Source organism: Amycolatopsis bullii (assembly GCF_014654205.1).
Lineage (GTDB): Bacteria > Actinomycetota > Actinomycetes > Mycobacteriales > Pseudonocardiaceae > Amycolatopsis > Amycolatopsis plumensis.
In genome coordinates, this window is record NZ_BNAW01000004.1 from 55,948 (window position 1) to 110,689 (window position 54,742).

At 71.1% G+C, this 54,742-nt stretch carries 60 protein-coding genes (2 of these 60 running past the window's edge); 34 read left to right on the forward strand and 26 right to left on the reverse strand.

Translation table 11 applies throughout. The annotated features are described in order from the left end of the window. The 7 genes from IE317_RS06970 to hrcA form a co-directional block, all read right to left on the reverse strand. Positions 1–615, reverse strand: partial view of a hemolysin family protein gene (locus IE317_RS06970; RefSeq protein ID WP_191307438.1) — the start only. 729 nt of this gene lie to the left of the window's left edge; the window shows 615 of its 1,344 coding nt (coding positions 1–615); the start codon lies at positions 613–615; its stop codon lies off the left edge, out of view. 9 nt (positions 616–624) lie between these two features. Beyond that, the gene (gene ybeY / locus IE317_RS06975) at positions 625–1,188 is read right to left on the reverse strand and encodes an rRNA maturation RNase YbeY (protein ID WP_191307440.1); all 564 of its coding nucleotides are present in this window, start codon (positions 1,186–1,188) and stop codon (positions 625–627) included. Then, positions 1,185–2,252, reverse strand: coding sequence for a PhoH family protein (locus tag IE317_RS06980; protein WP_191307442.1), 1,068 nt, complete (start codon positions 2,250–2,252; stop codon positions 1,185–1,187). Before IE317_RS06980 ends, ybeY begins: the two co-directional genes overlap by 4 nt. Positions 2,253–2,338: 86 nt before the next feature. After that, positions 2,339–2,707 (reverse strand): histidine triad nucleotide-binding protein, encoded by a 369-nt coding sequence (locus IE317_RS06985; protein ID WP_191307444.1) that lies wholly within the window; start codon positions 2,705–2,707, stop codon positions 2,339–2,341. Between the two features lie 403 nt (positions 2,708–3,110). Further along, positions 3,111–3,863 (reverse strand): 16S rRNA (uracil(1498)-N(3))-methyltransferase, encoded by a 753-nt coding sequence (locus IE317_RS06990; protein ID WP_191307446.1) that lies wholly within the window; start codon positions 3,861–3,863, stop codon positions 3,111–3,113. 2 nt (positions 3,864–3,865) lie between these two features. Further along, on the reverse strand, positions 3,866–5,032 hold the full coding sequence (dnaJ, locus tag IE317_RS06995; RefSeq protein WP_191307448.1) for a molecular chaperone DnaJ: 1,167 nt from the start codon (positions 5,030–5,032) through the stop codon (positions 3,866–3,868). 31 nt (positions 5,033–5,063) lie between these two features. Beyond that, a complete protein-coding gene (gene hrcA / locus IE317_RS07000; RefSeq protein WP_191307451.1) occupies positions 5,064–6,089 on the reverse strand; it encodes a heat-inducible transcriptional repressor HrcA in 1,026 nt (341 codons plus the stop codon). A gap of 209 nt (positions 6,090–6,298) precedes the next feature. Here hrcA and IE317_RS07005 point away from each other — a divergent pair, with 209 nt between their 5' ends. From IE317_RS07005 to IE317_RS07020, 4 genes are read left to right on the forward strand one after another with little or no spacing between them, the layout of a single operon-like run. After that, positions 6,299–6,709: a YbaB/EbfC family nucleoid-associated protein gene (locus IE317_RS07005; protein ID WP_229902521.1), complete on the forward strand. Its 411-nt coding sequence runs from the start codon at positions 6,299–6,301 to the stop codon at positions 6,707–6,709. Then, positions 6,709–7,026 carry a type VII secretion target gene (locus IE317_RS07010; protein WP_191307453.1) on the forward strand — a complete coding sequence of 106 codons (318 nt, stop codon included), beginning with the start codon at positions 6,709–6,711 and terminating at the stop codon, positions 7,024–7,026. The genes IE317_RS07005 and IE317_RS07010 overlap by 1 nt, the downstream gene beginning before the upstream one ends. Next, positions 7,023–8,204: a PPE domain-containing protein gene (locus IE317_RS07015; RefSeq protein WP_191307455.1), complete on the forward strand. Its 1,182-nt coding sequence runs from the start codon at positions 7,023–7,025 to the stop codon at positions 8,202–8,204. The genes IE317_RS07010 and IE317_RS07015 overlap by 4 nt, the downstream gene beginning before the upstream one ends. After that, positions 8,201–8,695, forward strand: a complete 495-nt coding sequence (locus IE317_RS07020) for a hypothetical protein (protein WP_191307457.1) — start codon at positions 8,201–8,203, stop codon at positions 8,693–8,695. The genes IE317_RS07015 and IE317_RS07020 overlap by 4 nt, the downstream gene beginning before the upstream one ends. Positions 8,696–8,725: 30 nt before the next feature. Here IE317_RS07020 and IE317_RS07025 read toward each other — a convergent pair whose 3' ends face one another. Further along, the gene (locus IE317_RS07025; RefSeq protein ID WP_191307459.1) at positions 8,726–9,778 is read right to left on the reverse strand and encodes an aldo/keto reductase; all 1,053 of its coding nucleotides are present in this window, start codon (positions 9,776–9,778) and stop codon (positions 8,726–8,728) included. A gap of 114 nt (positions 9,779–9,892) precedes the next feature. Here IE317_RS07025 and IE317_RS07030 point away from each other — a divergent pair, with 114 nt between their 5' ends. Beyond that, positions 9,893–10,717: a helix-turn-helix domain-containing protein gene (locus IE317_RS07030; protein WP_191307461.1), complete on the forward strand. Its 825-nt coding sequence runs from the start codon at positions 9,893–9,895 to the stop codon at positions 10,715–10,717. Here the strand turns inward: IE317_RS07030 and IE317_RS07035 are convergent. Further along, on the reverse strand, positions 10,689–12,179 hold the full coding sequence (locus IE317_RS07035) for a CoA-acylating methylmalonate-semialdehyde dehydrogenase (protein WP_191307464.1): 1,491 nt from the start codon (positions 12,177–12,179) through the stop codon (positions 10,689–10,691). The two genes, IE317_RS07030 and IE317_RS07035, sit on opposite strands and share 29 nt — an antisense overlap. 132 nt (positions 12,180–12,311) lie before the next feature. On the opposite strand from IE317_RS07035, the gene IE317_RS07040 reads away from it, so the two are divergent. From IE317_RS07040 to IE317_RS07055, 4 genes are all read left to right on the forward strand, one after another. Beyond that, positions 12,312–13,949: a PucR family transcriptional regulator gene (locus IE317_RS07040; protein WP_191307466.1), complete on the forward strand. Its 1,638-nt coding sequence runs from the start codon at positions 12,312–12,314 to the stop codon at positions 13,947–13,949. 55 nt (positions 13,950–14,004) lie between these two features. Beyond that, on the forward strand, positions 14,005–14,340 hold the full coding sequence (locus IE317_RS07045) for an SSI family serine proteinase inhibitor (RefSeq protein WP_373308981.1): 336 nt from the start codon (positions 14,005–14,007) through the stop codon (positions 14,338–14,340). Positions 14,341–14,409: 69 nt separating this feature from the next. Continuing rightward, positions 14,410–15,246, forward strand: coding sequence for a helix-turn-helix domain-containing protein (locus IE317_RS07050; RefSeq protein ID WP_229902522.1), 837 nt, complete (start codon positions 14,410–14,412; stop codon positions 15,244–15,246). A 1-nt stretch (position 15,247) separates the two neighbouring features. Then, complete coding sequence (locus IE317_RS07055) at positions 15,248–15,463, forward strand: DUF397 domain-containing protein (protein ID WP_191307471.1); 216 nt, start codon at positions 15,248–15,250, stop codon at positions 15,461–15,463. 31 nt (positions 15,464–15,494) lie between these two features. Here the strand turns inward: IE317_RS07055 and IE317_RS07060 are convergent, their stop codons facing one another. The 3 genes from IE317_RS07060 to IE317_RS07070 form a co-directional block, all read right to left on the reverse strand. Beyond that, positions 15,495–16,964 carry a DUF4153 domain-containing protein gene (locus tag IE317_RS07060; protein WP_229902523.1) on the reverse strand — a complete coding sequence of 490 codons (1,470 nt, stop codon included), beginning with the start codon at positions 16,962–16,964 and terminating at the stop codon, positions 15,495–15,497. Positions 16,965–17,175: 211 nt separating this feature from the next. After that, positions 17,176–18,168 (reverse strand): HAMP domain-containing sensor histidine kinase, encoded by a 993-nt coding sequence (locus IE317_RS07065; RefSeq protein WP_191307475.1) that lies wholly within the window; start codon positions 18,166–18,168, stop codon positions 17,176–17,178. After that, positions 18,165–18,836, reverse strand: a complete 672-nt coding sequence (locus tag IE317_RS07070; RefSeq protein WP_191307878.1) for a response regulator transcription factor — start codon at positions 18,834–18,836, stop codon at positions 18,165–18,167. Before IE317_RS07070 ends, IE317_RS07065 begins: the two co-directional genes overlap by 4 nt. A 241-nt stretch (positions 18,837–19,077) precedes the next feature. On the opposite strand from IE317_RS07070, the gene IE317_RS07075 reads away from it, so the two are divergent. The 6 genes from IE317_RS07075 (at position 19,078) to IE317_RS07100 (ending at position 26,711) form a co-directional block, all read left to right on the forward strand. Further along, on the forward strand, positions 19,078–20,637 hold the full coding sequence (locus IE317_RS07075) for an NCS1 family nucleobase:cation symporter-1 (protein ID WP_191307477.1): 1,560 nt from the start codon (positions 19,078–19,080) through the stop codon (positions 20,635–20,637). A 10-nt stretch (positions 20,638–20,647) separates the two neighbouring features. Next, a complete protein-coding gene (locus IE317_RS07080; protein ID WP_229902547.1) occupies positions 20,648–21,430 on the forward strand; it encodes a nitrilase-related carbon-nitrogen hydrolase in 783 nt (260 codons plus the stop codon). Continuing rightward, complete coding sequence (hydA, locus tag IE317_RS07085) at positions 21,430–22,812, forward strand: dihydropyrimidinase (protein ID WP_191307482.1); 1,383 nt, start codon at positions 21,430–21,432, stop codon at positions 22,810–22,812. The genes IE317_RS07080 and hydA overlap by 1 nt, the downstream gene beginning before the upstream one ends. Positions 22,813–22,821: 9 nt before the next feature. Next, on the forward strand, positions 22,822–23,820 hold the full coding sequence (locus tag IE317_RS07090; protein ID WP_191307483.1) for a TIGR03842 family LLM class F420-dependent oxidoreductase: 999 nt from the start codon (positions 22,822–22,824) through the stop codon (positions 23,818–23,820). A 70-nt stretch (positions 23,821–23,890) separates the two neighbouring features. After that, entirely contained in the window at positions 23,891–25,336 is a 1,446-nt protein-coding gene (locus IE317_RS07095) for an alpha/beta hydrolase (protein WP_191307485.1), read from the forward strand. 235 nt (positions 25,337–25,571) lie between these two features. Continuing rightward, positions 25,572–26,711 (forward strand): hypothetical protein, encoded by a 1,140-nt coding sequence (locus IE317_RS07100; RefSeq protein ID WP_191307487.1) that lies wholly within the window; start codon positions 25,572–25,574, stop codon positions 26,709–26,711. A gap of 3 nt (positions 26,712–26,714) precedes the next feature. Here IE317_RS07100 and IE317_RS07105 read toward each other — a convergent pair whose 3' ends face one another. The 4 genes from IE317_RS07105 to IE317_RS07120 form a co-directional block, all read right to left on the reverse strand. Further along, a complete protein-coding gene (locus IE317_RS07105; protein WP_191307489.1) occupies positions 26,715–27,938 on the reverse strand; it encodes a serine hydrolase domain-containing protein in 1,224 nt (407 codons plus the stop codon). Between the two features lie 41 nt (positions 27,939–27,979). Beyond that, entirely contained in the window at positions 27,980–28,792 is an 813-nt protein-coding gene (locus IE317_RS07110; protein ID WP_191307493.1) for a siderophore-interacting protein, read from the reverse strand. 63 nt (positions 28,793–28,855) lie between these two features. Beyond that, positions 28,856–29,119, reverse strand: a complete 264-nt coding sequence (locus IE317_RS07115; RefSeq protein ID WP_229902548.1) for a hypothetical protein — start codon at positions 29,117–29,119, stop codon at positions 28,856–28,858. Continuing rightward, positions 29,116–29,598 (reverse strand): SgcJ/EcaC family oxidoreductase, encoded by a 483-nt coding sequence (locus tag IE317_RS07120; RefSeq protein WP_229902525.1) that lies wholly within the window; start codon positions 29,596–29,598, stop codon positions 29,116–29,118. The genes IE317_RS07115 and IE317_RS07120 overlap by 4 nt, the downstream gene beginning before the upstream one ends. 80 nt (positions 29,599–29,678) lie before the next feature. On the opposite strand from IE317_RS07120, the gene IE317_RS07125 reads away from it, so the two are divergent. After that, a complete protein-coding gene (locus IE317_RS07125; protein WP_229902526.1) occupies positions 29,679–30,380 on the forward strand; it encodes a TetR/AcrR family transcriptional regulator in 702 nt (233 codons plus the stop codon). Here IE317_RS07125 and IE317_RS07130 read toward each other — a convergent pair. The 3 genes from IE317_RS07130 to IE317_RS07140 form a co-directional block, all read right to left on the reverse strand. Continuing rightward, complete coding sequence (locus IE317_RS07130) at positions 30,377–31,297, reverse strand: NADP-dependent oxidoreductase (protein ID WP_191307497.1); 921 nt, start codon at positions 31,295–31,297, stop codon at positions 30,377–30,379. The genes IE317_RS07125 and IE317_RS07130 overlap by 4 nt on opposite strands. Positions 31,298–31,358: 61 nt before the next feature. After that, a complete protein-coding gene (gene hemW, locus IE317_RS07135; RefSeq protein ID WP_373308983.1) occupies positions 31,359–32,591 on the reverse strand; it encodes a radical SAM family heme chaperone HemW in 1,233 nt (410 codons plus the stop codon). Positions 32,592–32,637: 46 nt separating this feature from the next. Next, positions 32,638–33,054 carry a VOC family protein gene (locus tag IE317_RS07140; RefSeq protein WP_191307502.1) on the reverse strand — a complete coding sequence of 139 codons (417 nt, stop codon included), beginning with the start codon at positions 33,052–33,054 and terminating at the stop codon, positions 32,638–32,640. Positions 33,055–33,171: 117 nt separating this feature from the next. On the opposite strand from IE317_RS07140, the gene IE317_RS07145 reads away from it, so the two are divergent. The 11 genes from IE317_RS07145 (at position 33,172) to IE317_RS07185 (ending at position 42,813) form a co-directional block, all read left to right on the forward strand. Continuing rightward, complete coding sequence (locus IE317_RS07145) at positions 33,172–33,612, forward strand: chromosome partitioning protein (RefSeq protein ID WP_191307504.1); 441 nt, start codon at positions 33,172–33,174, stop codon at positions 33,610–33,612. A 134-nt stretch (positions 33,613–33,746) separates the two neighbouring features. After that, positions 33,747–35,726: a tetratricopeptide repeat protein gene (locus tag IE317_RS07150; RefSeq protein WP_191307506.1), complete on the forward strand. Its 1,980-nt coding sequence runs from the start codon at positions 33,747–33,749 to the stop codon at positions 35,724–35,726. Positions 35,727–35,800: 74 nt separating this feature from the next. Further along, a complete protein-coding gene (locus IE317_RS45405) occupies positions 35,801–35,887 on the forward strand; it encodes a putative leader peptide (protein WP_373308993.1) in 87 nt (28 codons plus the stop codon). 93 nt (positions 35,888–35,980) lie between these two features. Further along, positions 35,981–37,669 carry a nitrite/sulfite reductase gene (locus tag IE317_RS07155; RefSeq protein ID WP_191307508.1) on the forward strand — a complete coding sequence of 563 codons (1,689 nt, stop codon included), beginning with the start codon at positions 35,981–35,983 and terminating at the stop codon, positions 37,667–37,669. After that, positions 37,666–37,815, forward strand: coding sequence for an Insertion element protein (locus IE317_RS44380; protein WP_229902527.1), 150 nt, complete (start codon positions 37,666–37,668; stop codon positions 37,813–37,815). The genes IE317_RS07155 and IE317_RS44380 overlap by 4 nt, the downstream gene beginning before the upstream one ends. Beyond that, entirely contained in the window at positions 37,812–38,507 is a 696-nt protein-coding gene (locus tag IE317_RS07160; protein WP_191307510.1) for a phosphoadenylyl-sulfate reductase, read from the forward strand. Before IE317_RS44380 ends, IE317_RS07160 begins: the two co-directional genes overlap by 4 nt. Positions 38,508–38,519: 12 nt before the next feature. After that, the gene (gene cysD, locus IE317_RS07165; RefSeq protein WP_191307513.1) at positions 38,520–39,470 is read left to right on the forward strand and encodes a sulfate adenylyltransferase subunit CysD; all 951 of its coding nucleotides are present in this window, start codon (positions 38,520–38,522) and stop codon (positions 39,468–39,470) included. Then, positions 39,470–40,732, forward strand: a complete 1,263-nt coding sequence (locus tag IE317_RS07170; RefSeq protein WP_191307517.1) for a sulfate adenylyltransferase subunit 1 — start codon at positions 39,470–39,472, stop codon at positions 40,730–40,732. Before cysD ends, IE317_RS07170 begins: the two co-directional genes overlap by 1 nt. Next, a complete protein-coding gene (locus IE317_RS07175) occupies positions 40,729–41,466 on the forward strand; it encodes a sirohydrochlorin chelatase (protein ID WP_191307519.1) in 738 nt (245 codons plus the stop codon). The genes IE317_RS07170 and IE317_RS07175 overlap by 4 nt, the downstream gene beginning before the upstream one ends. 38 nt (positions 41,467–41,504) lie before the next feature. Continuing rightward, positions 41,505–42,008, forward strand: a complete 504-nt coding sequence (locus IE317_RS07180) for a DUF3291 domain-containing protein (RefSeq protein WP_191307521.1) — start codon at positions 41,505–41,507, stop codon at positions 42,006–42,008. Positions 42,009–42,045: 37 nt separating this feature from the next. Further along, the gene (locus IE317_RS07185) at positions 42,046–42,813 is read left to right on the forward strand and encodes an enoyl-CoA hydratase family protein (protein ID WP_191307523.1); all 768 of its coding nucleotides are present in this window, start codon (positions 42,046–42,048) and stop codon (positions 42,811–42,813) included. On the opposite strand, the gene IE317_RS07190 is transcribed toward IE317_RS07185, so the two are convergent. Continuing rightward, the gene (locus IE317_RS07190; RefSeq protein WP_191307525.1) at positions 42,810–44,081 is read right to left on the reverse strand and encodes an MFS transporter; all 1,272 of its coding nucleotides are present in this window, start codon (positions 44,079–44,081) and stop codon (positions 42,810–42,812) included. The genes IE317_RS07185 and IE317_RS07190 overlap by 4 nt on opposite strands. 102 nt (positions 44,082–44,183) lie before the next feature. On the opposite strand from IE317_RS07190, the gene IE317_RS07195 reads away from it, so the two are divergent. Then, positions 44,184–45,161 carry an Lrp/AsnC family transcriptional regulator gene (locus IE317_RS07195; RefSeq protein WP_191307528.1) on the forward strand — a complete coding sequence of 326 codons (978 nt, stop codon included), beginning with the start codon at positions 44,184–44,186 and terminating at the stop codon, positions 45,159–45,161. On the opposite strand, the gene IE317_RS07200 is transcribed toward IE317_RS07195, so the two are convergent. From IE317_RS07200 to IE317_RS07210, 3 genes are read right to left on the reverse strand one after another with little or no spacing between them, the layout of a single operon-like run. Continuing rightward, a complete protein-coding gene (locus tag IE317_RS07200) occupies positions 45,136–45,504 on the reverse strand; it encodes a barstar family protein (RefSeq protein WP_191307530.1) in 369 nt (122 codons plus the stop codon). The genes IE317_RS07195 and IE317_RS07200 overlap by 26 nt on opposite strands. Continuing rightward, positions 45,501–45,974, reverse strand: coding sequence for a ribonuclease domain-containing protein (locus IE317_RS07205; RefSeq protein WP_191307532.1), 474 nt, complete (start codon positions 45,972–45,974; stop codon positions 45,501–45,503). The genes IE317_RS07200 and IE317_RS07205 overlap by 4 nt, the downstream gene beginning before the upstream one ends. A gap of 11 nt (positions 45,975–45,985) precedes the next feature. Then, positions 45,986–46,186 carry a hypothetical protein gene (locus IE317_RS07210; RefSeq protein WP_191307534.1) on the reverse strand — a complete coding sequence of 67 codons (201 nt, stop codon included), beginning with the start codon at positions 46,184–46,186 and terminating at the stop codon, positions 45,986–45,988. 59 nt (positions 46,187–46,245) lie between these two features. Between IE317_RS07210 and IE317_RS07215 the strand changes: the two genes are divergently transcribed. The 3 genes from IE317_RS07215 to IE317_RS07225 all read left to right on the forward strand — a co-directional run bounded on the left by IE317_RS07215 (position 46,246) and on the right by IE317_RS07225 (position 49,919). Beyond that, positions 46,246–47,211, forward strand: a complete 966-nt coding sequence (locus IE317_RS07215; protein WP_191307536.1) for a quinone oxidoreductase family protein — start codon at positions 46,246–46,248, stop codon at positions 47,209–47,211. 137 nt (positions 47,212–47,348) lie between these two features. After that, the gene (locus IE317_RS07220) at positions 47,349–48,392 is read left to right on the forward strand and encodes an alpha/beta fold hydrolase (RefSeq protein WP_191307538.1); all 1,044 of its coding nucleotides are present in this window, start codon (positions 47,349–47,351) and stop codon (positions 48,390–48,392) included. Positions 48,393–48,482: 90 nt separating this feature from the next. After that, a complete protein-coding gene (locus IE317_RS07225) occupies positions 48,483–49,919 on the forward strand; it encodes an amino acid permease (protein ID WP_191307540.1) in 1,437 nt (478 codons plus the stop codon). Here IE317_RS07225 and IE317_RS07230 read toward each other — a convergent pair. Genes IE317_RS07230 through IE317_RS07240 form a run of 3 tightly spaced genes read right to left on the reverse strand, consistent with a single transcriptional unit; the run spans position 49,916 to position 51,900 of the window. Then, on the reverse strand, positions 49,916–50,965 hold the full coding sequence (locus tag IE317_RS07230; protein ID WP_191307542.1) for an NAD(P)H-dependent flavin oxidoreductase: 1,050 nt from the start codon (positions 50,963–50,965) through the stop codon (positions 49,916–49,918). The genes IE317_RS07225 and IE317_RS07230 overlap by 4 nt on opposite strands. Positions 50,966–50,982: 17 nt before the next feature. Then, a complete protein-coding gene (locus IE317_RS07235; RefSeq protein WP_191307544.1) occupies positions 50,983–51,339 on the reverse strand; it encodes a nuclear transport factor 2 family protein in 357 nt (118 codons plus the stop codon). A gap of 51 nt (positions 51,340–51,390) precedes the next feature. Further along, entirely contained in the window at positions 51,391–51,900 is a 510-nt protein-coding gene (locus tag IE317_RS07240; protein ID WP_191307546.1) for a MarR family winged helix-turn-helix transcriptional regulator, read from the reverse strand. A gap of 108 nt (positions 51,901–52,008) precedes the next feature. Between IE317_RS07240 and IE317_RS07245 the strand changes: the two genes are divergently transcribed. The 3 genes in view from IE317_RS07245 to IE317_RS07255 are tightly spaced (at most 52 nt apart) and all read left to right on the forward strand, a layout consistent with a single transcriptional unit that may run on beyond the window. Next, a complete protein-coding gene (locus IE317_RS07245; RefSeq protein ID WP_191307548.1) occupies positions 52,009–53,781 on the forward strand; it encodes a family 20 glycosylhydrolase in 1,773 nt (590 codons plus the stop codon). Between the two features lie 52 nt (positions 53,782–53,833). Next, the gene (locus IE317_RS07250; protein WP_229902528.1) at positions 53,834–54,256 is read left to right on the forward strand and encodes a histidine triad (HIT) protein; all 423 of its coding nucleotides are present in this window, start codon (positions 53,834–53,836) and stop codon (positions 54,254–54,256) included. A 41-nt stretch (positions 54,257–54,297) separates the two neighbouring features. Continuing rightward, on the forward strand, positions 54,298–54,742 hold the 5' portion of the coding sequence (locus IE317_RS07255) for a pyridoxamine 5'-phosphate oxidase family protein (RefSeq protein ID WP_191307550.1). Its footprint extends 2 nt past the window's final position; the window shows 445 of its 447 coding nt (coding positions 1–445); it begins with the start codon at positions 54,298–54,300; only part of the stop codon is in view: it crosses the right edge, with 1 base visible at position 54,742.

Consider the following 54,742-nt stretch of genomic DNA (forward strand, 5'->3'; position numbering starts at 1 on the left):
GCGCGGCACCATGACCTCGCGGGCGACGGTGTCGCCGAGCTCGAACACCGAGTGGATCATCTCGCGCTCGGAGTCTTCGACGACGCCGCGTTCCTGGGCCATGTCGACGAGCTCGCGCAGCTCGACCTCGGAGGTGAACGGGCCTTCGCGGAAGCCCTGGCCGGGGGTGATCGCGTTACCGATGAGGATGAGCAGCCGGGACAGCGGGCCGAGCACGGAGCCGAGGACGCGGACGGGCCCGGCGACGTAGCGGCCGATGCGGTAGGGGTGCTGGCGGCCGAGGGTGCGCGGGCCGACGCCGATCAGGACGTAGCTGACCACGACCATGACCACGGCGGCGACCAGCACGGCGACGCCGAGCGGCGCGAGCCGGGTGCCCACGAACACCGTGACCAGCACGGTGGCGGTGAGCTCGCAGCCGAGCCGGAGCAGGAGCAGCAGGTTGATGTGCCGTCGCCGTTCGGCGACGATCGCGGCGAGGTGCCGGGCGCCGGGCAGCCCGAGCCGGGCGAGGCCGTCGGCCCGGGCTTGCGACACGGTGCTGATCGCGGCGTCCGCCGCCGCGAACACGCCCGCCAGCAGGACGAGCGCGATCGCGAAGAAGAGCTGTTCCATGGCTGGCGCCTAGGGCGTTTCCCCGGCGGGTGGTTCGGCGGCCGGGGCGTCGAGCCCGGCGATGCCGAGGACGCGGTCGTCGGTGCTGCGCTGGGCGTCCCGCTTGTCGAGGGCGGCGACGGCGTCCTGGTACTCGCCGAGGATGCGCTTCTGGAGGGCGAACATCTCGCGCTCCTCGGCGGGTTCGGCGTGGTCGTAACCCAGGAGGTGGAGCACGCCGTGCACGGTGAGCAGGTGCAGCTCGTCGATCAGGGCGTGGCCCGCGGTCTTGGCCTGGTCCTTGGCGAACGCCGGGCAGAGCACGATGTCCCCGAGCAGCGCCGGTGACGCGTCGGGCGCGTCGGGGCGGCGGGAGGAGTCGAGCTCGTCCATCGGGAAGGCCATCACGTCGGTGGGGCCCGGGAGGTCCATCCAGCGTTCGTGCAGGTCTTCCATGACGTCGAGGGTGACGAGGAGGATGGACAGCTCGGCGAGCGGGCTGACCTCCATCTTGTCGAGGGCGTAGCGGGCGGCGGAGACGATGGACGTCTCGTCGACGTTGACGCCGGACTCGTTGGCGATCTCGATGCTCAACGCCGGTTGCCCTTCCAGCCGTCGTTCTGCTGGGCGTCCTGCACGGCCTGCCACTTCTCGTAGGCGTCGACGATGTCGCCGACGAGCTTGTGCCGGACGACGTCCTGGCTGGTGAGCTCGGCGAAGTGGAGGTCCTCGACGCCGGTGAGGATGTCGCGCACGACGCGCAGGCCGCTGCGCTGCCCGCTGGGCAGGTCGACCTGGGTGATGTCGCCGGTGACGACGATCTTGGACCCGAAGCCGAGCCGGGTGAGGAACATCTTCATCTGCTCGGGCGTGGTGTTCTGGGCCTCGTCGAGGATGATGAAGGCGTCGTTCAGCGTGCGGCCGCGCATGTACGCCAGCGGTGCGATTTCGATCGTGCCGGCCTGCATCAGCCGCGGGATCGACTCCGGCTCGACCATGTCGTGCAGCGCGTCGTAGAGGGGCCGCAGGTACGGGTCGATCTTCTCGTTCAGGGTGCCGGGCAGGTAGCCGAGGCGCTCGCCGGCCTCGACGGCCGGGCGGGTCAGCACGATCCGGGTGACCTGCTTGGCCTGCAGCGCCTGGACGGCTTTCGCCATGGCGAGGTAGGTCTTGCCGGTGCCGGCCGGGCCGATGCCGAAGACGACGGTGTGCTTGTCGATGGCGTCGACGTACCGCTTCTGGTTCAGCGTCTTGGGCCGGATGGTCTTGCCGCGGCGGGAGACGATGTTGAGGCTGAGCACCTCGGCCGGCGAGGCGTCGCCGGTGGAGAGCATGCCGACGGTGCGCCGGACGGTGTCGGGCCCGACCTGCTGGCCGCCGGTGGCGAGCTGCACGAGCTCGGCGAAGACGCGTTCGGCGAACGCGACGTCGGCGGGTGCGCCGGTCAGGGTGACTTCGTTGCCGCGGACGTGCACGTCGGCGGCGAGGAGTTCCTCGGCGACGCGCAGGTTCTCGTCGCGGGAGCCGAGCAGGCTGAGAGCGGCAGTGTCGGGAATGGGGAACCGGGACTGCGCAGCCTGGGCGGAGGCATCCTCGGTCTTGGCGACGTCCCCGGGGACGTCGGGTCGGGCGGCACCACCCGGTACGGTTCCGGCCACGTGGCCTCAGGCCTGCTTTCTCGGTGAGGGACTACGGACCCCACCGATGCTACTGGCACCCACCGACAAGACGCAGGCCGGTTTCCCTAGTCCTGCTCCGGAGCCCCGAACAGCCCGAGCGGCTCCCCGCCGAGAACGTGGGCGTGCACGTGGAAGACGGTCTGCCCGGCATCCTCATCGGTGTTGAAGACGACGCGGTACCCGCTCTCCAGGATGCCCTCGAGCTCGGCAACCTTACGGGCGGTGGCAATGACATCACTCAGCAGCTGCGGATCCCCGGCAGCCAGCTCCGCAACGTTCCGGTACCGCTTCCGAGGCACAACAAGCACATGAACCCGAGCCTGCGCCCGAATATCCCGGAACGCAAAGGTGGTCTCATCCTGGTACACAACGTCAGCAGGGATCTCCCCACCAATGATCCGTTCGAAGAGAGTCTCAGCCTCACTACCGCTCATGCGAGCACCCTATCCACCCCACCCAACACGAGCGAGAAGGCCGAAGGCCGCCGAGCCCGCAAGACGCCCTCACCAACCGGACAACAGCGCAACTCGCGGGGGGTCCGGGGGCGTGCCCCCGGCTGGGGGTCTGGGGGTTTGACCCCCAGAAGAGACAACGAAACCAAACCGCGGCTCGACCCGCGAGCGAAGCGAGCGAGGGAGATGCCGCGGTGGCGGTGAAGCCTGGGGGTCGCCTCACCGCGACCGCGGCGGCCGCCGGACCGAGGGGGGAGGTGCCCGGCGGAGTCTTCTTCCCAGTGGCGCATCCGGATGTTGCACGGTGCGTTAGTAAATGAGAGTAACCGGTCGGAGCGTGATCGCGCCATAACTGGGCGCAAAATTCGCCCGGTTTTTTGGTGATCTACTGCCAACGGGTGGTGAGTGCGCCGAGCGCTCCCAAGGCCACTGCGGCGGCGGTGGAGGTGCGCAGGACCGTCGTCCCGAGCCGGACGGCTCGTGCGCCGGCTTCCTTCAAGACGGCGAGCTCCTCGTCGGTGACCCCGCCCTCGGGTCCCACGACCAGCAGCACGTCTCCGGCGTCGGGCAGCACCAGGTCGGTCAGCCGCTCGGGGACGTCCGACTCCAGCACGATGGCCAGCGACATCGTCGCCACGAGCCCGGCCAGCTCGCCCGTGGTCACCGGCTCGGTGACGTCGGGCACGTGCGCTCGCCGGGCCTGCTTGGCGGCCGCCCGGGCGGTGGAACGCCACCGGGCGAGGGCCTTGTCGCCGCGTCCGCCGTCTTCCCACTTGGCGACGCTGCGGGCCGCCCGCCAGGGGACGATCGCGTCGACCCCGGCCTCGGTGGCGAGTTCGACGGCGAGTTCGCCGCGGTCCCCCTTCGCCAGCGCCTGCGCGACGAGGACCCGCAGCGCCGGTGGCTCTTCGGTCCACGACGACTCGACGGTCAGCGTCACCGAAGCGTCCCGCCCGGCCTGGACGCCCTCGACGACGCACCGGGCCATCGCGCCGGCGCCGTCGGACAGGACCAGCCGCTCGCCGACGCGCAGGCGGCGGACGGTGGCCGCGTGGCGGGCTTCCTCGCCGTCGAGGACGGCACGGCCCGAGGACGGCACCGACGCGGCGAGGAAGACCGGCAGGGTGGTGTCGGGCACGGTCAGCGGTGGTTCTTGGCGCGGAGCTTGGAGAACAGCCCGCCGTGCTTGGTGCCGTTGGACGCCAGCGTCGGGACCTCTTCGCCGCGCTGCTGGGCCAGCTCCACGAGCAGCTCGCGCTGGGCTTCGTCGAGCTTGGTCGGGACCACGACGTCGATGTGGACGTGCAGGTCGCCGCGGCCGTCGACGCGGCCGGAGGACCGCAGCCGCGGCATGCCCTTGCCGGTGAGGACGAGCTCGGCGTTGGGCTGGGTGCCCGGTTCGATGTCGAGGTCGTAGTCGCCGTCGACCAGGGTCGAGATCGGGACCGTGGCACCGAGGGCGGCCGTGGTCATCGGGATGCGGAAGTTGCAGTGCAGGTCGTGGCCCTGCCGGACGAAGACCTCGTGCGGGGTCTCGTCGATCTCGACGTACAGGTCGCCGGCCGGGCCGCCGCCGGGGCCGACCTCGCCCTGGCCGGACAGCCGGATGCGCATACCGTCGCCGACGCCCGGTGGGATCTTCGCGGTGACGTTGCGGCGGGCGCGGATGCGGCCGTCGCCGCCGCACTGGCGGCAGGGGTCGGGGATGACCTCGCCGAAGCCGCGGCAGACCGGGCACGGGCGGGCGGTGACGACCTGGCCGAGGAACGACCGCTGGACGGACTGGACCTCGCCGGCGCCGCCGCAGGTGTCGCAGGTCTTGACCGAGGTGCCCTCGCTGGTGCCCGCGCCGCGGCAGAGGTCGCAGACGATGGCCGTGTCGACGGCGATTTCCTTGTCGACGCCGGTCGCGCACTCCTCGAGGGTGAGGCCGAGCCGGATCAGCGCGTCGGAGCCGGGCTGGACGCGGCTGCGCGGGCCGCGCCCGCGCCCGCCGCCCCCGCCGGCCGCGCCGAAGAAGGCGTCCATGATGTCGCCGAGGCCGCCGAACCCGGCGAACGGGTCGCCGCCACCGCCGCCGCGGGCGCCGCCGTCCATCGGGTCGCCGCCGAGGTCGACGATCTTGCGCTTCTGCGGGTCCGACAGCACTTCGTAGGCCGTCGTGACCTCGGCGAACTTGTGCTGGGCGTCGTCCGACGGGTTGACGTCGGGGTGCAGCTCCCGGGCCAGCTTCCGGTACGCGCGCTTGATCTCCTGATCGCTCGCGTTCTTGGCCACCCCGAGGATGCCGTAGTAGTCCCTCGCCACCGTCTCTGCTTCTCCTTCTGCTCTGCCCGGCTCAGCGGCCGGCCAGGATCTGCCCCACGTAGTTGGCGACCGCCCGCACCGCGGCGATCGTGCCGGGGTAGTCCATCCGGGTCGGGCCGACCACCCCCATGCCGCCGAGCACCACGTCGTCGCGGCCGTAGCCGATCGAGACGACCGAGGTGCTGCGCATCTGCTCGTCCTCATTTTCCTCACCGATGCGCACGGTGATCGCACCGGGGTTGCGCGCCGCGGCCAGCAGCTTGAGCACGACGACCTGTTCCTCGAGCGCCTCGAGGACCTGGCGCAGCGAACCCGGGAAGTCGGCGACGTTCCGCGTGAGGTTCGCGGTGCCGCCGAGCACCAGGCGTTCTTCGGGGTGCTCGGCCAGCGACTCGACCAGCACGGTGGTGATCCGGATCAGCGCGTCCCGCAGCTCGCCGGGCGACTTGTCCGGCAGCTCGGCGACGCGCGCGGCGGCGTCGTTGAGCCGCCGCCCGGACATGGCCGTGTTGAGCACGGTGCGGAGCCGGGCGACGTCTTCTTCGGTGACGACGTCGCCGAGGTCGACCGTGCGCTGGTCGACGCGCCCGTTGTCGGTGATCAGCACCAGCATCAGCCGCGCCGGGGTGAGCGGCACCACTTCGAGGTGCCGCACCTTGGCGTTGGTCAGCATCGGGTACTGGACGACGGCGACCTGCCGGGTCAGCTGCGCGAGCAGCCGGACTGAGCGCTTGAGGACGTCGTCGAGGTCGGTGCCGCTGTCGAGGAAGGTAGTGATGGCGCGGCGCTCGGCCGCGCTCAGCGGCTTGATCTCCGAGAGCCGGTCGACGAAGAGGCGGTAGCCCTTGTCGGTCGGGACGCGGCCGGCACTGGTGTGCGGCTGGGTGATGTAGCCCTCTTCTTCGAGCGTCGCCATGTCGTTGCGCACCGTGGCGCTCGACACACCCAGGTTGTGCCGCTCGACGATCGCCTTGGACCCGACGGGTTCCTGGTTGGACACGTAGTCGGCCACGATCGCGCGCAGCACGTCGAAGCGGCGTTCCTCCGCGTTGGCCACCGGTTCCTCACCTACCTCGCTCGCTGCTCGATCCGAGTTTACGGAAGCCTGAGCCGGTCGCGCTCAACGCGGGCCGCCCGCGCCGGGTAAAGAGCACGCAAACCGGCGCCCATGCATTGTTCTGGAATCAAATTCCCGCTTGAACGGGGAACCGAAAACCGGTTTGCTCCCTCTGATCCCCGTATCATTCCCCGACTGACGAGGTCGCCGTGAACAATTTTGTCCCGGCTTCGGCCGGAATGCCCGAAATCGCCCGCCGCGCGGCCGAGGCGAAGGAGCGGCTGGCCCGGGTCTCGGCGACCGCCACGAGCTCCGACGGGGCCGTCACGGTCACCGTCAACACCGCCGGTGCGCTGCAGGAACTCAGCTTCGGACCGCGTGCGGACGAGCTGCCGCGGACCCGGCTGGCCCAGGCGGTCCTGGCCGCGGCGCGCCGGGCCCAGCTCGACGCGGCCCAGCAGCTGACCGGCATCATGGCGCCGGTGATCGGCGAGCGCAGCGCGGCGATGGAATTCCTCAAGGAACAGATTCCGGCGCCCGAAGTCCCCGCCGAAGAAGTGCGCCGGAAACCGCCGTCCGACGACGACTTCGGCGGCCCGATCCTGCGCCGGGGGCTCTGATGGCGATGAAGGTCGACTTCGACGTCCTCGGCGGCCACGAGGACGAGATCCGCGAGATCGCCGCCCAGGTCCAGCAGGCGCTCGACGCCGCGGGCACCGCGCAGGCCCTCGACTTCGACGCGTTCGGTCTGGTCGGGCAGGTCTTCGCACTCCCCATCCAGGCGTGGATCGACACGGCCGACAGCTTCCTCGCCGCGGCCGTCGAAGCCGGCCACGAAGTCGCGGACCGGGTGAAGACCGCGCACACGGCGTTCCGCGAGCACGAGGACAGGACAAAGTGCCTGATCGAAGGCATCGGCAAGGAGCTGCCCGCATGACGGAGAATGCGCTGGTCGCCACGGCGGAGTCGCCGGGCGGCTTCTGGAGCGGCATGGGCGACGGTTCGAAGGGCGAGCTGGACAACCTCAATGCGCAGACGGGCGGCGCGGGCATCTTCAGCGACGCCGCGTCGACGCTCACCGATGCTCGCAACGGCGACTGGGGCAACCTCGCCATGGACGTCGGCACCGACGCCCTCGACCTGCTCGGCGCGGCGATGGACCCGCTCGGGACCCTGGCGAGCGCGGGTGTCGGCTGGCTGATCGAGCACATCAGCTTCCTCAAGGACGGCCTCGACAAGCTCGCCGGCAAGCCCGAAGCCATCACCGCCAAGGCCGTGACCTGGACGAACATCGCGAAGCAGCTCACCGAGACGGCCGAGAGCTACGAGCAGACGGCGAAGAAGGTCGGGCAGTCGTTCAGCGACTGCGGCTCCGCGGAGGCCTACCAGCGGACGGCCGAGAGCTACGTCGGCGTCCTGCGCGGCGCGGCTTCGCACGCCCAAGGCGCGTCGACGGCGATGAACGTCGGCGCGGCACTGGTCGGCACCGAGCGCGGGCTGATCAGGGACATGATCTCGTCGTTCGTGGGCGAGCTGATCGTCAAGGCGCTGGCCGCGCTGGCGGCGTCGTGGTGCACCTTCGGCGGGACGATCGCGGCGTTCATCGCGGACACGGTCATCGAGGGCGGCGTGCTGGCGGAGAAGATCAGCACGCGCATCGCGAAGATCGTCGAGAAGCTGGAGGGCCTGGCCAAGGGCGCGGGCAAGTCCAAGGCGGCCCTCGAAGGGGCGGCGAACGCGCTGAAGAAGGCCGGGAAGGCGGCCGACCGGATCGTGGACAAGAGCGTCGAGACGGCGGCGGGCATCGAGCGCCGGGCGAACGAGCTGAAGCAGGCGGGCCGCGAGGCGAAGTCCGCCGAGGAGACGGCGAAGGGCTGGAGCGACGCCGCCAAGGAGCACGTTCCCGGCCGGGAGAAACTCGAAGGACCGGGCAAGTACTCCGAGGAGGGCCGCAGCGTCCTGAACCAGCACAAGGTCCTCGACCCGAACGAGAAGGTGCACTGGAACACCGCCGACACCATCGGCGTGGCGACCGAGGGCCGCCGCCAAGAGAACGAGCAGTACGACCGCTACCACGAGGCCGAGGAGGCCTACGAGAAGGAGCACCCCGAGTGAACGACCGGCCCGAGGTGGAACTGGCCAACCGCAACGGCCGCCTCCACCCCGCGCAGCGCGGCGCGCTGCTCGACCTGACCTTCTGGCTGACGGCGGCGGTCGTCATCGCCGGTCTCGTGGTGACGGTGAGCCTCGCCCTCGTGGCCACGACCGCGGGCGAGGTGCTGGGCACCGTTGTCCCGCTCCTGGCGATCACCGGCTGGTTCGCGTTCGTCTGCTGGCGCCGCCTGGCCGACGCCTTCGGTGGACGGCTGGCCGTGGTCACGGGCTGGACGCACGACTTCGGCACCGCGCGTCTCACCGACGAGTACCCGATCGGCCTGCACCGCAGCCCGGAGGGGTTCAAGAGCCTCGAGTCGTTCAGCCTCCGCGCCGGCGGCCGGACCTACCCGCTGGAGCGCAAGCTCCGCGAGCGGATCCGGCCCGACCGGGTCAACACCGTCCTGATCGCCCCGCGGTCGAAGGTCCTGATCAACGTCCTCCCGGCTTAGGACGGGCACTTTCACGGGAAAGTGCCCCCGTCAGCGGCGCGCTTCGATCACCAGGTCCCCGCGGGTCACCTTGCGGAGGTGGTCGCCGGCGAGCACGTCGTGCGGGTAGCCCAGCTCGATCGCGGAGACCTCCTCCAGGCGAGCCAGGTGCGCGGCGGTGAAGGCGACCTCCAGCGCGCCCAGGTTGTCCTCCAGCTGCGCGGGGGTGCGAGCACCGACGATCGGGGCCGTCACCGCCGGGTTCCGCAGCGTCCAGGCCAGCCCGGCCTGGGCCGGCGTGCAGTCGAGCTCGGCGGCCACCTCCGTCACCACCTCGGCTATCGCGAGGTTCCGCTCGGTCACCATGCCCAGCCCGGCGTTGAAGCCCGCGCGGGTCCCGGGTTCCGGCGCGGCCGGGTCGGCGCGGCGGTACTTGCCGGTGAGCAGGCCGCCGGCCAGCGGCGAGTACGGGATCACGCCCAAGCCGAGCGCCCGGGCCATCGGGATCAGGTCCCGCTCGCCGGCCCGGTTGACGAGGTTGTATTCGATCTGCAGCGCGACCAGCGGCGCCCAGCCGCGCAGGTCGGCGATCGCCTGCATGCGGGAGACCTCCCACGCCGGGGCGTTGGACATCGCCACGTACAGGACCTTGCCCTGGCGCACCAGATCGTCCAGCCCGCGCAGGATCTCCTCGACCGGCGTCGTGAAGTCCCAGACGTGCAGGTAGAGCAGGTCGACGTAGTCCGTGCCCAGCTGCCGCAGGCTGGCCTCCACCGACGCGAACAGGCTCTTGCGGTGCGGGCCCCCGGAATTCGGGTCGCCGGGCCTGCGCAACGTCGAGTACTTCGTCGCCAGCACCAGGCGCTCGCGGCGCCCGCGCGCGAACTCGCCGAGCAGGCGCTCCGAGCTGCCGTCGGTGTAGGTGTTCGCGGTGTCGACGAAGTTGCCGCCGCGCTCGACGTAGGTGTCGAACAGCTTGCGCGCCTCGTCCTTCTCCGCGCCCCAGCCCCACTCGGTGCCGAAGGTCGCCGTGCCCAGGGCCAGCGGGGACACCCGCAGCCCGGACCGGCCCAGCAGCCGGTAGGTGTCGAGGGTGAGGGACATCGGTCCTCCTGTGCTCGTGATCCGTCGGGCACCAGCCTGTGCGCACCGCGGACCGGGGGTAAGGGAGCGGGCTTCCTGGGAACACGAGTCCCACCCGCGGCGGTTGGACCGGACATGATCACCCCGACCGGCGAGCTGGCCGCGTTCCTGCGGACCCGGCGCGAGCGCCTGGACCCGCGCGACCTCGGCCTGCCCGCGCGCCGGCAGGCCCGGCGGACTCCGGGGCTGCGCCGCGAAGAGGTGGCCGAACTGGCCGGCGTCAGCACCGACTACGTCGTGCGGCTGGAGCAGGGGCGCGGCCTGCGGCCCTCGGCGGACGTGGTGGCGGCGCTGTCCCGGGCGCTGCGCCTGAGCCCCGCCGAACGCGCCTACCTCTTCAATCTGACCGGGCAGCGCCCGCGTGCCGCCACCGAGCCCGCCACCGCCGCGGTGCCGTCACTGGCCCGGCTGGTCGCCGACCTGTCGCCGCTGCCGGCCATGCTGATGAACCACCGCTACGACGTCCTGTCCTGGAACGGCGAGATGGCGGCACTGCTGCTGGACTTCGGCACCCTGCCACCGTCGCGGCGCAACGCGATGTGGGTGTGCCTGCGGCACCCGGAGATCCGCGAGTCCTACGTCGACCGCGAGCGCGTGGTGCGCGAGGGCATCGCCCACCTGCGCACCGCGTGGGCCGCCCACCCGGAAGATCCGGCGTTGCTCGGCCTCATCGCCGAATGCCTCCGGGACGAGGACTTCGCGCGGCTGTGGGCCGAGCGGGACGTCGAGGCCACCGGCCGCGGGAGCAAGGTGCTGCGCCATCCCGCGGCCGGCGTCCTCGCGGTGGACTTCGAAGTGCTCCTGCCCATCCAGGACACCGATCAGCGGGTGCTGATCGGCCGTCCCGCGGACGAGGCGAGCCGGGCCGCGCTCAGGAGTTGCGTGGGAAGCCCAGGTTGACCCCGGCGTGCGAGCGGTCCGGCCAGCGCGAGGTGACCACCTTCGTCCGGGTGAAGAAGTGGAACCCCTCCGGCCCGTACGCGTGGCTGTCGCCGAACAGCGAGTCCTTCCAGCCGCCGAAGGAGTAGTACCCGACCGGGACCGGGATCGGGACGTTGACCCCGACCATGCCCACCTCGACCTCGTTCTGGAACCGCCGCGCGGCCGCGCCGTCGCCGGTGAAGATCGCCACTCCGTTGCCGTACGGGTTGGCGTTGACCAGCTCCAAAGCCTCGTCGTACGAAGCCGTCCGCGCGACCGACAGCACCGGGCCGAAGATCTCGTCCGTGTAGATCGACATGTCGGTGCGGACGTGGTCGAACAGCGTCGGGCCGAGCCAGAAGCCGTCGCCGGGCACCTCGATCCCCCGGCCGTCCACCACCAGCGAAGCACCGGCCGTCACCCCGGCGTCCACATAGGACGAAACCCGGCTGTGGTGCGCCGCCGTCACCAGCGGGCCCATCTCCGACTCCGGGTCGCGGCCGTCGCCGACGCGCAGCCGGGACATCCGCTCGGTGATCTTCGCGACGAGAGCGTCGCCGACCGGGTCGACGGCCACCACCACCGACACCGCCATGCACCGCTCCCCCGCCGAGCCGAACCCGGCCGACACCGCGGCGTCGGCAGCGAGGTCGAGGTCGGCGTCCGGCAGCACCACCATGTGGTTCTTCGCCCCGCCGAGGGCCTGGACGCGCTTGCCGTGCCGGGTGCCGGTTTCGTAGACGTACCGCGCGATCGGCGTCGACCCGACGAACGAGATCGCCTTGACGTCCGAGTGGGTCAGCAGCCCGTCGACGGCCACCTTGTCGCCGTGCAGCACGTTGAGCGCGCCCGCGGGCAGCCCGGCCTCGGCGAACAGCTCCGCGATGAACACCGCCGCCGACGGGTCCTTCTCGCTCGGCTTGAGCACGACGGTGTTCCCGCAGGCCAGCGCGTTGGGAACGAACCACAGCGGCACCATGGCCGGGAAGTTGAACGGCGAGATCACGCCGACCACGCCCAGCGGCTGGGCGATCGAATAGACGTCGACGCCGGTGGAGGCGTTCTCGCTGAACCCGCCCTTGAGCAGCTGGGCGGCGCCGCAGGCGAACTCGACGTTCTCGATCGCGCGGGCGATCTCGCCGGCCGCGTCGGACTCGACCTTGCCGTGCTCGCTGGTGATGATCTTCGCCAGCTCGTGCTTGCGGGCGGACAACAGCTCGCGGAAGGCGAACAGCACCCGCGTCCGGCCGGCCAGTGACGTCCCGCGCCAGCCCGGCAGCGCCGCCTTGGCCGCGGCGACGGCCGCTTCGACCTCGGCGTCACCGGCGAAGTCGACGTGCGCCCGGACTTCCCCGGTGGCCGGGTCGAAGACCTCGCCGGACCGCGCGGCGGTCCCGGTGAACGACTTGCCGTCGATCCAGTGGCTGATGCGGTCGGTCACGGCGGGCACTCCTCGCGTTCGGCAACATCCCGACACGAGTCTCCGTGCGAGCGCCACGCCAGGCCATCGGCAACGTGTACGGACTCGCCGTCGCGGCCGTACAGTCTGTCCCTGCCGATCACTCGAGGAGCCATGTACCCGACCGTCGCCGAGGTCCTCGCGCTGCCGGTGCTGCGCCAGGGCCGCCCGCACGTCGTCGCCGGCGCCGCCGGGCTCGACGCGCCGGTGCGCTGGGCGCACGTCGCCGAGGTCGCCGACATCGCGCACCTGCTGCGCGGCGGCGAGCTGGTGCTGACCACCGGCGTCGCGCTGCCCGACGACGGCCGGGCGCTCGCCCGGTACGTCGCCGACCTGGCCGGGGTGGGTGCCGCCGGTGTCGTGGTCGAGCTGGTCCGGCACTGGAGCGACAAGCTGCCCGCCGCGCTGGTCGGCGCGGCCGAGGAGCACAACCTCCCCTTGGTGACGCTCTCGCGCGAGACGCGGTTCGTGAGCGTCACCGAGGCGGTGAACGGCCAGATCGTCGACGCCCAGGTCGCCGAGCTGCGCGCCGCCGAGCGCGTGCACGAGACGTTCACCGCGCTGACGGTCGCGGGCGCCGAACCCGGCGTCGTCCTGGGCGAGGTCGCCCGGCTCACCGAGCAGCCGGTGGTGCTGGAGACGCTGTCGCACGAGGTCCTCGCCTACGACGCGGCCGGCACCGACCCGGCCGAGCTGCTCACCGGCTGGCCGTCCCGCTCACGGGTGGTCCAGGTCGGCGAGCGCACCGGCTACCACCCGGGTTCGGGCTGGCTGGTGACCGTGGTCGGCGCGCGCGGGCACGACTGGGGACGGCTGATCCTGGTCTGCGCCGACCAGCCGCCGCACCGCCACCGGGTGGTCGCCGAGCGCGCCGCGTCCGCGCTGGCCGTGCACCGGCTGGTCGCGAAGGATTCCGACGGTCTCGAGCGCCAGGCCCACCGCGCGGTGCTCGCCGAGCTGCTGGCGTCCCCGGCGCCGACGGCCGAGCTGCTGGCCAGGGCCTCGGCGCTGGCCGTGCCGCTGCCCGGACGGCAGCTGGTCGGGCTGGCGGTCCGGCCGCGGCTGACCGGGACCGCGCGACCGGCGCTGTCGACGCCGCCGGTGCTGCGCGAGCTGGCCGAGGCGACGGTGCTCGCGGCCCGCCGCGCGAAGGTGTCGGCGCTGGTGGCGACGGACGACCTCGGCGTGCGAGCCCTGCTCGCGCTGTCCCCGGAGGCGAACGCCGACGCCGTCCTGCACCGGCTCGCCACCGACGTCCACGAGGCCCGCGCCAGCGCGCCGGGCGTGCTCGCGGTCGGCACGACGGTGACGTCCCCCGCCGACGCCCGCCGGACGTTGCTGGAAGCGGGCCAGGTCGCGGCGGCGGCCCTCGGCACGGGGGCCGAACGGGTGCTGCACCGCCTGTCGGACGTCCGCCTGCGCGGCCTCCTGCACCTGCTGTCCGGCGACGAGCGCGTGACGGCGTTCGCCTTCCGCGAGCTGGGCCCGCTGCTGCAGCGCGACGCCGCGACGGGCAGCCGTCTGCTGCAGGCGTTGCGCCATTACTGCGAGCAGGGCGGCAACAAGTCGGCGGCGGCCGCGGCGGCCCACACCTCCCGGACGGCGTACTACCAGCAGCTCGCCCGGATCGAGCAGGTCCTCGGGGTGCGGCTGGAGGAGCCGGAGTCGATGTTGTCGCTGTACGTCGCCCTGCTGGCGTGGGACCTCACCCGGCCGAGCGAAGAAGACTCACCCGGACGTGCAGCACAGTGATCGGCGCCGGACGGCCGATGACACCGATATGGCCCTGATCCCCTTCGCAGCATGCTTGCTGAGCATCGGCTGTCTGGCGCCGGCGCAACCCCCGGCCTCGACGCTGCAGCTGACCACCCACGACACCGCCGGCCGGATCGGCTCGGTGGTCCTGACGTGCGACCCGGCGGGCGGCACGCACCCCAAGCGCGACAAGGCGTGCGCGGTGCTGTCGGCAGCCGACGGCGACTTTTCGCGGATCACCGCGCGGCACCAGGCGTGCACGCTGATCTACGCCCCGGTGGAGGCGACGGCGATCGGGACGTGGCGCGGGAAACCGGTGTCGTTCAGCACGACGTACGCGAACCGCTGCGAGGCCGATCGCGACTCGGACGAGGTCTTCGCTTTCTGACGCAGCTCTGCGACAGCGGAACGGCATCACCCGATGGGGCACGGCCTGCCGCGGGGCAGGCTGTGCCCCATGTCACCACCGATTGCGACGCCCCGGGCCCGCGCGCTGGGGTTCGGGATGAAGAGAGCCAGGCAGGCGCGGAACCTGAAAGTTCGGGAACTGGGCCGGTTGATCGACGTGCTGCCGCAGAACATCTCGAACTGGGAGAGCGGCAAACGCATCCCGAAGATCGAAGAGGTCGCCACGATCCTCACCGCGCTGCGGGTCGACGCGGGCGAACGCACCCGGCTCCTGGAGCTGGCCCGCAACGCCAACGAGCCCAACTGGCTCGAGCAGCACGCCCCGCCCAAGCTGGCGACCTTCGTCGAGTACGAGCAGACCGCCGCAGCGATGTCGGAATGGGCGACCGGGCTGATGCCGGGACTGCTGCAGACTCCCGCCTACATCAAGGCCCTCTTCACTTCCACGGCGCTGCCCCCGCGGGAGATCGAGACCCGCGTGATGATCAGGATCACTCGCCGCGAAGTGCTGACCGGCTACCCGCCTCTGGAGTACCGCGCCCTGCTCAGCGAATCCGTGCTGCGCCAGAACATCGGCGGGCCGCAGGTGATGGCTGAGCAGCTTCGCCACCTGCTCAGCATCGCCCGCGCCCGCAACGTTTCGGTGCGCATCGTCCCCGGTGGCATCGGCTACCACCCCGGCCTCTACGGGCCTTTCGTCATCTTCGACTTCCACGACCTGCCGCCGATCGTGCATCTCGAGCACTATCGCGGCAGCGGCTATGTCTACGATCAGAACCACCTGGCCGACTACCGCGCGGCCATGCAGGACTTGTCCGCCCTGGCGCTCGGCGAACCCGAATCGCTCCAGCTCGTCCAGGGGGTGATCTCGGAACTGGAGGCCTGAAATGCCGGATGCCACCTGGCGGAAGTCATCTCACAGCGGCGAAGAGACCAACTGCGTCGAGGTGCGGCTCGCGGGGCTGTCGCAGATCCGCGACACGAAAGACCGCGCGGGCGGCACACTCTCCGTTACCACCCGATCGTGGGAAGCGCTGGTCGCCTCGTTGAGCGCGCGGAAGCCGCCGGGCCGCCCCCACGACGGTCCGGTGGCTTCCGCGTAACTCTTAACCACGCGCCCTCGGCCGGTGCGGTTCAGCGGCAGCCGGCCGGTGAGCCGAGTGTCACGTCGCGCGCCGCCGAACGGCTGAGGTTCCACGCCGGCCAGCCGTCCGGGGTGTCGCCGTGCAGCACCTGGCTCAGCACGCACGTGCGCAGCGGTTCCGGCAGGCGGGCCGACACCACCGGGACCACGTCGGCCGAAAACCGGGCCAGGTAGCGGTCGTCGAGGGGCTTGCCGGCGGCCGCGCGGTCGAGGTTGGCGTCGGCGATGAGGCGTTCCGGGTCGAGGACGGCCAGCACCAGCAGCGCCGCCGCGGCCGTGCCGATCGCCGCGCGCGGCAGCCACGCCGGGCGCAGCCGGACCAGGGCCAGCAGGACCAGCACGAACACCGCGCCGAACCACAGTTCGCAGACCTCGACCAGCAGCCGCAGCACGGTGAAGCCGTACGCCTCCTGATACGTCCACATGCGACTCAACGCCGAACCGACGAGCACCAGGGTCAGCGCGCTGAGCGTCCCGAGCAGGACACGCTGGCGGAGCCGGTCGGCCTTCGTCGCGTTCGGCGCCCACCGCAGCGCCGCGGCGACGATCACCAGCGTCAGGACGGTGACGGCGCACAGCTGCCAGAAGCCGCCGCGGGCGTACTCCGCGGAAGTCAGGTTGCCGGTGCGCAGGACGTATTCGGTGCCACCGAACAGCACGACCAGGCGCACCGCGACGAAAACCCCGAAAATTCCCACGAGAACGCCGAGCGGAATCGTCCACTCCAGACCGTATTTAGTCCGATGTGGACGTTCGGCCGACGCGCGGGGCGCCGGTGCCGCGAGGAAGTAGCAGGCCCCGGCCGCGACCGAGGTGACGACGGCGAAGACCGAGCACCACCGCACGAGCGTCGCCACGCTGAGCTCCGGGAGCACGGCGTTGACCACGGCCGCGAAGGCCGCGTCGGCACTGGCGAGCAGCGGCACGAAGACCCCGACGAGCCCGGCGGCGGCGAGCACGGCGAGCGCGATCCGCCGGGCCACCCCGTCCCGGCGGGCGGCGAAGCGCCCGGCCCCGCGCCCGACCCACGGAACGGCCCGGACGGCCTCGATCGGGACGGCCAGCATGTCGTAGAGAACGGAGTGCACGGTCCGCTCCCCGACGACGGCCAGCGACCCGGCCACGACGGCGGCGATGACGCAGAGGACGAACAGCCACTCCGACGCCCGCAGGGCCCCCATGGCGAGCAGCGCGAGGGCGAGCCCCGCCCACCCGGCATTGCGCCAGGTCAACGCCCCCGGCTTCCCGTCCCGAGACCGCCGATCGGCCACCACGACGGCGGCGGCCACGGCCAGCCCGGAGAGAAGCCACCCGATCCCGGGCCGGTCGACGGGCAGCAGGAGAGCGCCCGCCACCCCGGCAAGCCCGGCGGCGGGCAGAACCGCGGACGGCAGCGGAACAACCGCGGACTTGGGCGGCGGCAGCGGCTGAAGGAGAACGGGGGGAGCGGCCACGGCCACCCCACCACCGGCAGCCGAAGCACCGGGCGCGGCTGCCGCACCGGAGCTTTCCCGAAACCTCACCGACGGCCCACCCGCGGCCGCCCGCTTCCCCCGCGGCGTCCGCCCCGGCTCCCCAGTCCGACCCACACTGCTCTTCGGCATCTCCACCACATTCCCGTTCGCAAATCCCATACCCCGCCCAGCACCCGCAGACCCGCCGACACACGCTCTAAGCCGGCAGCGTCACCCGGATCCGGCTCCCCGTCCCCGGCGACGGGTCCACCACCCCGATCGTCCCGCCGTGCAGCTCCACGGCCCACCGGGCGATCGCCAGCCCCAGCCCGGTCCCCCCGCCGGACGGCCGCTCCCCCCGGGTGAACCGCTCGAACACCCGCTCCCGGTCCGCCGGCGCGATCCCCGGCCCCTCGTCGCACACGTCGATGCGCACCTCTCCCGGCCGCACCTGCGCCACGACCCGCACCTGCCCGCCCGCCGGGCCGTGCCGGGCCGCGTTCTCCAGCAGGTTCGCCACCACCTGGAACAGCCGCCCGCGGTCCGCCGTCACCACCGCCCCCTCCGGGGCCACCGACACCTCGAACGTCACCCCGCGGCCCGCGAACGCCGCCTCCCCGACCACCTCGGACAACAGCGACCACAGGGAGAACGACGTCAGGTGGAGCGAAGTGGCCCCCGCGTCCAGCCGGGACAGGTCCAGCAGCTCGTCCACCAGCGTCGCCAGCCGCTCGGTCTGCTGCAGGGCCGTCTTCAGCGTCCCCGGATCGGGTTCCTCGACACCGTCGACGAGGTTCTCCAGCACCCCGCTCAACGCCGTGATCGGCGTCCGCAGCTCGTGGGACACGTTCGCGATCAGCTCGCGGCGCTGCCGGTCCGCGTCCCCGAGGTCGCCCGCCATCTGGTTGAACGCCTGCGCCAGCTCGCCCACCTCATCGCGGGTGGTCGCGCGGATCCGGCGCGTGTAGTCGCCCTTCGCCATCGCCCGCGCCGCCGCCGTCATCTCGCGCAGCGGCCGGGTCATCCCGTGCGCCAGCACCTGCGACAACACCAGCGCGAGCACCATCGCCGTGATCGTCGTCTTCGGCGGCAGCCAGCCGATCTGCCAGTTGAAGAACGCGAACGCGATCCCGCCGGAGGCGACCATCAGGATCGCCAGCTTCAGCTTGATCGACCGGATGCGGTCCAGCGGCCGCGGGATGAAGTTCACGAGCCCGCCTCCAGCGCGTAGCCGACGCCGTGCACGGTCCGGATCAGGTCCGCGCCGAGCTTCCGGCGCAGCGCCTTGATGTGGCTGTCCACCGCCCGGGTGCCCGCGGACGTGCCGTGGACGTCCCAGTCCCACACCTCCGACAGCAGCCGTTCCCGCGGCTGCACCACCCGCGGCCGCCGGGCGAAGTGCACCAGCAGGTCGAACTCGATCGGCGTCAGCTGCGCCGCCACCCCCGCCCGGGCGACGCGCCGCTGGTCGACGTCGATCTCGAGGTCGCCGAGCACGATCCGGGTGCCCGCGACCGACGACGACCGCTCGACCCGCCGCAGCAGCGCGTGCACCCGCGCGGTCAGCACCCGCATCGAAAACGGTTTCGTGAGGTAGTCGTCGGCGCCGACCCCCAGCCCGACCAGCATGTCCGTCTCGTCGGCGCGCGCGGTCAGCATCAGCACCGGCACCGGACGGCGGCCCTGGATCCGGCGGCAGACCTCCAGGCCGTCGAACCCCGGCAGCATCACGTCGAGCACCACCAGATCCGGCTCCCCGGACGCCTCGGCCGAGACGGCGGCCGGTCCGTCGTGCACGACGTCCACCCCGAACCCCTCGGCCCGCAGCCGGGCCGCGATCGACGCGGCGATCGTGACGTCGTCCTCGACGACGAGCACGCGCCGCCCACCCAGTTCCATGACCACGACCCTAAGCACCCCCGGTGGAGACGGTTCGCGTGAAGTGTGAAGATCCTGTGGAGACGTTTCACCCGCTTTGCCGGTTCGTAACGGCCGCAGGTGTGACGCAGGTCATGCACTCCGGGACCAGTTCGCGCAATCGACAGACTGCACTCCTGATCTGCGAAGAGTGAACAGACTGCCGTTGCCCCGGCCCTGACCTGGCGCGCAGGATTCCGCAATGGCGCCGACACCCGCAGACCAGCGCGTGCACGACGACGGCCGGGTCGAGCTCGACCCCGCCGACGTCCGGTCTCTCGAAGGCAGCCGGTTCCTCAACGAGGAGCTGGCCCCCGTCGCGATAGAAAAACGGACCTGGACCACTTACAACTACTTCGCGCTCTGGATGGGGATGGCCCACAACATCCCCAGTTACGCCCTGGCCGCGTCGCTCATCACGCTCGGCATGAACTGGGTGCAGGCGCTGATCACCATCACGATCGGCAACCTGATCGTGCTGGTCCCGATGCTGCTCAACAGCCACGCCGGCACCAAGTACGGCATCCCCTTCCCGGTGTTCGCCCGCGCGTTCTACGGCCTGCGCGGCGCCAACCTCGCCGCGCTGCTGCGCGCGTTCATCGCGTGCGGCTGGTTCGGCATCCAGACGTGGGTCGGCGGCGAGGCCATCTACGTCATCCTCGGCCGGCTGCTCGGCTCGTGGTGGCGCGACTCCGCCGTGGTCGCCGGGCAGCACTGGACGCTCTGGCTGTCGTTCGTGGTCTTCTGGATCGGCCAGATGCTGATCATCTGGCGCGGCATGGAAGCGGTCCGCCGGTTCGAGAACTGGACGGCGCCGCTGGTGTCCGTCGGCTTCCTGATCATGCTCGGGTACGTGCTGGTCAAGGCGGGCGGGCTCGGCCCGATCCTGTCCGACGGCGGCAGGCTCGGCTGGGGCCCGGACTTCTGGAAGGTGTTCGCGCCGGCCCTGATGGCGATGATCGCGTTCTGGTCGACGCTGTCGCTCAACATGCCGGACTTCACCCGCTTCGGCGGCAGCCAGCGCAAGCAGGTCCGCGGCCAGATCCTCGGCCTGCCGACGACGATGACGTTCATCGCGATCGTGGCCATCCTGACCACGTCGGGCGGGCACGTGCTCTACGGCAAGGACATCTGGGACCCGGCGCAGCTGGCCGACAAGTTCGCCAGCCCGGTCGTGGTGGTCGTCGCCCTGGTCGCGCTGGTGCTGGCGACGATCTCGGCGAACCTGGCGGCCAACGTCGTCAGCCCGTCCTACGACTTCTCGAACGCGTTCCCGAAGCGGATCACGTTCGCGGTCGGCGGCGGGATCACCGGCGTCATCGGCATCCTCATCCAGCCGTGGCGGCTGTACTCCGACCCGAACATCTACATCTTCGCGTGGCTCGGCTTCTACGGCGGCCTGCTCGGCGCGGTCGCCGGGGTGCTCGTCGCCGGCTATTGGGTCATCAACCGCACGAAGCTGCGGCTGAAGGACCTCTACACACCCGATGGGGTGTATTGGTTCAGCGGCGGCTGGAACTGGCGGGCGCTGGTCGCCACGCTGGTGGGAGCGCTGCTGGCGGTCGGCGGCGCGTACGGCGGGCCATTCCCCGACGCCGGTCTCATCCCGTTCCTCAAGCCGCTTTACGACTACAACTGGGTGGTCGGCCTGGTCGGCGCGTTCGTCGTCTTCGCCGCCCTCTCCATGCCCCTGTCCACAACGAAGGAGGAAATCAGTGAGCGTGGTTCGAGCCGGCCTGATCCAGCAGCGGTGGACGGGTGACAAGGAGTCCATGATCAAGGCGGCGGTCGACCACATCGGCACCGCCGCATCGCAGGGCGCCCAGGTCGTCTGCCTGCAGGAGCTGTTCTACGGGCCGTACTTCTGCCAGGTGCAGGACGCCGACTACTACTCCTACACCGAGGCCATCCCGGACGGGCCCACCACGAAGCTCATGCAGGAGGTGGCCGAGCGCCACGGCGTCGTGCTGATCGTGCCGATGTACGAGGTCGAGCAGCCCGGCGTCTACTACAACACGGCCGCGGTGATCGACGCCGACGGCACCTACCTCGGCAAGTACCGCAAGAACCACATCCCGCAGGTCAAGGGATTCTGGGAGAAGTTCTACTTCCGCCCCGGCAACCTCGGCTACCCGGTGTTCGACACGGCGGTGGGCCGCATCGGCGTCTACATCTGCTACGAGCGGCACTTCCCGGAGGGCTGGCGCGCGCTCGGCCTGGCCGGGGCGAAGATCGTGTTCAACCCGTCGGCGACCAGCCGCAGCCTGTCGCAGTACCTGTGGCGGCTGGAGCAGCCGGCGGCCGCGGTGGCGAACGAGTACTTCGTCGGCGCGATCAACCGGGTGGGCGTGGAACCGCTGGGCGACAACGACTTCTACGGCCAGACCTACTTCGTCGACCCGCGCGGCCAGCTCGTCGGGGACGCGGCGTCCGACACCGACGATGAGGTGGTGGTGCGCGACCTCGACCTGTCGCTGCTGGAGGAGGTCCGGAACACCTGGGCGTTCTACCGCGACCGCCGTCCGGACACCTACGGCCCGCTCGCGGAGGCCTGATGACCACGCTCATCAGCGGTGGACAGGTCGTCTCGCCGTCGGGCGCCTTTCCTGCGGATGTCCTCGTCGACGGCGAAACCATCGCCGCCGTCGGGGCGCCCGGGACGCTTTCCGGCGACGAGACGATCGACGCCACCGGGAAGTACGTGCTGCCCGGCGGGATCGACGCCCACACCCACATGGAGATGCCGTTCGGCGGCACACATTCGGTCGACACGTTCTCGACCGGGACGACCGCGGCGGCGTGGGGCGGCACGACCACGATCATCGACTTCGCCGTGCAGGCCAAGGGCACGTCGCTGCTGTCCACTTTGGACAAGTGGCACGCCAAGGCCGACGGCAACTGCGCGATCGACTACGGCTTCCACATGATCGTCTCCGACGTCAACGACCAGTCGCTGAAGGAGATGGAAGCCTGCATCGACGGCGGGGTCGGCAGCTTCAAGATGTTCATGGCCTATCCGGGGGTGTTCTACTCCACGGACGGGGAAATCCTGCTGGCCATGCAGAAAGCGCGGGAAATCGGCGCTACGATCATGATGCACGCGGAGAACGGCATCGCGATCGACCAGCTGGCGGCGCAGGCCTTCGCCGCGGGCAACGTGGACCCCGTGCAACACGGCCTGACGCGGCCACCGGAGCTGGAAGGAGAGGCGACATCGCGGGCGATCCAGCTCGCGAAGGTGACGGGCTCGCCGCTGTACATCGTGCACCTGTCGGCGTCGCAAGCGCTGGCGGCGGTCGCGGAGGCGCGCAACGAGGGGCAGAACGTCTTCGCGGAGACGTGCCCGCAGTACCTGTACCTGTCCATTGAGGACTTGGCCAAGCCGGACTTCGAGGGCGCCAAGTACGTCGCTTCGCCGCCGCTGCGGGAGAAGTCGCACCAGGCCGACCTGTGGCGCGGGCTGCGGACGAACGACCTGTCCGTCGTGTCCACCGACCACTGCCCGTTCTGCTTCAAGGACCAGAAGGAAATGGGCCGCGGCGACTTCCGGGCCATCCCCAACGGCATGCCGGGCGTCGAGCACCGGATGGACCTGCTGCACCAGGGCGTCGTCGCCGGTCAGCTGACGCTGGGCCGATGGGTCGAGACGTGCTCGGCGACACCGGCGCGGATGTTCGGGCTGTACCCGAAGAAGGGAGTCATCGCGGCGGGTTCGGACGCGGACATCGTCATCTACGACCCTTCCGCTCGGCAGACCTTGTCGGCTGAGACGCACCACATGAACGTCGACTACTCGGCGTACGAAGGGTTCGAGATCACCGGGCGCGTGCACACGGTGTTGTCGCGTGGACGTGTCGTGGTGTCGCCTTCCGGTTTCTCAGGATCGACGTCACACGGCAAGTTCCTGTCCCGCTCGCTGAACCAGTACCTGAACTAGGAGCGGGCGATGGACTTCGGGATCGTGCTGCAGAGCGACCCGCCCGCGCGGGACGTCGTGCGGCTCATGAAGGACGCCGAGGACTGCGGATTCCGCTACGGCTGGACGTTCGACTCCTGCGTGCTGTGGCAGGAACCGTTCGTCATCTACTCGACGGTGTTGGCCGCGACCTCGTCGCTCGTCGTGGGACCGATGGTGACCAGTCCCGGCACGCGCGACTGGTCGGTCATGGCGTCGACGTTCGCCACGCTCAACGACATGTACGGCAACCGGACCGTGTGCGGCATCGGCCGCGGCGACTCGGCACACCGGGTGGTCGGCAAACCGCCGTCCACGCTGGCCACCGTCCGCGACTGCATGCGCGTGGTCAAGGACCTGGCCGAGGGCCGCGCGGTGACCATGAACGAGAAGACCGTGCAGATCCCGTGGATCTCGAACGGCCGGCTCGAGATGTGGATGGCGGGGTATGGGCCGAAGGCGCTGCAGACGGTCGGTGAGCACGCCGACGGCTTCATCCTGCAGTGCGCGGATCCGGCGATCGCCCGCTGGACGATCGGCGCGGTCCGCGACGCCGCCCGGGCGGCCGGGCGCGACCCCGGCGGCATCACGATCTGCGTGGCGGCCCCGGCGTACGTCGGCGACGACCTGCCCCACCAGCGCGAACAGCTGCGCTGGTTCGGCGGGATGGTCGGCAACCACGTCGCGGACCTGGTGGCGCGGTACGGCTCGTCGGGGGCCGTACCGCGGGAGCTGACGGACTACATCCGCGGGCGGGAAGGGTACGACTACAGCCACCACGGCAAGGCGGGCAACCCGTCGACGGAGTTCGTCCCGGACGAGATCGTCGACCGGTTCTGCCTGCTGGGGCCGGCTTCGGCGCACGTCTCGCGGTTGCAAGAGCTGGCCGAGCTGGGTGTGGACCAGTTCTCGCTGTACCTGATGCACGACGACCGCGAGGCCACGCTGGCGGCGTACGGGTCGGAGGTCATCCCGAAGCTCACCGCGTAGGGCGCGCCCCACCCCGGATCCGGTGGTCCACCCCCCTGTGCCGCCGGGTCCGGGGCGGGACCATCGGCGGATGAATCCTCGGAAACTCCGTGTTGCGCTGGCGCTGGGGGCCACCGCGGGCGCGGTCGCCTTGAGTGCGCCTGTGGCCGCGGCGAGCCCCGCCCGGATCGTCTGGGAAGCCTCCTGCCCGGCCGGCTACGAATGCGGCCACCTCGACGTCCCGCTGTCCTATCAGGACCCATCCGCGGGCGCGGTCCGCATTGCGGTGAGCCGGCTGCCCGCCACGGACCAGGCCAACAAGCTGGGCACGATCTTCTTCAACCCCGGCGGGCCGGGCTCCTCCGGCCGGTTCGCCCCGGCGTTGACACCGGCGTTGCACGCCCGCTTCGACATCGTCGGCTTCGACCCGCGCGGCGTCGGGGCGAGCTCGAAGATCCACTGCTTCACCGATCCGTCGCAACTCGAGGTGCTGCAACGGGCTCTCGGCACGTTCCCGCTGACCCGCGAGGCCGAGCAGCAGCAGATCGCCGACACCCGAACGGTGACGGACCTCTGCGAGCAGAACGCCGGTCCGTTGGCCAACCACCTGTCGACCGCGACGATCGCCCGCGACCTGGACAGGCTACGGGCGGCGTTCGGCGAGCCGAAGCTGCGCTACTACGGAAAGTCGTACGGCACCTACCTCGGCGAGACGTACGCAAACCTCTTCCCGGCCCGCGTCGGCTCACTGGCACTCGACGCGGTCGACGACCCGATCCGGTGGTCCACCGGCGCCGCACCGATGAGCTACCGCCTGCAAGGTTTCTCGGACGCCCCCCGAGCACTCGAATCCTTCTTGGCGGCGTGCGCTTCGCGTTGCACGTTCGCCTACAACGCCATCCTCGACCGGCTCCAAGCCGCCCCGATCACGGTGACCGACACGGCCGGGCGGCAGATCGTCGTGACATACCAGAGCGCAATCGCCCAGATCCACAACTACCTGACCGACGCCCAGTCGGCGCCCGAGCTGGCGGCGTTCCTCCAGGCCCTGGCCAACCCCGCGTCTCCAGCACCGGCCGCACCGGGCGGCGCCCCGGACATCGACTCCTTGCTGGCCGGCGGCGCAACCCTGTGCTCGGACGCGGCCAACCCGCGTGATCCGGCGGTCTGGTGGGACTACGCCGCGCGGGCGGACAGCGTGGCCCTCGGGTTCGGTCGGTACGACGTCTACAAGACGCTGCCGTGCGCGACGTGGAAGGTCACGGACACGGGCCGCTACGCGGGACCATGGAACCGCCCGACGGCACCGATCCTCTTGCTGGCCAACAGTGAGGGCGATTTGGAGACCCCGTACGCCGGAGCGCAACGAACGGAGCACCTGCTCGGCAACGCGCGCCTGCTGACCTTGGACACCTACGGCCACGGCGCCCGGGGCAAGAGCGCGTGCATCGACGGCTGGCTGGATCGGTACTTCGGCGCGGGAGCGGTGCCCGCTCCGGGGACGGTCTGCGCACCGGACCGAGGCCCGTTCGACTGAGGCTGGGCTTCCGGCCACAGCGGGACTCTCTGCCTTGCCGTTATCACTGGCTTCTGCGTGGGCGCTGCGCCGGGCCTGGTTCCTCGTTAGGTATCCCCGAATTCGCCAACTTGACCCACGCGAAATCATTCAGATCCAAACCTTCCGATAGAGTGAAATCCCCACAGAGATCGTCCTTTCTCCTGCGCGGAGTGTTAGAAACGCACCAAGGGTGCTCTGCAAAGGGGAAGGTTTCATGGTCTCATTCGAGGCACTGCGGGGGTACCTGCTCGAAGAAGTGCTCGCCCGGTTGCTGCAAGACAGCGGCTACCGGCTTCTCGTTTCCGTGGAACAAGATCCGGACGCACTGAAGCGGGGAAGGCACGGTCTGCTCGTACGCGGCCGCGGCTCAGACCATCAAGCCGACGTCCTCGGAGAACTGACCCTTCCGACCCCCTTCTCCCTTCCTTTGCGCCTGTTCGTGGAGGCCAAGTACCGCGGCGCCAAGACCGGTCTGCGGGATGCGCGGAACGCACACGGAATCGTCCACGATGTCAACGAACAGTACGCGACTGCGCACGCCGGCTCTCGGAGAGTGCCGGTGCGACGACACTTGTACCGCTACGCTCTTTTCTCCACAAGCGGTTTCAGCCTTCCCGCGCAGCAGTATGCATTGGCACAGCAGATCTTCCTCGTCGACCTGTCCGGCCCCGCATTCCACCACCTGACCGAAGCCACGGACCGGGCGGCGAGGCAGCTGAACCAGATCTTGGCCGAGACCGAAGCACCCTTTCCCCGAGGTCAGATCAGGACAGCGTTGCGGCTTTCCCTGGGCACCTGGACCGACGACGGTTCATCGGACGACGCGCGGAGGCCGGCCGAACCAAGTTCGTCAGCACTCCACACCTTGCCCGGAGGGCGTTTCGACGCAAGCGAATCGATCCGCCGCAACCCGGCTCGCGCCGAGACGCGTGTCTTGCCTCCGGATCGCCTCATGTCCGTAGCGGAAGCACTGGCCGACGAGGTCGCCGACTCACTGCTGCTCGGTTTTCCCGCCAGCCCCTTCATCCTCGTGCTCCGGCCTGACGATCTATCCGCGTTCACCGCGTACATTCGCGACCATCCGAGCGAGGTGCAAGTCGACTTCCGCTTCGCGACGGCACGGGACGCCAGCGGCGACTGGGTCATCGTGCCGGCGGACGGCTCGGACGGCTTCGCGCTGCGGTTCTCCCTTCCCACTCTGCTGGCAGACTGGCTTCTGGCGGAAGAATCAGCTGTGGCCATGTGCGCCCGAGACGTCAAGGCCGGACTGTTGTCTTCGATCTTCGTCTTCCACGACGCTCGCCTCGTACGGCTGACCTTCCGACCGCGTCAGCGCAGTCGGACACGGGGATGATGCTCAGTCCACCAGTGCCTGGTAGACCAGCTGTCGCAGCTGGGGGCGCAGGCGGTAGGTGCTCGAGGGCAACAGTTGCGTGTAGAAGCCCACCGTCAGGTCTTCGTCCGGGTCCACCCAGAATGCCGTTGATGCTGCGCCTCCCCAGGCGAACTCGCCCGCCGAGGACAGGGTTCGGGCCTTGACCGGGTCCTCCAGTACCGAAAAGCCCAAGCCGAAGCCGTGGCCGTCGAACGGCATCTCGGCGAACAGGGGGCGGCCGAAGGCCTCCAGGTCCACGTGGCCCGGGAGGTGGTTGCTGGCCATCAAGGCCACCGTTCGCGGGGACAGCAACCGGACGTTGTCCAGGGTTCCGCCGCGCACGAGCATCTCGGTGAAACGCCAGTAGTCCGGGGCCGAGGACACCAGGCCGCCGCCGCCGGAGAGGCAGTCCGGGCGGGTTGTCCCCAGGCGGCCGAATGCGTCGTTGCGGACCGCTCGGCCTGCTGCCGGTACGTACATCGCCGCCAGGCGGTCCGGCGACGCTGCCACGAAACCCGTGTCCGTCATGCCCAGCGGGGCGAAGATGCGCGTCGCGAAGAACTCGTCCAACGGCAGGCCCGACACCACCTCGACGAGACGGCCGAGGACGTCCGTGGCCACCGAGTAGTTCCACTCCGCGCCCGGCTGGAACAGCAGCGGCAGGGACGCCCACTTCTCCGTGCACGCCGCCAGGTCGAAGCCCGGCGGGGTGCCCCACTCGAACCCCGCCGCGCGGTAGATCGCGTCGACCGGGTGGCCGTGGTGGAAGCCGTACGTCAGGCCCGCCGTGTGCGTCAGCAGGTGCCAGACGCGGATCGGCGAGGTGGCCGGCTGCGTCGACGGCGCCAACGCCGATCCCTTGACGTACACCCGCGGTGAGGCGAACTCCGGCAACCAGCGCGAAATCGGGTCGTCCAGCTCCAGCAAACCTTCTTCGGCGAGCATCATCGCCGCCACCGAGGTGATCGGCTTGGTCATCGAGAAGATCCGCCACAGCGTGTCCGTCTCGACCGGCAGCGACGCTTCGGCGTCGCGGTGGCCGCCGCGGCCGACGTGGACGATCCGGCCGTGCCTGCTCACCACCGCGAGCCAGCCCGGCAACCGTCCGTCCGCGACATACCGGTCGAAATGCGCGTCGATCCGGGAAAGCCGCGCCGCGTCGAAGCCGGCCTCGGCCGGGTCGATGTTCACCTCGAAGTCCGCCATGCGGCGAGGTTACTGTGCGATGAGTTGCTTTGGCCGGCTTGCTACTTCTCCCGCGCCCGCTCTGCCGCCTTCTCCTCGCGCCACGCTTCGTCGTTCTTCCCGTAGCGCCAGTAGCCGGAAATGGACAGCAGCTCACGCCGCACGCCGCGCTCGTCGAGCAGGTACCGCCGCAGCTCGCGCACGAACCCCGCCTCGCCGTGGACGAACGCCTGGACGACGCCCTCGCGCCACGGCAGCTCGCGCACCGCGGCCGCGACGTCGCCCCCGGAGGCCCGGTGCAGCCAGGTGATCTGCGCGTCCGCCTTCGTGACCAGCGGCTGCTCCTCGTCCGCGTTGTCGACCAGGATCACCGCGTGCGCCGGCACGCCGGCAGGCAGCGCTTCGAGCGACGACGCGATGGCTGGCAACGCGCTTTCGTCCCCGGCCAGCAGGTGCCAGTCCGCCTCGGCGCCCGGCGCGTACGCGCCACCCGGCCCCAAGATCAGCAGCTCGTCGCCCGGCTGCGCCGAAGCCGCCCACGGGCCGGCGATGCCTTCGTCGCCGTGGTGGACGAAGTCGAGGACCAGCTCACCGGCCTCCGCGTCGAACGCCCGCACGGTGTAGGACCGCTGCCGCGGCCAGTGCTCGCGCGGCATCGACGCGCGGCACTCCTGGACGTCGAACGGCTCCGGGTACTCGACGCCGGGCACCTTGAACAGCACCTTCACGTAGGCGTCGGTGAACTCGTTCGGGGTGAACTGCGCGATCCCCTCGCCGCCCGCGACGATCCGGATCATGTGCGGGGTCAGCCGCTCGGTCCGGAGCACCCGCAACCGCGTCGCGGGACGCCCGGACCGCCGGGGTGCTTCAGCCATCGACCACTCCAACCGTCACTAAGGCTTACCTAAGTCAGCCTACGCGCCGAAATCGGCACGCGGCTACTCAGGTGTGCCCAGTTCCGCGAGCAACCTCACGAACCCGGCCGTCACCTCCTTCCGGAACCCGATGAAGAACCGGTTCGCCAACGGCACGCCCCACCGGCCCCGTGAAGCCGCGTTGACCACCCGGTGCTCGACCCGCGCCCCGGCCGGATCCGCCGTGACCCGGTACTCGCCGCGGTACCACCAGCCACCCTGCACCGCGACGAACCCCCGCTCCCGCTCCACCTCCATCCGCATCGGGTGGCCGCCACCCAGCTTCACCCGCAACCGTTCGAACACCTCCGCCGGCGGCCGCGCGACCACCCCCGACGCTTCCGCAAGCGTTTTCGCCCGCGCGGATCCGAAACCCGCGTGTTCTGGAACGCCGTGATCAGCCATTCGCCTCCCTCCTGGACGAGCACGAAGGACACGGTCGACTCGCGCCCTTCGTCGGCGACCTCCGCTCCGGTCAGCGACGAGCCACCGCCGACGACGGCCACGGCGACGTCCGGCCGGACGAACCGCACCTTCGCCGCGCCGCCCAGCGAACCGGTGAGCTTCGACCCCCGCAACGGCCCTTCGAACAGCGCCCGGTGCGAGCTCTCGATCGCTTCCCGCCCGGGGAAGTTCATCCCGAAGAACGTCACGTAATCCGCATCTTCGGCGAAGAGCCGCCCGTACGCGGCGGCATCACCCGAGTTCCAGGCATCGGCGAGCCGGCCCAGCACCTCACGCACATCGGCCTCAGCAGTCGCAGTCATCGCATCCCCCTTCGAACGCTGTTCGTCTCACGAACACCGTTCTACTCTCGAACGTCGTTCGCGTCAAGTACAGTGTTCGGGTGACCGTTCCCCCGCCGCCGTGGCGCAGCGCTCCCCGCCGCCGTGCCGCGAAACCCGCCCTCTCCCAGGCCTCGATCGTGCGGGCGGCCTTGATCGTCCTGGACGACGAGGGGTTCGACGCGGTGACCATGCGGCGGGTCGCCCAGGAGCTGGAGACCGGGCCCGCGTCGCTCTACGCGCACGTCTCGAACAAGGACGAACTGGCGGAGCTGATGCTCGACGCCGTGCTCGCCGACATCGAGGTCCCCGAGCCGGACCCGGCGCGCTGGGACGAGCAGGTCAAGGAGCTCGTCCGCGACCAGATCCGGGTGATGGCCGCCCACCGCGGCATCGCGCGCATCGCGTGGGACATCCCCGTGCCGGTCACGCCCCACTCACTGAGGCTGGGCGAGGCGACGCTCGCCCTGCTCCGCGCGGGCGGGCTGACGCTCAAGCAAGCCACCTTCGCGGGCGACGCCCTTGCGCTCTACGCCAAGGCGTACGCGTACGAAGCGAGCGGCTGGACCTGGGGCGATTTCGATCAGGCCGAAGCCGGAGAACGCGGCAAGCAGATGGTGGCGTACATGCGGTCACTGCCGCCCGAGTCGTTCCCCAACATGCTGCAGGTCGGCGAGTTCTTCTCCGCGGAAACGGCGGAGGAACGCCTCGAGTTCGCACTCGAGGCGTTCCTCGCCGGGCTGAAGGCGATGGCGAAGAACTAGGGCCGCAGCACGATCTTGCCGCGGGTGTGCCGCTGCTCCAGCTCCCGATAGGCGTTCCGGACCTCGTCCAGCGGGTAGACACGGGCGACCGGCAGCTCCAGCAACCCCTTGTCCAGCAGCAGGCCCAGCTCACGCAGCACATCGGCCGACGCCGCCGCCGCGTTCCCGTCGGTCTTCACGTTGTACTTCTCCGCCGCCGCGAAGTCGATGATCGTGTTGATCCGTCCGGGGTGGATTCCCAGGTGGAGAGCCAGTTCCACGTACCCGGAGCCGAAGGTGTCGACGAACGCGTCCACCCCGGAGGGCGCGGCGTCGCGAATCCGCGACAGCACACCCTCGCCGTAGCTGATCGGGATGACGCCGAGTTCGCGCAGCCACTCGTGGTTGGCCTCGCCGGCCAGGCCGATCACGGTCGCGCCGGCGAGGCGAGCCAGCTGCACCGCGAGCGAGCCCACCCCGCCCGCCGCCCCGGAGACGACGACCGTCTCCCCTTCGCGCGGGCAGACCGCGCCGACCGCGGCGTACGCGGTGGTGCCGGCGACGAACAGCGAGCCGGCGACCTCCCACGGCACCCCTTCGGGCTTCGGCGTGAGGTTCGCGGCCTCCGCGACGACGAACTCCGCGTGACTCGACCGCGTCTCGACGAACCCGATCACCTCGTCACCGACAGCGATGTCCGAGACCCCTTCGCCGAGCGAAGCGACAACCCCCGCGAAGTCACTGCCCTGTCCGGATGGGAACGTCGCCGGGAACCGCGAGTGCAGCAGTCCTTTGCGGATGGACGCCTCGCCCGGGTTGATCCCGGCGGCCCGCACCTCGACGAGCACCTGCCCCGGTCCCGGGACCGGCCGGGGGACGTCCTCGACCCGCAGAACCTCCACGTCGCCGTACTCGTCGAACCTGATCGCGCGCGCCATGGGGGCCTCCTCGAAAGTCGTTGCTCAATACAAGCAACGACCGGTTCCCCGGTTTTAATCCCTAGCCGGCGAGACGGCGGACCACCCCGTCGGCCAGCAGCCGGCCGCGATCGGTGAGCACCGCGCGGCCACGGGAGTCCAAAGCGGACGGATCGAGCAACCCCTCGGCCGCGGCCGCGCGGGCCTCGGCCAGCCCCGGCTCGTCGAGCACGTCGAGCGGCAGCCCCTCGGCGACGCGCAGTTCGAGCATGATCCGTTCGAGGTGCTGGTCGTCGTCGGTGAGCACTTCCCGCCCGCCCGCGGGCGAGTCGCCGGCGGCGAGCAAAGCGGCGTACCGGGCCGGGTGCTTGACGTTCCACCAGCGCACCCCGCCGACGTGGCTGTGCGCGCCCGGACCGGCGCCCCACCAGTCGTCACCCCGCCAGTAGCCGAGGTTGTGACGGCACCGGGCCGCGTCGGAGGCCGCCCAGTTCGACACCTCGTACCAGCGCAACCCGGCCGAGGACAGCATGGCGTCGATCATCTCGTAGTCCGCCGCCAGCACGTCGTCGTCCGGCGCCGGCAGCTCGCCACGGCGCACGCGACGGGCCAGCGCCGTGCCCTCCTCGACGATCAACGCGTACGCCGAGACGTGATCGACGCCCGCGGCGAGCACGGCGTCGAGCGTCGCGCGCAGGTCGTCGGCACGCTCCCCCGGCGTGCCGTAGATCACGTCGAGGTTCACGTGCTCGAACCCGGCCGCGCGCGCCTCGGCGGCGGCCTTCCCCGGGCGGCCCGGGGTGTGCACGCGGTCGAGGATCTTCAGCACGTGCGGCGCGGCCGATTGCATGCCCAGCGACACGCGCGTGTAGCCGGCTTCGCGGATCCCGGCGAAGAACTCCGGCGAAGTCGACTCGGGGTTCGACTCGGTCGTCACCTCGGCCCCGGGCGCCAGCCCGAAGACGTCCCGGACGGCGTCGAGCACCGAGCGGAGCCCGTCCGCACCCAGCAGCGACGGCGTGCCGCCCCCGACGAACACGGTGTCGGCGGCGGGCGGCACGACGAGCACGCGCGCGGCGAGCTCCAGCTCGCGCCGCAGCCCTTCGAGCCAGGACTGCGGCGACGAACCGCTGTCGAGCTCACCCGCGGTGTAGGTGTTGAAGTCGCAGTACCCGCAGCGCGTGGCGCAGAACGGGACGTGCACGTACACCCCGAACGCTCTGCTGCCGAGCCCCTTCAGCGCGGTTTCCGGCAACGCCGGATCGATCGGCGTGGCGGGGTCGGGACGCAGCTGGGGCACGGTCGAATTGTCCACCCGGTCACGCCCGGTCGCTTCAAGGGGCTGGTCGGGTTAACACCTGTTACGACGCGGGGAGGTTGGCCGCCGCCCACTCCGGGTCGACCGGGATCAGCTCGATGAGGTCGAGCAGCACGCCGTTCGGGTCGGCGACGTAGAAGTGCCGCTGCCCGTAGACCTCGTCGACGACCGGCGTCACCAGCTCGACCCCGGCTTCCTCCAGCCGCTTCGCCTCGGCGCGCACGTCTTCGACGACGAGCCCGAACATCAGCCCCGCCGGCTCCTGCGCGCGGTGAGTCGGCGGCACCGACTCGTGCCCGCGCCGCACGAAGCTGATCTCGTACCCCGGCGCGCCGGCGTTGACGCTGGCGAACCAGTCGAGCTCGACGGTGATCGGCAGGCCGACGACGTCCGCGTAGAAGCGGGTGGTCGCGGCGACGTCGTCGACCAGGTAACCCGCCCCGAAACCCTTGACCTGCATCCCCAGTTCCTCTCGTTCAAATCACTGTGTCCGTAGTACTATAACCATAGTGGTCCGCTGGACGCAAGCAGGCGAATTGGCCGTCACGCCCCGCAGTCGTGTGCCACTATTTCCGGCATGACGGGTCTCGAAGTCGCGGTCGGCTGGCTCATCGCGTGGGCCGTGCGCAAGGCGGGCCGGGTGGGCAAGCGAGTCGACGCCGAGGTCGACCAGGTCATCGACGCGGGACTCGACCGGCTGCACGACCTGATCGCGGCGAAGCTGGGCGACGACCCGGCACTGGACAAGCTGCGGGACGAAGCCGCGAAGACGGGCGAAGTGGGCACCCGGACGCAGGCCCGGGTGCGGCTCGCTCTCGAGGACGCGGTGGAGCAGGATCCGGCCTTCTCCGCTGCGATCGAGAAGTCGGTGGCGGAGCTCGAATCGGCCGGTGGCTCGCACAACGTGGTCGTCCACGGCGACGTCCGCGCCGACCACGGCGGCATTTCGATCGGCGGCGTGACCGGCGGGCAGGTGACGTTCGGGGACCCTCCGCGGCCGGACCGGTCGCAGGGCTGACCGCGTCCGGCGCGCTGCACGCCGCCCACTCCGGCACGGCCATCGGCACGGCCGGGAACGTCTACATCGGCGGCACCGCCGGCTTCGCACCGAGCACGCCGGTCTCGCCGCACATCAACCAGCTCACCCCCATCGTGGGCCGCGACGACGAACTCCGCCGGTTGCGGGCGGCCTTCGCGGGCCGGCCCGACCGGCCGGTCGTGCGGGTGCTCGCCGGGCTGGGCGGCGTCGGCAAAACGAGTCTGGCCCGCGCCTACGCCACCCGGCACCGCGAGGACCACGGAGTCGTGTGGTGGGTGCACGCCGAGGACCCGGCGGCCGTCGACCGCGAGTTCCGCGCGCTGCTGGAGATGCTGAACCCGGACGGCGCCCGCCACATCCAGGACGCGGTGGCCGCGGCGCACGCCGCCCTCGCCCGGCAGCCGAGGCCGTGGCTGCTGGTCCTGGACAACGTCCCCGACCCGGCGGCGGCCGCCCGGCTGATCCCGGCCGCGGGCAGCGGCCTGGTGCTGGTGACCAGCCGGTCGGCGCACTGGCCGGAACCGCTGCTGCTGCGCGTGACCAAGCTCGGCCTCGACGCCGCCGCGGACCTGCTCCTCTCCTTGACCCAGGACGACGACCAAGCCGGCGCGGTCGCCCTCGCCCGGGAAGTGGACCGGCTGCCGCTGGCCCTGGTCCAGGCCGGGTCGTTCGCCCGCGCGAACGCCCTCGACCTGGCGACCTACCTGCGGCTGTACCGGAAGAACCGCGCCGAGCTGCACCGCGAAGGCCGGCTCGGCGACGACTACCCGCACACCGTGGCCACCACCTGGCAGCTGGCCATCGAGCGCCTGCCGGCCACCGCCCGCGCGGTGTTGAACCTCCTGTGCTGCTACGCCCCCGACGCGATTCCCGTCGGCCTGCTGCTCGCTCCGCCGGACCCGGCTTACATCGCGCTGCCCCCGTCACTGGAACCGCGGCTGCGGCCGCTGCTCGAAAACGAGCTGACCCGCCACCGCGCGGTCGGCGAGCTGTTGTCCTACAGCCTCGCCACCACGACCGACGGCCGGAACTCCTCGGCGGTCGACGTGCACCGGCTGCTCCAGGCGGTGAACCGCGAGCAGCTCGTGGCGGAGGGAACGGCAGGCGACTGGGCGCAGGCGGCCCACGAGCTCCTGCTGGAGATCACCCCCGGTGCGCTGAACGACGCCGGCTCGCTGAACCGGTGGAACGCAGTGCACACGCACCTGCGCGCAGTGCTGGAGCACCTCGACGACGATTCGCCCGAAACCCTGGCCACACGTCTCGCCCTCGCCGACCGCACCGGGCAAGCCGGGAACGCCGGCGACGCCCGGGACCAGTTCGCGGCCCTGGTCCCCCGCTGCGAGACGGTCCTGGGCCCCCGGCACCCGATCAGCTTGACCACCCGCAACAACCTGGCGTACTGGACGGCGGTGTCCGGCGACACCGCCGCAGCCCTGGCCGAATGCGCAGCGCTGCTCCCGCTCAGCGAAGAGGTGCTCGGTCCCGAACACCCGCTGACCCTCACCGTTCTGGGCAACCTCGCCAACTGGAGCGGGAACTCGGGCGATCCGGAGGGCGCTCGCGAGAAGTACGCGACGCTGCACGCGACCTACCTCCGGGTGTTCGGACCCCACGATCCCGGCACGCTCGCCAGACGCAGCGACCTCGGCCAGTGGATCGGCCAGACCGGCTCACCGGCGGCCGCCCGGGACGAATTCCGCACGCTCCTCCCGATCACCGAACGGGTGCTCGGTCCGCATCACCTCGACACGTTCACCGTCCGCGGCAGCCTCGCGCACTGGACCGGCGAAGCCGGGGACCCGGCGGGAGCGCGCGACGAGTTCATCCGTCTGCTCGCCACCTGCCGGGCCGTGCTCGGTCCGCTACACCCCTTCACCCTCACCACCCGCCACAACCTGGCGCACTGGACCGGCGAGGCCGGAGACCCGGCCGGCGCGCGCGATCAACTCGCCGACCTGCTCCCCACGTTCGACCACGTCCTCGGCCCCCAACATCCGGAGGTCGAGATCGCCCACTCGAACCTCGCCTTCTGGACGAAGGAGGTCGGGCCCAGCCCGGCGACTGCGCCGCGGGGCCAAAAGTCCAGGTAGACGGCTTGAGTGAGCCCGGTCCCAACATCCGGACAGGGCTCGACCACATTGTGGGCACGTGAGACTCTGGCGACGTGACTCGCGCCGGTATCCGCTTGGTGGCCCGCCGCCACGTCGACCTCCGGCGTGTGGCGAGCGCACTCTGTGCCACGTTCCACTGACTCCCCGCCACCACCACGACGGACCCGGCGCCGGTCGCGCACGGCAACGCTGCCGCGCGGTCACGCCTTCCCACCGCCCCGGAGGACACCCTCATGACCACGCCCCGAACCCCAGCCCGTCCCGCGCGTGCCAAGCAGAAGCGCGGCGAAGGGCAGTGGGCGCTCGGTTACCGGGAGCCGCTGAACCCGAACGAGCGGTCCAAGAAGGACGACCACCCGCTCAACGTGCGGGCGCGCATCGAGAACATCTACGCCCACCGCGGGTTCGACGCGATCGACCCGGGTGACCTGCGCGGCCGGTTCCGCTGGTTCGGCCTCTACACCCAGCGCAAGCCCGGGATCGACGGCGGCCGCACGGCGACGCTGGAGCCCGAAGAGCTCGACGACCGCTACCTGATGATGCGCGTGCGCACCGACGGCGGCGGCCTCACCACCGGGCAGCTGCGCGTGCTCGGCGAGCTGTCGCAGGAGTACGCGCGCGACACCGCCGACATCACCGACCGGCAGAACATCCAGTACCACTGGATCCGCATCGAGGACGTGCCGACGATCTGGTCGCGGCTCGAAGAGGTCGGCCTCACCACGATGGAGGCCTGCGGCGACAGCCCGCGCGGGATGCTCGGCTCGGCGGTCGCCGGCATCGCCGCGGCCGAGGTGCTCGACGCCTCCCCCGCGCTGGCCGAGATCCGCCGCCGTTACATCGGCGACCCGAAGTACGCGAACCTGCCACGCAAGTTCAAGACCGCGATCTCCGGGCTGCCGGACATCGTCCACGAGCTCAACGACGTCTCGTTCGTCGGCGTCGAGCACCCCGAGCACGGCCCCGGGCTGGATCTGTGGGTCGGCGGCGGGCTGTCCACGAACCCGATGCTCGCGCAGCGGCTGGGCGCGTGGATCCCGCTGGAGGAGGTGCCCGACGTCTGGGAGGGCGTCGTCTCGATCTTCCGCGACTACGGCTACCGCCGGCTGCGGTCGCGAGCGCGGCTGAAGTTCCTGGTGAAGGACTGGGGCCCGGAGAAGTTCCGCGAGGTCCTCGAGACCGAGTACCTCAAGCGCAAGCTGATCGACGGCCCGCCGCCGGTGGAGCCGCCGGCCCCGATCGACCACGTCGGCGTGCACCCGCAGAAGGACGGCAAGTTCTACCTCGGCGCCGCGCCGGTCGCGGGCCGCGTCTCCGGCAGCACCCTGGTCGCCGTCGCGGAAGCGGCCGAACGGGTCGGCTCCGGCCGGGTCGCGCTCACCCCGCTGCAGAAGCTGGTGGTGCTGGACGTGGCCGCCGAGCGGGTCGACGCGCTCAAGGCCGAGCTCGCCGAGCTGGGGCTGCAGGTCGACCCGTCGCCGTGGCGGCGCAGTGTGATGGCGTGCACCGGGCTGGAGTTCTGCAAGCTGGCCATCGTCGAGACGAAGGCCCGCGCGCAAGAACTCGTCGCGGACCTGGAGAAGTCGCTCGCCGACATCAACGCCCAGCTCGAAGTGCCGGTCACCGTGCACCTCAACGGCTGCCCGAACTCGTGCGCCCGGGTGCAGACCGCGGACATCGGGCTGAAGGGCCAGATCGTCACCGAAGCCGACGGCCGCCAGGTCGAAGGCTTCCAGGTGCACCTCGGCGGCGGGCTCGGCCTCGACTCCGGCTTCGGTCGGAAGCTGCGCGGGCACAAGGTGACCTCGAGCGAGCTGACCGGGTACGTCGAGCGCGTCGTGCGCAACTACGTGGCCCAGCGGGAACCCGACGAGCGGTTCGCACAGTGGGCGGCGCGGGCCGACGAAAGCGCCTTGCAATGAGCGAGCGGATGACGCCGCTGTACTGCCCCTATTGCGGCGACGAGGATCTCCGGCCGGAAGAGAACGGCGGCTGGCTGTGTTCCGGTTGTCGCCGGGTTTTCTCGGTCAAGTTCCTCGGCCTTTCCCTCCCGGAGGTTTCCCGATGACCGCCACCGCCGACTACAAGACCCTCGCCGAGCGCGCCTCGAAGGAGCTCGCCGACGCGACCGCGGAAGAAGCGTTGCGCTGGACCGTCGAGACGTTCGGCGACGACTTCATCGTCGCGTCCAACATGCAGGACGCCGTGCTCATCGACCTCGCCACCAAGGTGAAGTCCGATGTGGACGTCCTGTTCCTGGAGACCGGGTACCACTTCCCGGAGACGATCGGCACGCGTGACGCCGTCCAGACGGTCTACCCGGACGTGAAGATCGTGAACGCCCAGGCCGAGCAGAGCGTCGCCGAGCAGGACGCGGAGTACGGCCCGAAGCTGCACGACCGCGACGCCACGCTGTGCTGCAACCTGCGCAAGGTCGTGCCGCTGCGCAAGACACTGGCGAACTACTCGGCCTGGGTGACCGGCGTCCGCCGCGTGGACGCCCCGACCCGGGCGAACACCCCGATCGTCACCTGGGACGACCGCAACGGCCTGGTCAAGATCAACCCGATCGCGGCGTGGACCGACGACGAGTTCAACGGCTACATCCGCGAGCACGGGATCCTCGAGAACCCGCTGGTGTCGATCGGGTTCCTGTCGATCGGCTGCGCACCCTGCACGGCTCGCGTGGAGCCCGGGCAGGATCCGCGCAGCGGCCGGTGGGCGGGGCAGAGCAAGACCGAGTGCGGACTGCACGGCTGAGGAAAGGGACGCATGACGACGTTGGAGCCCGCGACCACTGTGCTTTCTGGGGGAGACCCCCAGACCCCCCTGGCACAAGACAACCTGGCGGCCTTGGAGTCCGAGGCCATCCACATCTTCCGGGAGGTGGCGGGCGAGTTCGACCGCCCGGTGATCCTCTTCTCCGGCGGCAAGGACTCGACGCTGCTGCTGCACCTGGCGATCAAGGCGTTCTGGCCGGCGCCGGTGCCGTTCCCGCTGCTGCACGTGGACACCGGGCACAACTTCGACGAGGTCATCGAGTTCCGCGACCGCGTCGTCGAGCGCCACGGGCTGCGCTTGGTCGTCGCGAAGGTGCAGGACTGGATCGACGACGGGCGGCTGGAAGAGCGTGCCGACGGGATGCGCAACCCGCTGCAGACCACGCCGCTGCTCGACACGATCGCCGAGAACAAGTTCGACGCCGTCTTCGGCGGCGGCCGCCGCGACGAGGAACGCGCCCGGGCCAAGGAGCGGATCTTCAGCCTCCGCAACGCCTTCGGCCAGTGGGAGCCGCGGCGGCAGCGGCCCGAGCTGTGGAACCTCTACAACGGGCGGCACCGCCCGGGTGAGCAGGTCCGCGTCTTCCCGCTGTCCAACTGGACCGAGGCCGACGTCTGGAACTACATCGCCCGCGAGAAGGTCGAGCTGCCCTCGATCTATTACGCGCACCGGCGCGAGGTGTACCTGCGCGACGGGATGCTGCTGGCCGAGGGACCGTGGGGCGGCCCGCGGCCGGGCGAGGAGGTGCGTGAGCTGACCGTCCGCTACCGGACCGTCGGCGACGGCTCGTGCACCGGCGCGATCGAATCCACCGCGGCGACCGTCGAAGAGGTCATCGCCGAGGTGTCGGCCTCGCGGCTCACCGAGCGCGGCGCGACCCGGGCCGACGACCGGATGTCCGAGGCGGCCATGGAAGACCGCAAGCGTGAGGGGTACTTCTGATGAGTTCGCTGCTGCGCCTGGCCACCGCCGGGAGCGTCGACGACGGCAAGTCGACCCTGGTCGGCCGGCTGCTGTACGACACGAAGTCGGTGCTGGCCGACCAGCTCGACGCGGTCACCCGCGCGTCCGTCGACAAGGGACTGTCCACCCCGGACCTCTCGCTGCTCGTCGACGGCCTGCGTTCGGAGCGTGAGCAGGGCATCACCATCGACGTCGCGTACCGGTACTTCGCCACGCCGAAGCGGTCGTTCGTGCTGGCCGACACGCCGGGGCACGTGCAGTACACGCGCAACACGGTGACCGGCGCGTCCACCGCGCAGCTGGCCGTGCTGCTCGTCGACGCGCGCAAGGGCGTGATCGAGCAGACCCGGCGGCACGCGGCCGTGCTCGCCCTGCTCGGCGTGCCGCAGCTGGTGCTGGCGGTGAACAAGATCGACCTGGTCGGCTACGACGAGGCGACGTTCACGGTGATCGCCGAGGAGTTCGCTTCGCACGCGGAGTCGCTGGGTTACTCGCGGGGTTCCGTCCTGGCGATCCCGGTTTCGGCGCTGGAAGGCGACAACGTCGCGACGCGCTCCGAGCGGACGCCGTGGTACTCCGGCCCGAGCCTGCTGGAGCACCTGGAGGAAGTGCCGGTCGCGCCCGACCCGCACGACTCGGCGCTGCGGTTCCCGGTGCAGTACGTGATCCGCCCGCGCACGCCCGAGTACCCGGACTACCGCGGCTACGCGGGGCAGATCGCGGCGGGCACGGTCCGCCCCGGCGACGAGATCGTCGTGCTGCCGCAGGGCATCCGCAGCCGCGTCGAGCAGATCGACACCGCGGACGGACCGCTGGCCGAAGCCGGCGCCGGCACGTCGGTGACGCTGCTGCTCGCCGACGACATCGACATCTCCCGCGGCGACCTGATCGCCGCCGCGGACGCGCCGCCGCGCGTCACCGACGAGATCACCGGAACGCTGTGCTGGCTGTCGTCCAAGCCGCTGAAGCCGGGCGCGCGCGTGCTCGTCAAGCACGGCACCCGCACGGTGCAGGCGCTGGTCGACGAGCTGCACGCGCGGTTCGACGAGCAGACGTTGTCCAGCGTGGACTCGCCCGCGTCGCTGGAGCTCAACGACATCGGCCGCGTCACGCTGCGGCTGGCCGAAGAGCTGAGCGTCGACGACTACGGAGTCAGCCCGCGCACCGGCGCGTTCCTGGTGATCGACCCGAAGGACGGCGACACCCTCGCCGCCGGGCTGGTGGGTGAGCGCTTCTCGTGACGCCACCCCTGGTCGCCGTCGCGCACGGCAGTCGCGATCCTCGCTCGGCGGCGACCGTGCGTGCGCTCGTCGACGTCGTGCGCGCCCAGGCACCGGGCGTTCCGGTGCACGAATCCTTTTTGGACTTGTCGGCGCCGTTGGTGACCGATGTCCTGCGGTCGTTGTACGCGGACGGCCACCGGACGGCGGTCGTGGTGCCGCTGCTGCTGGGGAGCGCGTTCCACGCCCGGGTCGACCTCCCGGCGCTGATCGACTCCGTCGTCACCGACTGCCCGGGCTTCACGGTGCGGACATCGGACGTGCTCGGCGCCGACCCGGCACTGGAAGCCGTCGCCCTCGACCGGCTGGCGGCGGCACCGCGCCGCGGGGGCACGGGCGTGATCGTCAGCGCGGTCGGCTCGTCGAACGCGTCCGCGAACGCCGTCGTCGCGTCACTGGCTTCCCGCTGGGAGGAGCGGCTGGGTGTCCCGGTGAGCGAGGCGTTCGCCTCCGCCGCCCAGCCGGACATCCCGGCCGCGGCGGCGGCGTTGCGGACGCGGGGCGCGCGGCACCTGGTCGTCGCGTCGTGGTTCTTGGCGCCGGGCCTGCTGCCGGACCGGATCGCGCGGCTGGCCCGCGAGGCGGACCCGGAGGCCTTCATCGCGGAGCCGTTGGCCGATGACCCGCGCGTGGCCGACGTGGTGGTCAGCCGGTACGCGTCCGCGGTCAGCGGACTGCTCCGCCAGTACGCGTGACACCGCCGGAAGGCGGTTTTTGCCCGTAGGGTGACCGCATGGGGAACTTCGAACTCGCCCAGGTCAACATCAGCCGGATGAAGGCGCCGCTCGACGACGAGTCCTTCCGCGACTTCGTCGACGCGCTGGAGCCGGTGAACGCGATCGCCGACCGCGCGCCGGGGTTCGTCTGGCGGCTGCAGACCGAGGACGGTGACGCCACCTCGATCCGCGCCTTCGAGTGGGACGTGCGGGGCACGTCCGGGATCCTGGTCAACATGTCCGTGTGGACGTCGGTGGAAGCGCTGGCCGACTTCGTCTTCTCCGGCGAGCACCTGGCCGTCCTCAAGCGCCGCCGCGAGTGGTTCCACCGCGTCCAGGACGTGATGACCGCGCTGTGGTGGGTGCCCGCGGGCCACCGGCCGACCACCGCGGAGGCCGAGACGAAGATCAAGCACCTGCGGGTCTACGGACCGACGCCGGAGGCGTTCACGCTGAAGCAGCACTTCTCCCCGGCGGCCGACGCCCGGCAGGGTGAGGCCGATTGGCTGTGCCCCGCGTAACACCGCACCGCGCGGCGGATGTGCAAGGGTGACGGGCATGGCTGACGAACTGGTGCACTACGACGTGGTGGGCGGCACCGCCACGATCACCCTGGACTCCCCGCACAACCGCAACGCGCTCTCGGCGCAGCTGCGCCGCGAACTCTCGGACTCGCTGGCCGAGGCGGCCGCCGACGACGCCGTCCGCGTGATCGTGCTGACCCACACCGGGCCGGTGTTCTGCGCGGGGATGGACCTCAAGGAAGCCCGCGGCGCCGGCGCGGGCGACCAGGGCGTGAACGAGTTCCCTCGCATCCTCGAGCAGCTGTGGACCAGCCCGAAACCGGTGGTCGCCCGCCTCGCGGGCCCGGCCCGGGCGGGCGGCATCGGCATGGTGGCGGCGTGCGACATCGCCGTGGCGGTCCCGGAAGCGACGTTCGCCTTCTCCGAAGTCCGCATCGGCGTGGTCCCGGCGATCATCTCCCTGACGGTCCTGCCGCGGCTCAACCCGCGCGCGGCCCACGAGCTGTTCCTGACCGGCGACACCTTCGACGCCCGCCGCGCGGTGGAGATCGGCCTGCTGAACTCGGCGACCGCCGACCTCGATGCCGAAGTGGCGCGGTTCGTCAAGTCCCTGGCCGCGGGTGGCCCGAAGGCGCTGGCCGCGACGAAGGCGCTGCTGAGCCGTCCCCGCCCGGCCACCCCCTCCGACGGCTTCGAGGAGATGCTCGCCCTGTCGGCGAAGTTCTTCGCCGGTGAGGAAGGCCAGGAAGGCATCCTCGCCTTCGCCCAGAAGCGCAAGCCGAACTGGGTTCCGCAGGACTAAGCCGGGACACGGGCCTGCCGGCGCGGAACCAGCGCGAGCAGGCCCGTCACCCCGCCGCACAGTGCGGCGACCACGTACACCGGAGTCAAACCTCCGGCCTGGTAAGCCATTCCGAGCACCGCGACCCCGAGCGTCTGGCCGAACTGCCGGGTCGTCGTCATGATCGCCGCGGCCATGCCCGCCCGGTCCGGTGGCGCCGCGGACGCGATCGCCGCGCCCATCGCCGGTCCCGCGATGCCGACGCCGATCCCGGTCACCGCCAGCCCGAGCGGGATCGCCAGGACCAGCAGCGACAGGCAGCCGAGCGCGCCCACCAGGACTCCGGCGCCGAGCAGGACCCGCGGCGGGAACCGGTGCAGCACCTTGCCCAGCAGCGTCGACGTCAGGAACGACGCCGCCGCGAGCGGAGCCAGCGCGAGCCCGGCCGCGACCGGCGATCGCGAAAGGCCCAGCCACAGCGAGACGGAGACCAGCGCCGCGAACGTCAACGTCGATGCCGCCACGCAGGCGATGAGCGTGGCGAACCCGCCGTCGCGGAACAGCCGCAGGTCCAGCATCGGCTCGGCCCGGCGCCGCTCCACGACGACGAACCCGGCGAACCCGAGCGCCGAAACCGCCAGGGCCCACCGGTCCACGGTCAGCCCGTGCACCAAGCTCGCGGCGCCGACCGCGAACCACACCGCGCCCGCGACGTCGAACCGGCCCGGGCGCCCCGGCTCGTCCGGCCGCACCGCGCGCAGCGCGAACACCCCCGTCGCCACCGCGAGCGGCACGTTGACGAAGAAGATCGCCGGCCAGCCGAAGTACTCGGTCAGCACGCCGCCCACCACCGGCCCCGCCGCCGCGCCGAGCCCGTTCACCGCGAAGAAGACGCTGATGGCGGTTCCCCGCGAGCGCCCGTCGTAAGAAGCGGCCAGTATCGCGAACCCGGTCACCGCCAGCGCCGCGCCGCCGATCGCCTGGACACCCCGTGCCGCGATCAGCGTCCCGATGTCCGGCGACACCCCGCAGGCCAGCGACGCCAGGCCGAACACGCCGAGCCCGCCGAGGAACACCCGCCGCAGACCGAAGCGATCGGCGAGCGACCCCACCGCGAGCATCAGCACCGCCAGGACCAGCGTGTAGACGTTCGGCACCCACTGCAGCTGCCCCACCGACGCCGTCAGGTCGGCGCCGATCCGGGGCAGCGCCACCGTGACGACGGTGCTGTCCAGCAGGAACAGGAACGAGCCCGCACAGACCACGGCCAACGGCCACCACTTGCGCATCGAAACTCCTTTCGTGTGCCCCGAAAGGTGCCTGCGCAACGTCGATCGCCACCAGAAAAGTCGACGGAACCGCCGGATCCCGTCATCATCTACGCTTGGAACATGGAAACCGTCACCCTCGACGACGTCGACCGCGGGCTGCTCCACGCGCTGCAGCTCGACGGCCGGGCGCCGATGCGCGCACTCGGCCGGGTGCTCGGGGTTTCGGAGAACACCGTCGCCCGCCGCTACCAGCGGCTGCGGACCGCCGGGGTGCTCAAGGTCACCGGCGCGGTCAGCGGCGGCGAAGCCGGCTACACGACGTGGACCCTGCGCCTGCGCACGACACCCGACGCCGGCGCCGCCGTCGCGGACGCGCTGGCCGACCGGTCCGACGTCTCGTGGGTGCACCTGCTCTCGGGCGGCACCGAGATCTCCTGCACCGTCCACGCCCCCGACACGGCGGGGCGCGACGACCTGCTGCTGCACAAGCTGCCGCGCGCCCACCGCGTGACCGCCGTTTCGGCACACGAACTGCTGCACACGTTCGCGCTGCCGGACAGGTGGGGCGGGCTGCACTGCCTGTCCCCCGCCCAGGTCGAGCAGCTGCGCCCGCCGGAACCGGACGGCCCCGGCCTCCCACCGGAATCCGGAGACCAGCCGCTCCTCGACGCGCTGGCCCACGACGGCCGGGCGAGCTACACCGCGCTGGCCCGGGCGACGGGGTGGTCCGACTCGGCGGTGCGGCGCCGGATGGACCTGCTGCGACGGCACGGCACGCTGACCTACCACCTCGACGTTTCCCCGGCCCGCCTCGGGTTCCGCTCCGAAACGCGGCTGTGGCTGGCCGTCGCCCCCGCGCACCTCGCCGAGGCGGGCGAGGCGCTGGCGAGCCACCCCGAGACGTCGTTCGCCGTCGCCACCACCGGCACGACGAACCTCACGGCGATGGTGAACTGCCGCGACGGCCGCGACCTCTACCGCTACCTCACCGATCGCGTCGCCGGGATCCGCGGTGTGCACACCGTCGAGAGCGCGCCGGTGATCCGCACGGTCAAGCGCGCGGGGACGCCGCTCAGGCGTCCGGCAGCACGACCGTGAGCCGCCAGGAGCCGGCGCTGCGGCCGCTCGGGCCGAGTGCCCGCTGCGCGTCCGACAGGACGCTGCGGATGGCCAGGTACGTCTTGGGTTCGGCCTTGCGCAACGCGTCCGAGCCCGGCCAGATCAGCACGTGCTCCCCCGGCGGCAACCACGACAGGTCGGTCAGGCAGTCGTAGAGCGCGTCGAGGTTGTGCCCGAAGTGGTCCGGAAAGGACAGTGCCTCGGCGAAGGCGGCGAGCGTGCCGGCCTTGTCGACGGTCGGCCGCGAGTTCACCAGGTGGGGGTAGGCACCCCGGGCGAACGCCTCTTCCGCGGCGGCCTTCGCCGCGTCGCCGGCGCTCATCGGGCCGGGTCCACGACGACGAACGACGCGTAGTGGTCGCCGGTGTAGTACAGCTCGTGCGCCTGCCCGGTGATCAGCCGCCGGGCGCCGCGGTCGGCGCTGCCCGGGGTCTTCACCGTGAACTCGTGGTAGTAGCCGGACTTCTTGCCGGGCAATCTCTTCTCGCGGTTCTCGAAGACGACGTCGTCGTTGCGCGGGTAGGGGTACGGGCCGCCGGCCTCGATCAGCTTCCACGTGTCCGTGGCCTGCGGCGGCAGCGCGGAAAGCGCCTTCACCGGCAGCCCGGAGTCCGCGCCCGGCACGGCGGCGCCGCCCTTGGCGGGTGTGCTGCTCTTCGCGGGCGCGCTCGCCGACGTGCTCGGCGCAGGGCTCGACGAGCCGCCGCCGAGGTTGTCCTTGACCAGCCAGCCCCCCAGCACCAGCACGAGGAGCCCGATCAGCGCGGCGGTGATCCGCCTTCGGTTGAACATGGTGCGCGAGCCTATGCCGAGGGGTCGGAGTCGTCGTCACGCCCCGGAGCCAGCCGGTGGGCGAAGAGCCCGACGACCTTGTCGAGCACCCACGCGGCGGCCAGGCACAGCGGCACGACGACCACCATGACCAGCACGAACTGCACCGGGAACCAGGCCTGGGCGAGCCACAGCTCGACCCCGTCCCACCAGTCGGCAAGCCCGTTGAACACGGTGTGAGCCTACGCGCGCCCTGCTGCCGCCGCGTGCCAGGGGCGGTACGTTGCAGGACATGTTCGCCGTGTACGCGCAGGAACCCAACGCCGACAGCCCGCTGGACTCGCTCGTCGTGGGCGAGCGTCCCGAACCCGAAGTGCCCGACGGCTGGGTCCGCGTGCACGTCAAGGCGGCCAGCCTCAACATGCACGACCTCTGGACGCTGCGCGGCGTCGGGATCAAGCCGGAGCAGTTCCCGATGATCCTCGGCTGCGACGGCGCGGGCACCCTCGACGACGGCTCCGAGGTGGTCATCCACTCGGTGATCAACGCGCCGGGCTGGCAGGGCGACGACACCCTCGACCCGAAACGCACGCTGCTCACCGAGAAGCACCAGGGCACCTTCGCCGACCAGGTCGTCGTGCCCGCCCGCAACGTCGTCCCGAAGCCCCCGGCGCTCAGCTTCGCCGAAGCCGCCACCATGGGCACGGCCTGGCTGACCGCCTACCGGATGCTCTTCGTGAAGTCCGGCCTGCGCCCGGGGCAGACGATGCTCGTGCAGGGCGCCTCCGGCGGCGTCTCGACGGCGCTGGTCCAGCTCGGCCGCGCGGCCGGGTTCCGGGTCTGGGTCACCGGCCGGACCGAAGAGAAGCGCGCCCTCGCCACCGGCCTCGGCGCCCACCAGGCGTTCGAATCCGGCGCACGGCTGCCCGAGCGCGTCGACGCCGTGTTCGAGACCGTCGGCAAGGCGACCTGGTCACACTCGGTCAAATCGCTCAAACCGGGCGGGATCATCGTGGTCTCGGGCTCGACCAGCGGCCCGGACGCGCACGCGGAGCTGCAGCGCGTCTTCTTCCTCCAGCTGCGCGTCGCCGGCTCGACCATGGGCACCCGCGACGAGCTCGCCGACCTGCTCTCCTACCTCGACCTCACCGGCGTCCGGCCGCAGATCGGCGCGAAACTTTCCTTTTCCGAGGCCCCCAAGGGCTTCCGGGCGATGCTCGAGGGAGACACCGCCGGCAAGATCGTCTTCACCCGCTAGACCACCGCTGAGCTGGGCGGATCGGCTTGTTCCGCCCGGCTCGGCATTCGGTGAATCTCCAACGTACTCAGTTCGAGATCTGGTTGTTAGCCCCGAAAACCGACCAAAACCCAATGGTCGCAAGGTAATCTTGGAGGATGACCGCGACGAAGCGGCCCACTCCGGCTGGACCGGACGGCCGGCCCAGCAGCGACCCGGACCCGATCCGGGTCTCCTTCCGGCGCTACGCCGGCGTCCGCACCCGGGTGCTCGAAGTCGGCGACCCCGAACCGGAGCAGCCGGCGCCGCGCCGCTCGCTGCGCCGCCGGGCGGCGACACCGCACGTCAAGCCGTCCGCACCGAGGCTGGTGCTCCTGCACGGCTACTGCGACAGCGCCGACACCTGGCGCCCCGCCCTGGAGCAGCTCGCGGCCGCCGGAATCCCGGCGGTCGCGGTCGATCTGCCGGGTTTCGGCGACGCGCAGCCGCTGCGGCCGGGCCCGATGCTGCCGCAGCTCGACGCGTTCACCACCGCCGTCGTCCGCGAACAGGCCGTCCTCGGCTCGGTGGTGCTGGCCGGGAACTCCCTCGGCGGCACCATGAGCCTGCGCGCGGCCCAGAACAGCCGCCTGCCGATCTCCGGCGTCGTGTCCATCGCCGCGCCGGGCTTCGTCGACTCGTGGCTGATCCGCGCGGTGGCGCGCTACCCGCTGCCGCTGCGGCTGTACTCGTCCCTGCCCGTCCCGGTGCCGGGGTTCCTGGTGCGCAAGGTCGCCGAGCAGCTCGTCCCGCGGCTGTTGTACGCCGACTCGAGCGTCGCCGACGCCGTGCAGGTGCAGCGCTTCACCGCGCTCTTCCCGGACTACCGCGCCACCAAGAGCCGCCTGGAGCAGGCCCGGCAGCTCGTCGCGGAGCTCGCCGACGCCTACCGCCTCGATTCGGTCGAGGTCCCGCTGCTGGTCGTCGCGTGCGGCAAGGACAAGCTCGTCACCGCGGCGTCCGGGCGGCAGCTGCACACGCTGGTGCCCCACAGCCGGCTGCTCGTGCGCGAGGACTGGGGGCACTGCCCGCAGCTCGACGACCCGGTGGAGGTCGCGGAGCTGCTCACCTACTTCGCGGCGAGCGCGGTCCGGACCACCCAGGCCAAGCGGGCCGCGGCGACGGCGTCGGAGGCCGTGAGCGAAGACACCGCGGCGGGCTGAGCGGCTCACACTGTCTTCACCTCGAGTTGGCGGTAGGTTCCCGCGAGGGCCCGTGATCCGGGCTCTCCACCGACCGTTCGGGAGACGATGATGTCCGCTCCAGCAGGTGCCGGCTCCGGCATCTTCCGGCGCAAGCCGATCGACCAGATCCAGGACACGACCGAAGGCGGCGGCCTGCAACGCACCCTCGGGCTGTGGCAGCTGACCGCCATCGGCATCGGCGGCATCATCGGCGCCGGGATCTTCGCCCTCGCCGGCAGCGTCGCGCACGGCGACGACGCGGCGGGCATCCCCGGCGTCGGGCCGGCCGTGCTCATCTCGTTCCTCATCGCCGGGGTCGCCAGCGCGGCCGCCGCGTTCTCCTACGCGGAGTTCGCCGGCCTCATCCCGAAGGCCGGCTCCGCCTACACCTACGGCTACGCGGTGCTCGGCGAGATCGTCGGCTGGTTCATCGGCTGGGACCTGCTGCTGGAGTACACCGCGATCGTGGCGGTGGTGGCCATCGGCATCTCCGGCTACTTCAACTTCCTGCTCGGCCAGATCGGCCTCGACCTGCCCGCGTGGATGCTCGGCGCGCCCGGCACCGGGCCGGGCCACAAGGTCGACCTGTTCGCCGCGCTGCTGTGCCTGCTGATCGCGTTCCTGCTCAACCGCGGCATCCGCAGCGCCGCCCGGTTCGAGACGGCGATGGTCGGGATCAAGGTCCTGATCGTGCTGGTGGTCATCCTGGTCGGCTTCTTCTACGTCAAGACCGGCAACTACACGCCGTTCGCGCCCGCGGGCTTCGGCGGCGCGGTGACCGGCGCGGCGACGGTGTTCTTCGCCGTCTTCGGCTACGACGCCATGAGCACCGCGGCGGAGGAGTCCAAGGACGCGCAGCGGCACATGCCGAAGGCGATCCTGTACTCGCTGGCCATCTCGATGGTGCTGTACGTGCTGGCCTGCCTGGTGCTGACCGGCATGCAGAAGTACACCGAGATCGACCCGAAGAGCGGGTTCTCGACGGCGTTCAAGTCGGTCGGCCTCGACGGGCTGGCCACGGTGATCGCGATCGGCGCGATCGTCGGCATCCTCACCGTGCTGTTCACGTTCCTGATGGGCGCCACCCGCGTCGGCTACTCGATGAGCCGCGACGGCCTGCTGCCGCCGTGGCTGGGCAAGACGAACCCGACGCGGCAGGTGCCGAGCCGGATGACGTGGATCCTCGGGGGCGCGGCGGCGATCATCGCCGGGGTGCTGCCGATCGGCGAGGCCGCCGAGCTGACGAACATCGGCATCCTGCTCGCGTTCGTCGTCGTCTGCGTCGCGGTGATCGTGCTGCGCTACAAGCAGCCGGACCTGCCGCGGACGTTCAAGACGCCGGGCATGCCGGTGGTGCCCGCGATCGGCGTCGTGTTCTCGATCTGGCTGATCACGTTCCTGCAGCCGGCGACCTGGATCCGGTTCGCGGTCTGGTTCGCGCTCGGCCTGCTCGTCTACTTCCTCTACAGCCGGCGGCACTCGGTGCTGAACCGCACCAACGGCTAGCGGATCCGGTCGAGGCGTGCGGCGGCTTCGCGCGCCTCGACCTTCAGCCGCTCGATGATCACGGCGGCCGAGGCGTCATACGCGAGCGGGTAGGTCTGGCCCGCCCACAGCGAGATCGCCTCGGGGTCGCCCGCCTTCGCCGACGCCTTGCGCACCGGGCCCGCCAGGTTGTTGAGCTGCGGGTACGCGGCCGGCGCACCCTCGGACAGGGCGTCCATGAACTTGTTGACCAGGCCCCGCGCCGGACGGCCGCTGAAGGCGCGGGTGAACGCCGTCTCGCGCTCGGCGAGGGCGAGCGCCTTGCGGTGCGCCTCGGACGTCCCGGCCTCGTCGGCGCGCAGGAAGACGGTGCCCAGCTGGGCGGCCACGGCTCCGGCGGCGAGCACGGCCGCGACGTCGGCCCCGTGCACCAGGCCCCCGGCGGCGATCAGCGGCAGGTCGACCCGGGCGGCGACCAGCCGCAGGAGCGCGAGGACACCGTATTCGGCGCCGCCGCCGGGCCGGCGCGGGTCGTCGGTGAACAGGCTCCGGTGCCCGCCCGCCTCGAAGCCCTGCAGGACGAGCGCGTCGGCGCCGAGGCCGGCGGCCCGGTGGGCGGCCTCGGGCGTGGTCACCGTGATGACGATCTTGCCGCCTGCTTCCTTGAGGCGCAGGACTTCCGACGGGGACGGCGGGCCGAAGGTGAACGACACCACGGGGACGCGCTTCTCGAGCACGACGTCCAGCTTCGCGGGATAGGCGTCATCGTCCCACTTCGGTTCGCCGAGTTCGACGTCGTACTCGCGGGCGAACGCCTCCAGCCGGGTCTTGTGGTCCGAGACGTCGGCACCCGTGTCGGGCTGGGGGACGAAGAGGTTGACGCCGAACTCGCCTCCGGTCAGCTCCCGCGTGCGGTCGATCTGGGCCGCCAGCGCCGCGGGGGTGAGCATGCCGGCGCCGAGGAAGCCGTAGCCGCCGGCCTCGGTCACCGCGGCGACCAGCTCCGGAGTGGTGGGACCGCCCGCCATCGGCGCGGCGACGACCGGGAACGTCAGCTCGTCGAACATGCCACCGAGCGTAGTACTCAGGCGGGGAGCAGCATCGTGTAGAGCTTCTTGATCAGGCCGTCCTCGACGAGCGCGACGTCGATCCCCCGCACGACCGGCGGCCCGCCGTCCGGGCCGAGCGCCCAGGCGAGGTGCCCGAGGTCGTGGTTGACCAGGACCGGGCCCGCGGGCGTGAAGGCGAACCCCGGTGACTGGTCCAGCAGCCCCTTCGCCTTGGCGTTCAGGCTTTCGCGCCCGGTCACGGTGCCTTCGGGATCGGCGAACTCGACGTCCGGCGCGTACGTCTCGGCGATCGCCTTCGCCCGCCGCTCGTCGTCGCGCTCGTTGAACACCCTGAGCAAGTTGGCTTCCATCAGCTCGGCCACTGTCGCCATGCCGCACCCTCCTAGGTCCACGGCCATATTACGTGACATGTCACGTAATACTCAGGGGTGGTCGTCCGGGCGCGGCAGGGTGCCGTGCTCGACCAGGGTGTCGTAGACCCGGTCGAGCAAGGTCGTCAGCTGCGCCAGCTCGGCGGGCTCGAGGGCGTCGAGGAAGGCCCGCCGCACGAACCCGACGTGGTCCGGCGCGGCTTGCCGCAACGCCTCCCAGCCGGCTTCGGACAGCGCGACCGCGGTGGCCCGGCGGTCCTCGGCGGCCGTTCCGGTCTCGACCAGCCCGCGGTCGCGCATCCGCTTCAGGTGGTGCGAAAGCCGGCTGCGCTCCCAGCCGATCCGGATCGCGAGGTCGGTGACCCGCATCCGGCCACCGGCCGCACTGGTCAGCGCGACCAGTACGTGGTAGTCGGCGAGCGACAGCCCGCTGTCCGCGCGCAGCTGCCGGTTCAGCTCGTACTCCAGGCGGAGGTGCACCTTCATGTAGGCGTACCAGGCGGCCGTCTCGGCGCTCGACAGCAGCGCGAACGGCGACCCCGGTGCGAAGTCCCGCGTCACCGCGCGAGCTTAACCACCCAGACTGGTCTAGACCACGGGCGCCGGAAATGCGACGATCCCGGCAGGCGCGACGGCGAGGTCGCGCCCTTCCCGCCAGGAGGTCCCCCGGTGAAGCCTTCCTTCGCGCGGCGGCTCGGCCGCGCGCTCGCCGTGCTGGCCCTGATCGGCGCCAGTACGGCAGCCACCCACCTGACGCCGGCCGCCGCGGCCACGCCGGCGCTGCAGTCGATCGTGCCGGTGCCGGTCTCGGTGACCCCGGCGGCCGGCGTGGCGTTCCCGCTGGTCGCCACCACGAAGATCGTCACCGAAGCGGGTTCGGCACCCGCGCGGCAGGTGGGTGACTACCTGGCCGGCGTGCTGCGGCCCTCGACCGGCTTCGCGCTGCCGGTGTCCGACGCGCCGGCGTCCGTGCCAGCCGACAGCATCGCGCTGCTGCTCGGCGGCGCACCCGCGACCGTCGGCGAGCAGGGGTACCAGCTGGTGTCGACGGCGTCGTCGGTCACCGTGCGGGCCACCACCGCGGACGGGCTGTTCGCCGGGGTCCAGACGTTGCGGCAGCTGCTGCCGGGCCGGGTCGAAAGCGCCTCGGCGCAGCCCGGGCCGTGGAGCATCCCGGGCGCGACGATCCTCGACTACCCGCGCTTCGCCTACCGCGGCGCGATGCTCGACGTCGCGCGGCACTTCCACCCGGTGTCGACGGTCAAGCGGTACCTCGACCAGCTGGCCCAGTACAAGATCAACCATCTCCACCTGCACCTGGCGGACGACCAGGGCTGGCGCATCCAGATCGACAGCTGGCCCCGCCTGACGACCTACGGCGGCAGCACGCAGGTCGGCGGCGGCACGGGCGGCTACTACACGAAGGCGCAGTACACGGACATCGTGAACTACGCGGCTTCCCGCCACATCACGATCATCCCGGAGATCGACATGCCGGGGCACGTGAACGCGGCCCTGGCGTCGTACGCGGAGCTGAACTGCAACGGGGTGGCGCCCGCCCTGCGCACGGACACGGCGGTCGGCTACAGCTCGCTGTGCATCTCGAAGGACATCACGTACACGTTCGTCGCCGACGTCCTGCGAGAACTGGCGGCCCTGACCCCGGGCCCGTACCTCCACATCGGCGGCGACGAAGCTTCGGCGACTTCGCAGGCGGACTACCTGACGTTCATGAACAAGGTGCTGCCCCTGGTCGCGGCGACGGGCAAGTCGGTGATCGGCTGGCACGACATCGCCAAGGCCACCTTGCCGGCTTCGGCGTCGCCGCAGTTCTGGGGCACTTCGACGTCGGACACGGGGGTGTCGACGGCGGTTTCCCGCGGCAGCAAGGTGATCCTCTCGCCGGCGAACAAGGCGTACCTGGACATGAAGTACAACAGCTCGACGCCCATCGGGTTGTCGTGGGCGGGATACATCGAGGTCCAGGACGCGTACAACTGGAACCCGGGAGCGTACCTCTCAGGCGTGGGCGAGGCAGCGGTCCGCGGCGTGGAGTCTCCACTGTGGACGGAAACGGTGGTGACCCCGTCGGACATCGACTACCTGGCCTTCCCGCGCTTGGGCGCGTACGCGGAGCTGGGCTGGTCCCCGTGGTCGGCGCACGACTGGACGGCCTTCCGGACGCGGCTGGGCGCCCAGGCCCCGCGCTGGGTGGCGCAGGGCATCAACTTCTACCGGTCTTCGCAGGTGGCATGGGACACGGGCGGGACGACGAACCCGGGCACGTGCACGGACCCGGCGTGGAGCGCCACGCAGGTGTACACGGGCGGCAACGTGGTGTCCCACAACGGCCACAAGTGGACGGCGAAGTGGTGGACGCAGGGTGAGGAGCCGGGAACGACGGGCCAGTGGGGCGTGTGGACCGACAACGGCACCTGCTGAGCTGAACGGGCAGGCCCGCCCGTGCGGCGGGCCTGCCGGTTAGCCTGGAGCCATGCCGGAAGCGTGCGTGATCTGCGCCAAGCACCGGGGTGCCGGGCCGCTGGTGAGCCCCGTGGTGTGGGCCGGCGATCTGGTCGTCGTCACGCACCGGCCCGGCGACTTTCCCGGCTACCTCTTCGTGGAGACCCGGCGGCACGTCGCGAACATCGACGGGCTCACCGAAGCCGAAGCCATGGCGGTCGCGCGGGCCGCCTGGGCAGGTGCCCGGGCGCTGCGGGCCGAACTGGATCCGGAGTCCGTGCACGCGGCCATCGCCGGGCGGGGCCTGGCCGGGGCGCACTTCCACCAGCACGTTTTCGTGCGGCACCGGGGCACTCCCGCCGAGTTCGGGTGGATGGACGTCGACTGGCCCGGCGCGCCTCGCGAGGACGTCGATCTCCTGTGCGGACGGTTGTCGCCGTATTTCGGCCGGTGAACATCGGACATCCAGGGCGTCAGGCGGGCTAGGTTGGGCCCATGACCGCTGATCTGGAGCAGGTTCGCACGCTGTCGCTGCAGGAGCACGGCCTCGCCACCGTTGCCACGACGCGCGCCGACGGCACCGTGCACGCCTCCGTCGTCAACGCCGGTGTCTTCGACGATCCGGTGACCGGTGCCCCGGGTGTCGCGTACGTCGCCGTCGGCAAGGCGCACAAGCTCGCCTTGCTGCGGCGGGCCGGGCACGCCACCGTGACCTTCCGGCGCGGCTGGAACTGGCTCTCCGTGACCGGTGCCGTGCACCTCGTCGGACCCGACGATCCCGACCCCGCCTTCGACCCCGCCGGCCTGCCGCAGCTGCTGCGTGACGTCTTCATCGCCGCCACCGGCACCCACGACGACTGGGCCGAGTACGACCGCGTGATGGCCGAAGAGCGGCGGGTCGCGGTGTTCATCCGGGCAGACCGGATAATCGGCAATCCCT

What these genes read in the sequence shown, in the direction of transcription:
- IE317_RS07250 (WP_229902528.1), top strand. Translation starts at nt 53,834, where the DNA reads ATGCCGGAAGCGTGCGTGATCTGCGCCAAGCACCGGGGTGCCGGGCCG.
- IE317_RS07095 (WP_191307485.1), top strand. Translation starts at nt 23,891, where the DNA reads ATGAATCCTCGGAAACTCCGTGTTGCGCTGGCGCTGGGGGCCACCGCG.
- IE317_RS44380 (WP_229902527.1), top strand. Translation starts at nt 37,666, where the DNA reads ATGAGCGAGCGGATGACGCCGCTGTACTGCCCCTATTGCGGCGACGAG.
- IE317_RS07110 (WP_191307493.1), bottom strand. Translation starts at nt 28,792, where the DNA reads ATGGCTGAAGCACCCCGGCGGTCCGGGCGTCCCGCGACGCGGTTGCGG.
- cysD (WP_191307513.1), top strand. Translation starts at nt 38,520, where the DNA reads ATGACGACGTTGGAGCCCGCGACCACTGTGCTTTCTGGGGGAGACCCC.
- IE317_RS07200 (WP_191307530.1), bottom strand. Translation starts at nt 45,504, where the DNA reads ATGAGCGCCGGCGACGCGGCGAAGGCCGCCGCGGAAGAGGCGTTCGCC.
- IE317_RS07025 (WP_191307459.1), bottom strand. Translation starts at nt 9,778, where the DNA reads ATGTCCCTCACCCTCGACACCTACCGGCTGCTGGGCCGGTCCGGGCTG.
- IE317_RS07130 (WP_191307497.1), bottom strand. Translation starts at nt 31,297, where the DNA reads ATGGCGCGCGCGATCAGGTTCGACGAGTACGGCGACGTGGAGGTTCTG.
- IE317_RS07225 (WP_191307540.1), top strand. Translation starts at nt 48,483, where the DNA reads ATGTCCGCTCCAGCAGGTGCCGGCTCCGGCATCTTCCGGCGCAAGCCG.
- IE317_RS07100 (WP_191307487.1), top strand. Translation starts at nt 25,572, where the DNA reads ATGGTCTCATTCGAGGCACTGCGGGGGTACCTGCTCGAAGAAGTGCTC.
- IE317_RS07105 (WP_191307489.1), bottom strand. Translation starts at nt 27,938, where the DNA reads ATGGCGGACTTCGAGGTGAACATCGACCCGGCCGAGGCCGGCTTCGAC.
- IE317_RS07185 (WP_191307523.1), top strand. Translation starts at nt 42,046, where the DNA reads ATGGCTGACGAACTGGTGCACTACGACGTGGTGGGCGGCACCGCCACG.
- IE317_RS07170 (WP_191307517.1), top strand. Translation starts at nt 39,470, where the DNA reads ATGAGTTCGCTGCTGCGCCTGGCCACCGCCGGGAGCGTCGACGACGGC.
- IE317_RS07230 (WP_191307542.1), bottom strand. Translation starts at nt 50,965, where the DNA reads ATGTTCGACGAGCTGACGTTCCCGGTCGTCGCCGCGCCGATGGCGGGC.
- IE317_RS06985 (WP_191307444.1), bottom strand. Translation starts at nt 2,707, where the DNA reads ATGAGCGGTAGTGAGGCTGAGACTCTCTTCGAACGGATCATTGGTGGG.
- IE317_RS07215 (WP_191307536.1), top strand. Translation starts at nt 46,246, where the DNA reads ATGTTCGCCGTGTACGCGCAGGAACCCAACGCCGACAGCCCGCTGGAC.
- IE317_RS07155 (WP_191307508.1), top strand. Translation starts at nt 35,981, where the DNA reads ATGACCACGCCCCGAACCCCAGCCCGTCCCGCGCGTGCCAAGCAGAAG.
- IE317_RS07180 (WP_191307521.1), top strand. Translation starts at nt 41,505, where the DNA reads ATGGGGAACTTCGAACTCGCCCAGGTCAACATCAGCCGGATGAAGGCG.
- IE317_RS07205 (WP_191307532.1), bottom strand. Translation starts at nt 45,974, where the DNA reads ATGTTCAACCGAAGGCGGATCACCGCCGCGCTGATCGGGCTCCTCGTG.
- IE317_RS07050 (WP_229902522.1), top strand. Translation starts at nt 14,410, where the DNA reads ATGTCACCACCGATTGCGACGCCCCGGGCCCGCGCGCTGGGGTTCGGG.
- IE317_RS07235 (WP_191307544.1), bottom strand. Translation starts at nt 51,339, where the DNA reads ATGGCGACAGTGGCCGAGCTGATGGAAGCCAACTTGCTCAGGGTGTTC.
- IE317_RS07160 (WP_191307510.1), top strand. Translation starts at nt 37,812, where the DNA reads ATGACCGCCACCGCCGACTACAAGACCCTCGCCGAGCGCGCCTCGAAG.
- IE317_RS07055 (WP_191307471.1), top strand. Translation starts at nt 15,248, where the DNA reads ATGCCGGATGCCACCTGGCGGAAGTCATCTCACAGCGGCGAAGAGACC.
- IE317_RS07190 (WP_191307525.1), bottom strand. Translation starts at nt 44,081, where the DNA reads ATGCGCAAGTGGTGGCCGTTGGCCGTGGTCTGTGCGGGCTCGTTCCTG.
- IE317_RS07195 (WP_191307528.1), top strand. Translation starts at nt 44,184, where the DNA reads ATGGAAACCGTCACCCTCGACGACGTCGACCGCGGGCTGCTCCACGCG.
- IE317_RS07220 (WP_191307538.1), top strand. Translation starts at nt 47,349, where the DNA reads ATGACCGCGACGAAGCGGCCCACTCCGGCTGGACCGGACGGCCGGCCC.
- IE317_RS07090 (WP_191307483.1), top strand. Translation starts at nt 22,822, where the DNA reads ATGGACTTCGGGATCGTGCTGCAGAGCGACCCGCCCGCGCGGGACGTC.
- IE317_RS07080 (WP_229902547.1), top strand. Translation starts at nt 20,648, where the DNA reads ATGATCAAGGCGGCGGTCGACCACATCGGCACCGCCGCATCGCAGGGC.
- IE317_RS07010 (WP_191307453.1), top strand. Translation starts at nt 6,709, where the DNA reads ATGGCGATGAAGGTCGACTTCGACGTCCTCGGCGGCCACGAGGACGAG.
- IE317_RS07015 (WP_191307455.1), top strand. Translation starts at nt 7,023, where the DNA reads ATGACGGAGAATGCGCTGGTCGCCACGGCGGAGTCGCCGGGCGGCTTC.
- hydA (WP_191307482.1), top strand. Translation starts at nt 21,430, where the DNA reads ATGACCACGCTCATCAGCGGTGGACAGGTCGTCTCGCCGTCGGGCGCC.
- IE317_RS07120 (WP_229902525.1), bottom strand. Translation starts at nt 29,598, where the DNA reads ATGACTGCGACTGCTGAGGCCGATGTGCGTGAGGTGCTGGGCCGGCTC.
- IE317_RS07075 (WP_191307477.1), top strand. Translation starts at nt 19,078, where the DNA reads ATGGCGCCGACACCCGCAGACCAGCGCGTGCACGACGACGGCCGGGTC.
- IE317_RS07140 (WP_191307502.1), bottom strand. Translation starts at nt 33,054, where the DNA reads ATGCAGGTCAAGGGTTTCGGGGCGGGTTACCTGGTCGACGACGTCGCC.
- IE317_RS07145 (WP_191307504.1), top strand. Translation starts at nt 33,172, where the DNA reads ATGACGGGTCTCGAAGTCGCGGTCGGCTGGCTCATCGCGTGGGCCGTG.
- IE317_RS07030 (WP_191307461.1), top strand. Translation starts at nt 9,893, where the DNA reads ATGATCACCCCGACCGGCGAGCTGGCCGCGTTCCTGCGGACCCGGCGC.
- IE317_RS07040 (WP_191307466.1), top strand. Translation starts at nt 12,312, where the DNA reads ATGTACCCGACCGTCGCCGAGGTCCTCGCGCTGCCGGTGCTGCGCCAG.